The organism is Knoellia sp. 3-2P3 (genome assembly GCF_029223115.1).
GTDB lineage: Bacteria > Actinomycetota > Actinomycetes > Actinomycetales > Dermatophilaceae > Pedococcus_A.
In genome coordinates this window covers 226,127-281,899 of the sequence record NZ_JARGZE010000002.1, presented here as the reverse complement: position 1 = coordinate 281,899, position 55,773 = coordinate 226,127, and the positions used below count along the sequence as shown (strand labels likewise).

General features: G+C 72.6%; 56 protein-coding genes (2 of these 56 only partly in view). 18 read left to right on the top strand and 38 right to left on the bottom strand.

Annotation, left to right across the window (positions count from 1 at the left end; genetic code table 11):
• On the top strand, nt 1-279 hold the final stretch of the coding sequence (locus P0Y31_RS06745) for an MFS transporter (RefSeq protein WP_275867620.1). 1,104 nt of this gene lie to the left of the window's left edge; only the last 279 of its 1,383 coding nucleotides appear in the window; the start codon falls outside the window, past its left edge; it ends in the stop codon at nt 277-279.
• A 64-nt stretch (nt 280-343) separates the two neighbouring features.
• On the opposite strand, the gene P0Y31_RS06740 is transcribed toward P0Y31_RS06745, so the two are convergent.
• The 8 genes from P0Y31_RS06740 to P0Y31_RS06705 form a co-directional block, all read right to left on the bottom strand.
• Nucleotides 344-706, bottom strand: coding sequence for an RNA polymerase-binding protein RbpA (locus P0Y31_RS06740; RefSeq protein ID WP_275807542.1), 363 nt, complete (start codon nt 704-706; stop codon nt 344-346).
• Between the two features lie 160 nt (nt 707-866).
• Entirely contained in the window at nt 867-1,361 is a 495-nt protein-coding gene (locus tag P0Y31_RS06735) for an FxsA family protein (RefSeq protein WP_275867617.1), read from the bottom strand.
• A complete protein-coding gene (locus P0Y31_RS06730; RefSeq protein WP_275867615.1) occupies nt 1,346-2,143 on the bottom strand; it encodes a polyprenol monophosphomannose synthase in 798 nt (265 codons plus the stop codon). The genes P0Y31_RS06735 and P0Y31_RS06730 overlap by 16 nt, the downstream gene beginning before the upstream one ends.
• Nucleotides 2,136-3,797, bottom strand: a complete 1,662-nt coding sequence (gene lnt, locus P0Y31_RS06725) for an apolipoprotein N-acyltransferase (RefSeq protein ID WP_275867613.1) — start codon at nt 3,795-3,797, stop codon at nt 2,136-2,138. Before lnt ends, P0Y31_RS06730 begins: the two co-directional genes overlap by 8 nt.
• Before the next feature lie 445 nt (nt 3,798-4,242).
• Nucleotides 4,243-4,638 carry a hotdog domain-containing protein gene (locus tag P0Y31_RS06720; RefSeq protein WP_275867610.1) on the bottom strand — a complete coding sequence of 132 codons (396 nt, stop codon included), beginning with the start codon at nt 4,636-4,638 and terminating at the stop codon, nt 4,243-4,245.
• Between the two features lie 19 nt (nt 4,639-4,657).
• Nucleotides 4,658-5,428: an OAM dimerization domain-containing protein gene (locus P0Y31_RS06715; RefSeq protein ID WP_275867607.1), complete on the bottom strand. Its 771-nt coding sequence runs from the start codon at nt 5,426-5,428 to the stop codon at nt 4,658-4,660.
• A complete protein-coding gene (locus P0Y31_RS06710; RefSeq protein WP_275867605.1) occupies nt 5,425-7,023 on the bottom strand; it encodes a lysine 5,6-aminomutase subunit alpha in 1,599 nt (532 codons plus the stop codon). Before P0Y31_RS06710 ends, P0Y31_RS06715 begins: the two co-directional genes overlap by 4 nt.
• A gap of 80 nt (nt 7,024-7,103) precedes the next feature.
• The gene (locus P0Y31_RS06705; protein WP_345803616.1) at nt 7,104-8,714 is read right to left on the bottom strand and encodes an amidohydrolase family protein; all 1,611 of its coding nucleotides are present in this window, start codon (nt 8,712-8,714) and stop codon (nt 7,104-7,106) included.
• Between the two features lie 143 nt (nt 8,715-8,857).
• On the opposite strand from P0Y31_RS06705, the gene P0Y31_RS06700 reads away from it, so the two are divergent.
• Nucleotides 8,858-10,420, top strand: coding sequence for an RNA polymerase sigma factor (locus tag P0Y31_RS06700; protein WP_275867603.1), 1,563 nt, complete (start codon nt 8,858-8,860; stop codon nt 10,418-10,420).
• Between the two features lie 13 nt (nt 10,421-10,433).
• Here the strand turns inward: P0Y31_RS06700 and P0Y31_RS06695 are convergent, their stop codons facing one another.
• Nucleotides 10,434-11,546, bottom strand: coding sequence for an L-erythro-3,5-diaminohexanoate dehydrogenase (locus P0Y31_RS06695; RefSeq protein WP_275867601.1), 1,113 nt, complete (start codon nt 11,544-11,546; stop codon nt 10,434-10,436).
• 61 nt (nt 11,547-11,607) lie between these two features.
• Here P0Y31_RS06695 and P0Y31_RS06690 point away from each other — a divergent pair, with 61 nt between their 5' ends.
• The 3 genes from P0Y31_RS06690 to ybaK all read left to right on the top strand — a co-directional run bounded on the left by P0Y31_RS06690 (nt 11,608) and on the right by ybaK (nt 14,274).
• Nucleotides 11,608-13,068, top strand: a complete 1,461-nt coding sequence (locus tag P0Y31_RS06690; protein ID WP_275867599.1) for a lysine 2,3-aminomutase — start codon at nt 11,608-11,610, stop codon at nt 13,066-13,068.
• A 100-nt stretch (nt 13,069-13,168) separates the two neighbouring features.
• Nucleotides 13,169-13,753, top strand: coding sequence for a biotin transporter BioY (locus tag P0Y31_RS06685; RefSeq protein ID WP_275867597.1), 585 nt, complete (start codon nt 13,169-13,171; stop codon nt 13,751-13,753).
• 29 nt (nt 13,754-13,782) lie between these two features.
• Nucleotides 13,783-14,274: a Cys-tRNA(Pro) deacylase gene (ybaK, locus tag P0Y31_RS06680; protein WP_275867595.1), complete on the top strand. Its 492-nt coding sequence runs from the start codon at nt 13,783-13,785 to the stop codon at nt 14,272-14,274.
• Here ybaK and P0Y31_RS06675 read toward each other — a convergent pair whose 3' ends face one another.
• Nucleotides 14,275-14,697, bottom strand: a complete 423-nt coding sequence (locus tag P0Y31_RS06675) for an Lrp/AsnC family transcriptional regulator (RefSeq protein WP_275867593.1) — start codon at nt 14,695-14,697, stop codon at nt 14,275-14,277. It abuts the gene before it with no gap.
• Between the two features lie 48 nt (nt 14,698-14,745).
• On the opposite strand from P0Y31_RS06675, the gene P0Y31_RS06670 reads away from it, so the two are divergent.
• Complete coding sequence (locus tag P0Y31_RS06670) at nt 14,746-15,675, top strand: 5'-3' exonuclease H3TH domain-containing protein (RefSeq protein ID WP_275867591.1); 930 nt, start codon at nt 14,746-14,748, stop codon at nt 15,673-15,675.
• 28 nt (nt 15,676-15,703) lie between these two features.
• On the opposite strand, the gene P0Y31_RS06665 is transcribed toward P0Y31_RS06670, so the two are convergent.
• The 7 genes from P0Y31_RS06665 to P0Y31_RS06635 are packed head-to-tail and all read right to left on the bottom strand — an operon-like array spanning nt 15,704 to nt 23,073.
• Nucleotides 15,704-18,562: a DEAD/DEAH box helicase gene (locus tag P0Y31_RS06665; protein ID WP_275867589.1), complete on the bottom strand. Its 2,859-nt coding sequence runs from the start codon at nt 18,560-18,562 to the stop codon at nt 15,704-15,706.
• Nucleotides 18,563-18,591: 29 nt separating this feature from the next.
• Nucleotides 18,592-19,497 carry a diacylglycerol kinase gene (locus tag P0Y31_RS06660; RefSeq protein ID WP_275867588.1) on the bottom strand — a complete coding sequence of 302 codons (906 nt, stop codon included), beginning with the start codon at nt 19,495-19,497 and terminating at the stop codon, nt 18,592-18,594.
• A gap of 11 nt (nt 19,498-19,508) precedes the next feature.
• On the bottom strand, nt 19,509-20,318 hold the full coding sequence (gene tatC, locus P0Y31_RS06655; protein WP_275867586.1) for a twin-arginine translocase subunit TatC: 810 nt from the start codon (nt 20,316-20,318) through the stop codon (nt 19,509-19,511).
• 32 nt (nt 20,319-20,350) lie between these two features.
• Nucleotides 20,351-20,674, bottom strand: a complete 324-nt coding sequence (tatA, locus tag P0Y31_RS06650) for a Sec-independent protein translocase subunit TatA (RefSeq protein WP_275867585.1) — start codon at nt 20,672-20,674, stop codon at nt 20,351-20,353.
• A 37-nt stretch (nt 20,675-20,711) separates the two neighbouring features.
• A complete protein-coding gene (locus P0Y31_RS06645; RefSeq protein ID WP_275867583.1) occupies nt 20,712-21,023 on the bottom strand; it encodes a hypothetical protein in 312 nt (103 codons plus the stop codon).
• An 11-nt stretch (nt 21,024-21,034) separates the two neighbouring features.
• Nucleotides 21,035-22,051 carry a WYL domain-containing protein gene (locus P0Y31_RS06640; RefSeq protein ID WP_275867581.1) on the bottom strand — a complete coding sequence of 339 codons (1,017 nt, stop codon included), beginning with the start codon at nt 22,049-22,051 and terminating at the stop codon, nt 21,035-21,037.
• Nucleotides 22,048-23,073: a WYL domain-containing protein gene (locus P0Y31_RS06635; protein ID WP_275867580.1), complete on the bottom strand. Its 1,026-nt coding sequence runs from the start codon at nt 23,071-23,073 to the stop codon at nt 22,048-22,050. The genes P0Y31_RS06640 and P0Y31_RS06635 overlap by 4 nt, the downstream gene beginning before the upstream one ends.
• 52 nt (nt 23,074-23,125) lie before the next feature.
• Between P0Y31_RS06635 and P0Y31_RS06630 the strand changes: the two genes are divergently transcribed.
• Nucleotides 23,126-24,235 (top strand): DUF3866 family protein, encoded by a 1,110-nt coding sequence (locus P0Y31_RS06630; protein WP_275867578.1) that lies wholly within the window; start codon nt 23,126-23,128, stop codon nt 24,233-24,235.
• 51 nt (nt 24,236-24,286) lie between these two features.
• Here the strand turns inward: P0Y31_RS06630 and P0Y31_RS06625 are convergent, their stop codons facing one another.
• The 3 genes from P0Y31_RS06625 to pafA form a co-directional block, all read right to left on the bottom strand.
• A complete protein-coding gene (locus P0Y31_RS06625) occupies nt 24,287-24,673 on the bottom strand; it encodes an FKBP-type peptidyl-prolyl cis-trans isomerase (protein ID WP_275867576.1) in 387 nt (128 codons plus the stop codon).
• Between the two features lie 46 nt (nt 24,674-24,719).
• Nucleotides 24,720-25,679 carry an FKBP-type peptidyl-prolyl cis-trans isomerase gene (locus tag P0Y31_RS06620; protein ID WP_275867575.1) on the bottom strand — a complete coding sequence of 320 codons (960 nt, stop codon included), beginning with the start codon at nt 25,677-25,679 and terminating at the stop codon, nt 24,720-24,722.
• A gap of 76 nt (nt 25,680-25,755) precedes the next feature.
• On the bottom strand, nt 25,756-27,123 hold the full coding sequence (pafA, locus tag P0Y31_RS06615) for a Pup--protein ligase (protein WP_275807612.1): 1,368 nt from the start codon (nt 27,121-27,123) through the stop codon (nt 25,756-25,758).
• 75 nt (nt 27,124-27,198) lie between these two features.
• On the opposite strand from pafA, the gene P0Y31_RS06610 reads away from it, so the two are divergent.
• The 3 genes from P0Y31_RS06610 to P0Y31_RS06600 all read left to right on the top strand — a co-directional run bounded on the left by P0Y31_RS06610 (nt 27,199) and on the right by P0Y31_RS06600 (nt 30,873).
• Nucleotides 27,199-28,674, top strand: coding sequence for a hypothetical protein (locus tag P0Y31_RS06610; protein WP_275867573.1), 1,476 nt, complete (start codon nt 27,199-27,201; stop codon nt 28,672-28,674).
• Entirely contained in the window at nt 28,671-29,801 is a 1,131-nt protein-coding gene (locus P0Y31_RS06605) for a hypothetical protein (protein ID WP_275867571.1), read from the top strand. Before P0Y31_RS06610 ends, P0Y31_RS06605 begins: the two co-directional genes overlap by 4 nt.
• A 61-nt stretch (nt 29,802-29,862) precedes the next feature.
• Nucleotides 29,863-30,873: an NAD-dependent epimerase/dehydratase family protein gene (locus P0Y31_RS06600; protein ID WP_275867569.1), complete on the top strand. Its 1,011-nt coding sequence runs from the start codon at nt 29,863-29,865 to the stop codon at nt 30,871-30,873.
• Between the two features lie 28 nt (nt 30,874-30,901).
• On the opposite strand, the gene prcA is transcribed toward P0Y31_RS06600, so the two are convergent.
• From prcA to dop, 4 genes are all read right to left on the bottom strand, one after another.
• Nucleotides 30,902-31,729, bottom strand: coding sequence for a proteasome subunit alpha (prcA, locus tag P0Y31_RS06595; protein ID WP_275867568.1), 828 nt, complete (start codon nt 31,727-31,729; stop codon nt 30,902-30,904).
• Nucleotides 31,726-32,550 (bottom strand): proteasome subunit beta, encoded by an 825-nt coding sequence (gene prcB / locus P0Y31_RS06590; RefSeq protein WP_275867566.1) that lies wholly within the window; start codon nt 32,548-32,550, stop codon nt 31,726-31,728. The genes prcA and prcB overlap by 4 nt, the downstream gene beginning before the upstream one ends.
• Nucleotides 32,547-32,753, bottom strand: a complete 207-nt coding sequence (locus P0Y31_RS06585) for a ubiquitin-like protein Pup (protein WP_091760181.1) — start codon at nt 32,751-32,753, stop codon at nt 32,547-32,549. Before P0Y31_RS06585 ends, prcB begins: the two co-directional genes overlap by 4 nt.
• Nucleotides 32,754-32,847: 94 nt before the next feature.
• Complete coding sequence (gene dop / locus P0Y31_RS06580; RefSeq protein WP_275867564.1) at nt 32,848-34,365, bottom strand: depupylase/deamidase Dop; 1,518 nt, start codon at nt 34,363-34,365, stop codon at nt 32,848-32,850.
• 119 nt (nt 34,366-34,484) lie between these two features.
• Between dop and P0Y31_RS06575 the strand changes: the two genes are divergently transcribed.
• From P0Y31_RS06575 to P0Y31_RS06565, 3 genes are read left to right on the top strand one after another with little or no spacing between them, the layout of a single operon-like run.
• Nucleotides 34,485-35,495, top strand: a complete 1,011-nt coding sequence (locus P0Y31_RS06575; protein ID WP_275867563.1) for an alpha/beta hydrolase — start codon at nt 34,485-34,487, stop codon at nt 35,493-35,495.
• Between the two features lie 45 nt (nt 35,496-35,540).
• A complete protein-coding gene (locus P0Y31_RS06570) occupies nt 35,541-36,530 on the top strand; it encodes a ribose-phosphate pyrophosphokinase (protein WP_275867561.1) in 990 nt (329 codons plus the stop codon).
• Nucleotides 36,527-36,964, top strand: a complete 438-nt coding sequence (locus tag P0Y31_RS06565; protein ID WP_275867559.1) for a DUF3054 domain-containing protein — start codon at nt 36,527-36,529, stop codon at nt 36,962-36,964. Before P0Y31_RS06570 ends, P0Y31_RS06565 begins: the two co-directional genes overlap by 4 nt.
• Here P0Y31_RS06565 and P0Y31_RS06560 read toward each other — a convergent pair.
• The 4 genes from P0Y31_RS06560 to P0Y31_RS06545 form a co-directional block, all read right to left on the bottom strand.
• Nucleotides 36,906-37,079 carry a hypothetical protein gene (locus P0Y31_RS06560; protein ID WP_275867557.1) on the bottom strand — a complete coding sequence of 58 codons (174 nt, stop codon included), beginning with the start codon at nt 37,077-37,079 and terminating at the stop codon, nt 36,906-36,908. The two genes, P0Y31_RS06565 and P0Y31_RS06560, sit on opposite strands and share 59 nt — an antisense overlap.
• Nucleotides 37,080-37,201: 122 nt before the next feature.
• Nucleotides 37,202-38,953: a proteasome ATPase gene (arc, locus tag P0Y31_RS06555; protein WP_275867555.1), complete on the bottom strand. Its 1,752-nt coding sequence runs from the start codon at nt 38,951-38,953 to the stop codon at nt 37,202-37,204.
• Between the two features lie 64 nt (nt 38,954-39,017).
• The gene (locus P0Y31_RS06550; protein WP_275867553.1) at nt 39,018-40,064 is read right to left on the bottom strand and encodes a tRNA (adenine-N1)-methyltransferase; all 1,047 of its coding nucleotides are present in this window, start codon (nt 40,062-40,064) and stop codon (nt 39,018-39,020) included.
• 22 nt (nt 40,065-40,086) lie between these two features.
• Nucleotides 40,087-41,202 (bottom strand): site-2 protease family protein, encoded by a 1,116-nt coding sequence (locus P0Y31_RS06545; protein WP_275867551.1) that lies wholly within the window; start codon nt 41,200-41,202, stop codon nt 40,087-40,089.
• 42 nt (nt 41,203-41,244) lie between these two features.
• Here P0Y31_RS06545 and P0Y31_RS06540 point away from each other — a divergent pair, with 42 nt between their 5' ends.
• Nucleotides 41,245-42,096 (top strand): PD-(D/E)XK nuclease family protein, encoded by an 852-nt coding sequence (locus P0Y31_RS06540; RefSeq protein WP_275867549.1) that lies wholly within the window; start codon nt 41,245-41,247, stop codon nt 42,094-42,096.
• 15 nt (nt 42,097-42,111) lie between these two features.
• Here the strand turns inward: P0Y31_RS06540 and P0Y31_RS06535 are convergent, their stop codons facing one another.
• Both P0Y31_RS06535 and metH read right to left on the bottom strand, forming a co-directional pair.
• Nucleotides 42,112-42,810 (bottom strand): HAD family phosphatase, encoded by a 699-nt coding sequence (locus P0Y31_RS06535; protein WP_275867547.1) that lies wholly within the window; start codon nt 42,808-42,810, stop codon nt 42,112-42,114.
• The gene (gene metH, locus P0Y31_RS06530; RefSeq protein ID WP_275867545.1) at nt 42,800-46,336 is read right to left on the bottom strand and encodes a methionine synthase; all 3,537 of its coding nucleotides are present in this window, start codon (nt 46,334-46,336) and stop codon (nt 42,800-42,802) included. Before metH ends, P0Y31_RS06535 begins: the two co-directional genes overlap by 11 nt.
• 120 nt (nt 46,337-46,456) lie before the next feature.
• Between metH and P0Y31_RS06525 the strand changes: the two genes are divergently transcribed.
• Entirely contained in the window at nt 46,457-47,314 is an 858-nt protein-coding gene (locus tag P0Y31_RS06525) for a PAC2 family protein (RefSeq protein WP_275867543.1), read from the top strand.
• 30 nt (nt 47,315-47,344) lie between these two features.
• Here the strand turns inward: P0Y31_RS06525 and mshC are convergent, their stop codons facing one another.
• The 4 genes from mshC to P0Y31_RS06505 are packed head-to-tail and all read right to left on the bottom strand — an operon-like array spanning nt 47,345 to nt 50,722.
• A complete protein-coding gene (mshC, locus tag P0Y31_RS06520) occupies nt 47,345-48,592 on the bottom strand; it encodes a cysteine--1-D-myo-inosityl 2-amino-2-deoxy-alpha-D-glucopyranoside ligase (RefSeq protein WP_275867541.1) in 1,248 nt (415 codons plus the stop codon).
• Between the two features lie 25 nt (nt 48,593-48,617).
• The gene (locus P0Y31_RS06515; RefSeq protein WP_275867538.1) at nt 48,618-49,499 is read right to left on the bottom strand and encodes an SCO1664 family protein; all 882 of its coding nucleotides are present in this window, start codon (nt 49,497-49,499) and stop codon (nt 48,618-48,620) included.
• Entirely contained in the window at nt 49,427-49,975 is a 549-nt protein-coding gene (locus P0Y31_RS06510) for a DUF3090 domain-containing protein (protein ID WP_275867536.1), read from the bottom strand. The genes P0Y31_RS06515 and P0Y31_RS06510 overlap by 73 nt, the downstream gene beginning before the upstream one ends.
• Nucleotides 49,976-49,996: 21 nt before the next feature.
• Nucleotides 49,997-50,722, bottom strand: a complete 726-nt coding sequence (locus tag P0Y31_RS06505; protein WP_275867535.1) for an MSMEG_4193 family putative phosphomutase — start codon at nt 50,720-50,722, stop codon at nt 49,997-49,999.
• Nucleotides 50,723-50,781: 59 nt separating this feature from the next.
• Here P0Y31_RS06505 and corA point away from each other — a divergent pair, with 59 nt between their 5' ends.
• Nucleotides 50,782-51,765 (top strand): magnesium/cobalt transporter CorA, encoded by a 984-nt coding sequence (gene corA, locus P0Y31_RS06500; RefSeq protein ID WP_275867533.1) that lies wholly within the window; start codon nt 50,782-50,784, stop codon nt 51,763-51,765.
• Between the two features lie 57 nt (nt 51,766-51,822).
• Here the strand turns inward: corA and P0Y31_RS06495 are convergent, their stop codons facing one another.
• A complete protein-coding gene (locus tag P0Y31_RS06495) occupies nt 51,823-52,680 on the bottom strand; it encodes an undecaprenyl-diphosphate phosphatase (RefSeq protein ID WP_275867531.1) in 858 nt (285 codons plus the stop codon).
• Complete coding sequence (locus P0Y31_RS06490) at nt 52,677-53,831, bottom strand: LLM class F420-dependent oxidoreductase (protein WP_275867529.1); 1,155 nt, start codon at nt 53,829-53,831, stop codon at nt 52,677-52,679. The genes P0Y31_RS06495 and P0Y31_RS06490 overlap by 4 nt, the downstream gene beginning before the upstream one ends.
• A 65-nt stretch (nt 53,832-53,896) precedes the next feature.
• On the opposite strand from P0Y31_RS06490, the gene P0Y31_RS06485 reads away from it, so the two are divergent.
• On the top strand, nt 53,897-54,835 hold the full coding sequence (locus P0Y31_RS06485; RefSeq protein WP_275867527.1) for an aldo/keto reductase: 939 nt from the start codon (nt 53,897-53,899) through the stop codon (nt 54,833-54,835).
• Between the two features lie 7 nt (nt 54,836-54,842).
• Here P0Y31_RS06485 and P0Y31_RS06480 read toward each other — a convergent pair whose 3' ends face one another.
• Nucleotides 54,843-55,169, bottom strand: a complete 327-nt coding sequence (locus P0Y31_RS06480) for a primosomal protein (RefSeq protein ID WP_275867525.1) — start codon at nt 55,167-55,169, stop codon at nt 54,843-54,845.
• 39 nt (nt 55,170-55,208) lie between these two features.
• Here P0Y31_RS06480 and P0Y31_RS06475 point away from each other — a divergent pair, with 39 nt between their 5' ends.
• A complete protein-coding gene (locus P0Y31_RS06475) occupies nt 55,209-55,394 on the top strand; it encodes a DUF5703 family protein (protein WP_275807686.1) in 186 nt (61 codons plus the stop codon).
• Nucleotides 55,395-55,442: 48 nt separating this feature from the next.
• On the opposite strand, the gene P0Y31_RS06470 is transcribed toward P0Y31_RS06475, so the two are convergent.
• On the bottom strand, nt 55,443-55,773 hold the 3' end of the coding sequence (locus tag P0Y31_RS06470; protein ID WP_275867523.1) for a M20/M25/M40 family metallo-hydrolase. Its footprint extends 1,019 nt past the window's final position; only the last 331 of its 1,350 coding nucleotides appear in the window; the start codon falls outside the window, past its right edge; its stop codon occupies nt 55,443-55,445.

Genomic DNA, 55,773 nt, shown 5'->3' with positions numbered 1-55,773 from the left:
GTGCTGGGCGGGAGCCAGGCGTTGTCCCGTTCCCTCTACAGCCAGATGGTCCCGAAGAACCGGGAGGCGGAGTTCTTCAGCTTCTACCAGGCCATGGAGCGCGGCACGAGCTGGTTCGGCACCCTCATCTTCGGCCTGGTGCACCAGTTCACCCACTCCTACCGCTGGGCGATCATCGCCCTGCTGGTGTTCTTCGCGGTCGGGGGTTTCCTGCTCTCGCGGGTCAACGTCCGCCAAGGCATCCTCGACGCCGGCAACGAGCTGCCCCGCGTCGTGTGAGCGCATGCGCGAGGGCCGCGTCCCGGGTGGGACGCGGCCCTCGCGTGCAGGCGGTATGCCGTGCTCAGGCTGAGCGCTTGCCGTTGCCCTTCTCGCCGCGCGAGGCGCGCAGCAGGGCGAGCCGCTCCTCGAGGAGCTCCTCGAGCTCGGGGATGGAGCGCCGCTCCAGCAGCATGTCCCAGTGGGTGCGCTGGTGCTTGACCTGCTTGGCCTCGGGCTCGGGGCCCTCGCCGACGAGGCGTGCCTCCGCGCCGCAGCGGCACTCCCACGTGGGGGGAATCTCCGCCTCGACCGAGAAGGGCAACTCGATCTTGTGCCCGTTGGGGCACTCGTAGGTGGTGATCTGGCGCTCGCTGGGCACGACGTGCTCGTCGGTCTCCAGGCTCAACGCGCCCAGACGGGTGCCTCGAAGTGATCGTTCTGCCATGGGGGGTTCTCCCAACGTGGTGGATCCCGGGCGCGCGGACGCTCGTCGCGCGGGGTACACCTGTGCCAACGCGGCGGTGGGGCGGGTTGTTCCTGCCCCCCGAGCGCGCCGAGGACGCCGAGGGTTGTGTGATGGGTCACACCCTCGGCGTGTCGCAGCGCTAGAGGACCTCACCCTCGATGACGTCGCCCTCCCCCGGACCGCCGCGCCCTCCGGGGCCGCGCGGGGGGCCGAAGAACCCGCCCAGCAGGCGCCGGGCCACGACCCTCTCGAGCACACCCCGGGCCAGCGGGCGGGTAAGGGGGAGGATGAAGAAGAACCCCACGACGTCGGTGACGAACCCCGGCGTGAGGAGCAGCGTGCCACCGACCAGCACCAGGGCGGCGTCGGCCAGCTCGCGGCTGGGCATGCGCCCGGTGTTCAGGGCCGTCGTCAGTGCCGACCAGGCACGCGCGCCCTCCCGGCGCACCAGCCAGGCGCCCAGCAGCGACTCCAGCACGAGCAGCAGCAGGGTCTGCCAGCCGCCGATGACCCGGCCCACGGCCACGATGACGGCGATCTCCAGCACCGGCACCACGAGGAGCAGGACGAAGACCACCGCGAGCCAGCGGGGGCGGCGGCGGGCGCGGGGCGCGCGTCCTACAGCCGGTGCCACTTCGGCTCCCGGCGACCGAGCGACCGCAGCTGGCGGGCCCGGTGCTCCAGGCCCCAGACGGTGATCCGCTGCAGCGACTCGCGCATGATGTCCCTGCTCATCTTCGAGTCGCCGATCTCGCGCTCGACGAAGGTGATGGGCACCTCCACGACCCGCAGGCCCCTGCGCACCGCCCGGTTGGTGAGGTCGACCTGGAAGCAGTAGCCCTGGGAGGCGACGTCGGTCAGGCCGATCGCGCGCAGGGCCGAGGTGCGGTAGGCCCGGAAGCCGGCGGTCGCGTCGTTGACGCCCATGCCCAGCAGGACCCTCGTGTAGAGGTTGCCGCCGACGCTGAGCGCCTTGCGGTGCAGGGGCCAGTTGCGCACCGAGCCACCGGGGACCCAGCGCGAGCCGATGACGAGGTCGGCGTCGCCGAGGGCGGAGAGGAGCTCCGGCAGCTGCTCGGGCTGGTGGGAGCCGTCGGCGTCCATCTCGACGATCGCGTCGTAGTCGCGCCCGAGACCCCAGGCGAACCCGGCGAGGTAGGCGGCGCCGAGGCCCTCCTTGCCGGCGCGGTGCAGCACGTGCACGCGCGCGTCGTCGTCAGCGAGCTCGTCGGCGACCTTGCCGGTGCCGTCCGGGGAGTTGTCGTCGAGGACGAGGACGTCGGCGTCCGGCACCGACTCGCGCACCCGGCGCACCACGGTGGGCAGGTTGTCGCGCTCGTTGTAGGTCGGGATGCAGACGAGGACCCGGGTCACCGGTCCTCGGTGCGCGGTGGCCGCGGCGGCATGCTCAGACAACGACAGCTTCCTCTTCCTCTCGGTGCTCGGCCTGAACCCTAGCGGCACGCCTACCCCGGGCTCGGGAGGTGGCGGCCGCGGCGGTCACGAGGAGTGCCGCGAGCGCTGCGGCGGTGTACTCGGGCAGGTCGCCGATGCGGTCGGAGACGGTCAGCGAGGAGCGCACGACCGGCTCGCCGTGGGCAGCGACCCCCGTGAACAGGCGCGTCTTGTCCTCGTAGGAGCCGTCGGGGCGGATGAAGGCGCTGACCCCGACGGTGGAGACGTGCACCACCGAGCGTCCATGCTCGATGGCGCGCAGCCGCGAGATGGCGAACTGCTGCTCGGACTCGGCGGTGTAGCCGAACGTGGCGTTGTTGGTCTGCACCACGAGCAGGCTGTCCCCGCGGCCGGGCGCGAGCGTCGCCTCGCGCATCAGGTCGTCGTAGGCGACCTCGAAGCAGATCGTCGGGATGGCCGAGTACGAGCCGCCGGAGGCGACCGGAACCTCGAAGGCAGCGGGGTCCTCCCCGCCGGTGAAGTCGGCCGTGACCAGGTCGACCTTGTCGCTGAAGGTGCGGAAGAACGAGCGGTACGGGATGTACTCGGCGAACGGCACGGGGTGCTGCTTGACGTAGCGTTCCGGCTGACCGCCGCCGGGCCGGTAGAGCAGGCTGGCGTTGGAGAGCATCGGCGCCGGCTCGCGCAGCACCGCCCCGACGAGGACCGGCACACCAGCGGCCTCGACGGCCGACCGGATGGCGGCCTCGGCGTCGGCGTTGCGCAGGGGGTCGATGTCCGAGGCGTTCTCGGGCCAGACGACCAGGCTGGGCGCTTCGCCCTCCCCCGCGGCCAGGCCGCGCAGGGTCTGCTGCACGTGGTTGTCGAGCACCTGGCGGCGCTCCGCGTTGAAGTCCAGACCCGCCCGGGGCACGTTGCCCTGCACGAACATCACCGGCACACCCCGGCCGCCGGTGGGCGGGGTCGCGGCGAGGGCAGCCACGGCCGGAACCACGGCGAGGAGCACCAGGGCCAGGGAGACGGCAAGTGCCGTCAGCGAGCCCGGCACGGTGGAGCGACGGCCGGCCAGGCGCCGGATGCGCCCCAGGGCGACCACGACGGTGGCGTGCAGCAGCGCCCCGAGGGCGGCCACGGACGCCGTGACGCCCGGGGCCCCCACGGATGCCGCCAGGGGCGCCAGCGGGCTGTCGGCCTGGCTGAACGCGAGGCGCGCCCACGGGAAGCCGCCGAACGGCGTGTGGGAGCGGGCGGTCTCCTGCAGCACCCAGAAGAGGGGGACGGCGGCATACGCCAGTGGTTGCAGCCGCGTGCCGAGCAGCGGGCGCTGGACGGCGGCGGTCACCCCGGCCATGACGGCGATGTAGAGCGCCTGCAGCACACAGAGGGCCACCCACGGCAGGGCGCCGACGTAGACCCCCGACCACGACAGGGTGGGCAGGAAGAAGGCCAGCCCGGCCACCAGGCCTGAGCCGGAGGCCACCCGCCAGGAGGCCCCCAGCACGGCGGCCGACAGCAGCGCGACGGCGACCGGCGCGAGCCAGAAGTGGTCGTAGGTGGGAAAGGCCAGCACCAGGACCAGCCCGGAGGCGACGGCCAGCACGAGCCGGTGGCCGGCTCGCAGCGTGAGGCCGCGCACGGCGTGGTCGGTGGGCACGCCACCACGGTAGGACACAGCACGGCCCGCGCTGCCGTTGGGACCAGCCAGGCGTCGGTCGGATACGAACGACTGGCTGTTGTCTACTGAGCGCGCGGGCCGTGCGGGCGTCCACCACCACTGCGCGACGGGCCAGAGACCAGGGCAGGCCCCCAACGGCTGGCTCAGCGATGGCTGCGCGCGCTAGCCACCGACTGCCGTCGATCCGCCCCTACCTCTGCCGCCGCCGGCGCGTGGCGCGCGGTGGACGACCGGGGGCCAACTTACCGACGCGCGACCTGCTGTCAACCCCCCGTCCACCTGCACGAACACGCGTTGTCGCAGGTCAGCGGCACTCTCGAATCCTGTTGTACCCGGGGCGTTTTCGTCGACGTCGGCGTGTCGCCGCGCGACACGCCGGGCCGGGATCAGCCGTTCGGTCGATGGACGGCGTCGCTGGCGGTGCTCACTCCCCCTGCGGGGGCACGACGACGACACCGCGGGCCGTCGTGGCGACCACGGGCGGCTCGAGGATGTCGGCAGCGGACTCCGAGCGCTCGGGTGCACCCCGGCCGACCACGCGCACCTCGAAGTCCATCTCGCGGCTGCGGGAACCGACCCGGACCAGGCGGGCCTCGATCTCGATGACGTCGCCCGCCCGGACCGGCGCCCTGAACTGCACGTCGGAGTACGACGCGAACAGTCCCTCGTCACCGTCGGTGCGAATGCACATCTCCGTCGCCACGTCACCGAAGGCGGCCAGGGAGTAGGCGCCGTCGACGAGGTTGCCGGCGTAGTGGGCGTGGCTGTAGGGGACGTAGCGGCGGTGCACGACGCTGAGTCCGACCTCGGCTCGGGTCATGGGACAGGCCTCCTGGGGGTCAGGGACGGGGCGTGGTCAGGGCGTGGACGAGGTAGCTGGCGACCTCGCCCGGGGTGGTGCCTCGGCCGAAGATGCGGTCGACGCCGAGCCGCTGCGCCGAGCCCTCCTCGAAGCGGGGTCCGCCGACCACGAGCAGCGGCACCTTGCCCGCCGGGTACGCCTCGCGGAAGGCCGCCGACATCGTGGTGGTGTTGTGGATGTGCGCGTCCTTCTGCGTCACGACCTGGCTCACCATCACGGCGTCGGCCTTCTCGGCCCGAGCGCGGGCCACCAGGTCCGGGACGAGCACCTGGGCGCCGAGGTTCACGACCTTGATCTCGCGGTAGTACTCCAGGCCCTTCTCGCCCGCGAAACCCTTGATGTTGAGGATCGCGTCGATCCCCACCGTGTGGGCGTCGGTGCCGATGCAGGCGCCGACGACGACGAGCTTGCGGCGCAGCCGGGTCTTGACCGCCCGGTTGACCTCCTTGGGGCTGAGCAGCGGGAACTCCCGCTCGGCCACCTCCACCTGGCGGAGGTCGACGAGGTGGTGCACCCGGCCGTAGACCACGAAGAAGGTGAAGTCGGGGCCCATCGCCTTGGCGTGCACGAGCAGTGCGGGGTCGAGCCCCATCTTGGCGGCGAGCTGCAGTGCCGCGCCCTCCGCGCGCTTGTCGTGCGGGACCGGCAGCGTGAAGGACATCTGCACCATGCCGTCGCCCGTGGTGTCGCCGTAGGGCCGGACGATGTCGGGCTGAGGGGTGTCCAGTGTCGTCGTCTCGGTGGTCATCGGGTCTCCCCCGTCTCCAGCAGGGTGATGGCCGGGTTGTCGTAGTCCCGCGCCCGCCTCACCACGCCGTCAAGGCCCTTGCCCGCGTTGGCCGGGCGCTTCATGAGGCCGAACGTGCCGTCGGCGATGGCTGCCAGCAGCGGAGGGTCACCCGCGTCGTCGCTGTCGTGGACGATCGCGTCGAGCAGGTCGACGGCCTCGCCGAGCACCTGGCGGGCCTGGTTCTGGATGAACCCTTCGCGCGGCGGGTGGAAGTCCTCGGTGAGGCCCCCGGCGGCGTTCATGACGTACCGGACGTTCTGCAGGGCGAGGTCTCGGTCGGACAGGAACGGCGTGACGACGGCCTCGGTCATCATGCCGACGAGCAGGATGCCCTGGCCGGTCATGGCCCCGACGAGGTTGAAGAACCCGTCGAGCAGGTAGCCTCGGAAGATGTCGCCGGTCATGTGCTTGGTCGGCGGCATCCACTTCAGCGGCGCGTCGGGGAAGAGCTGTCGGGCCAGCAGTGCGTGGGCGAGCTCCATCCGGAAGCTGTCGGGCAGGTCGGGGTTGATCTCGAACGCGTGGCCGAGCCCGAGCTGCCAGTCCTGCAGCCCGGCCTCCTTGGCGAAGTACTCGTTGAGCAGCTGGCTGACCGTGACAGTGTGGGCAGCCTCGACCGCGTCGGCGGTGGTGAGGTAGTTGTCCTCGCCGGTGTTGATGATGATCCCGGCGCGGGCGTGGATCTGGCGGCTGAACCGCTGGTCCACGAACGTGCGGATCGGGTTGATGTCGCGGAAGAGGATCCCGTACATCGAGTCGTTGAGCATCATGTCGAGCCGCTCGAGGCCTGCCAGCGTGGCGATCTCGGGCATGCACAGGCCCGACGCGTAGTTGGTCAGCCGGATGTAGCGCCCGAGCTCCTTGGACGTCTCGTCCAGGGCCGCCCGCATGAGGCGGAAGTTCTCCTGGGTGGCATACGTGCCGGCATACCCCTCGCGGGTGGCGCCCTCGGGCACGTAGTCGAGCAGCGACTGCCCGGTGGAGCGGATGACCGCGATGACGTCGGCGCCCTCGCGCGCCGCCGCCTGGGCCTGCGGGATGTCCTCGTAGATGTCGCCGGTGGCGACGATGAGGTAGATCCACGGGCGCTGTTGCGGGTCGCCGTGCCGCTTCACGAGGCGCTCGCGGGTGGCCCGCTGGCGGTCGATCGTGCGTATGCCGCGGCTCACCTCACGACGCGCTGCGGCCTGCGCCCGGGTTGCCGCCTTCCCCTCGGGCAGGTGGAAGGAGACCGAGCCGCTGGCGGCCTTCTGGGCCAGGGTCAGCAGGTCCTCGGCCTCGCCCCGGCGCAGGGCGTCGAAGACGGGCGTCGTGACGCCGTGATCGAGGCCCACCTGGTCGCGCACCTGGTCGACGAGGTGGTTGACCCACGGCACGCGCTCGTGGTCGGCGCCGGCCAGGCCGGCGAGCCGCAGGGTGGCCCTCTCGACGGAGACGGTGGTATGGCTCTGCGCCAGCCTCACCACCGGGCGGCCGGCCTTGCGGGCCAGGGTGCGGGCCTTGCGGACGACGGTGGGGTCGAGTTCGAGCACGGGTTTCACGCGGGAAGGCACTTTCCAGAGACTAGCAGCGGCCAGCGGCGATCTTGCGGTCAGAGGGGTGGTTCGCCGGAAGATCGACGGGGCTGGTCGGGTCAGCCGAGCGCGCCGGCGTCGAAGACGGTGCGCCCGCGCACCACCGTCCGCAGGGCGGTCGGCAGGGTGGCGCCCGGGCTGAGGTCCGGCAGGCCCGGGGTGCCCGACCGGGGGTCGGTGCTCCAGGTCTGGATGCGGTCGTCGGGCGCCTGCACCACGAGGTCCCCCACCTTCCAGACGGCGAAGGTCGCGGGCAGGCCGAGGTCGAGGTAGCCGCGGTCGTCGAACCCCGCGGCCCGCCACCCGCCGCGGGTGTGCGCCAGGAACGCCGAGCGCGCCGACACCCGCTGCTCGACCGTGTGGTGGAACACGGCTGCCCGCACCGCCTCCCACGGGGCGAACGGCGTCACGGGCGAGTCCGACCCCAGCGCCAGGGTCATCCCGGCCGCCAACATCGACGCGAAGGGGTTCATGGCGGCGGCGCGCTCGCGACCCAGCCGCGCGGCATACATGCCCTCTCCCCCGCCCCAGTGCGCGTCGAAGGCGGGTTGCACGCTGGCGGTGACGCCGAGCGAGACCAGCCGGGCGATGCCGTCGGCGTCGATCATCTCGAGGTGCTCCAGCCGGTGGCGGGCCCGGCGCACCCGGTCGGCGCCGACCAGCTCGGCGGCGGCCTCGATGCCCGCGACGACGGTGTCGACGCCGGCGTCACCGATGACGTGGAAGCCGCCCTGCAGGCCGGCCAACGAGCAGGCCGCGACGTGGTCGCGGACCTGCTCGACGGTGAGGTAGCCGTTGCCCCGGTGGCCGTCGGCGTCGGCGTAGGGCTCGCGCAGGCACGCCGTGCGCGACCCGATCGAGCCGTCGACGTTGAGGTCGCCGGCGAGGCCGTGCGCCCCGACCAGGCCGGCCACGTCACGCGCCTCCTGCTCCGTGGCGACCAGCTGGGCCCAGTAGCCCAGCGTCTGCGGCCCGTCGCCCCGCTCCCCCGCCGCGAGGACGTCGGCGAAGTCGTCGGCGGAGGACAGGATGCGCCCGCCGTTCTCGTGCACCAGCCCGATCCCGGCCACGGCTGCCGCCTGCAGGGCGAGGGCGATGTCGGCGCGGCGCTGGGCGGGGCTGATGGCGGCGTTGAACGCCTCACGCGCGACGTGGTGCGCCTCGCGCGACACCAGGCCGTCACCGTGCCAGCCGGGCTGCTGCTGTGCCCCGCTCGCGGCCGCCAGCGCGGAGGAGATCACGGCCGAGTGGCCGTCGACGCGCGGCATGTAGACCACTCCACCGTGGGTGGACCGGTCGAGCTCGGCGGCCGTCGCAGGTCGCCCCTCGGGCCAGTGCCGCTCGTCCCAGTTCGGGGCGTAGACCGGGCGTCCCTGCTGGGCCCGGGCCGCGTCCGCCACCCGCGAAAGGGCCACCGCCAGCGAGGGGGCGCCCGCGACGTCGACCCCCCGCAGGGCTGCGCCCGTGTGCGACAGGTGGGCGTGGGCGTCGACGAAGGCAGGGGTGACCAGCGCGCCGTCGAGCTCGACGACGGCGTCCACGGAGTCCTCGTGGACCGTGGCCGCGTCGTCACCGCCGATCCATGCGATGGTGCTGCCGTCGACGACCATCGCGTTGGCGAACGGGTCGACCGGGCTGTAGACGAATCCGCCGCGGTACAGGGTGGTCACCGCAGCACCCTAGAGGGTGCGCCCGGCGGGCTCGGCGTCTGGACACCCGAGGGCCCTCTACGCACCTAGGACGAGGGGGCTGCACGCAGGAGTGTCCGAAAAGACGAGTCACGCCATGCGCCCGCGCAGACAATACTGGCGAGGTGATCGGCGCGGAGTTCACGGGGGTTCTCCACGCTGCCCAGCAGGGCAGGGTGGCGGCCTTCGTGCGCCTGTGGTCCGACGTCAACCCCGCCCTCACCCGCTACCTGCGCGTCGTCGCCGTCGCGGACGCGGACGACATCGCCTGCGAGAGCTGGGTCGCGGTGCTCCGCCGGCTGCCGACGTTCAAGGGGGACGAGACCGCGTGGCGCACCCTGGTCTTCTCCTGCGCCAGGATGCACGCCGAGGACGAGAACCAGCGCCGCGTGTGGGACGCGATGGTCGAGGACGCCGAGGTGACGGCCGTGGTGGCCGCCCCCCTGCCGCCGGGCGAGGAGCCCTTCGAGGAGGACGAGGCCGAAGGCGGCCCCGCCCATGGCCTGCGGATGGCCCTCGAGGCCGTCCGGGACCTGCCGCCCGAGCAGGGCGAGGTGCTGATGCTGCGGCAGGTCGGCCTCCTCCCCGCCGAGGAGGTCGCCGAGCTGGTCGGCTCCGACGTCGGTGCCGTCCACGCCCTGGAGCAGGAGGCGCTCGACCAGCTCGGCCTCGACGCCGAGCTGCTGACGTGGTCCATGGGGGGCGAGCCGCGGCCCGTGGAGGTCGCGGACGAGGCCACCCTCGTCGCGGTCTTCCGCGCCCTGGTGCCCGAGCAGTCACCTTCGTCGCCGGCATCCTCCCGGGGTGTGTCGTCCGGGGGTGCCAGGGTCATCTCGCTGAGGCGACCCACGTGGCGGACCCGCGCAGGCGCCGCCGCCGCGGCATCCGCTGCGGTGCTCGGGATGGGCGCCTTCAGTGCGGCCGCCTACCAGGGCGTGCTGCCCGACCCGGTCCAGAACGTGATGCACGTCGTCATCGGCGCCCCCGAGCCCGCGCCCGAGTCCCCCGCGGCCACGTCCGCCGCGCCGCCCGGCCGCACCCGCACCACGACGGCGCCAGCCCCCCCGGCGCAGGCTGGCACCCGCTCGCAGAGCACGTCGACCCGCGCCGGGCAGCCGCCCATGACGGCCGCGCTCGACCTGTGCCGCACCTGGGAGGCCGAGCGCGAGCGCGGTGTCACCGAGGACCGCTCGACCAGCTTCCGCAGCCTGGCGCAGGCAGCCGGCGGCGGCTCGCAGGTCGGCGCCTACTGCGCCGCGAGCGGCGTGCCGCTGGCCCCCCTCACGACCGGGCCCAGCGCGCCGATTCCCGCGACCCAGGAGCCGACCGTCACGTCTCCGACGACGGAGCCGACCGTCACGTCCCCGACGACGGAGCCGACCGTCACGTCCCCGACGACGGAGCCGACCGTCACGTCCCCGACCACGGAGCCGACCACGACGCCGCCGGAGCCCACCCCCCCGACCACGGAGCCGACCACGACGCCGCCGGAGCCCACCCCCCCGACCACGGGCACTGGCAGCGGGTCGACGGGTGGGGGCACCGACACGGGCACCGGCACCGGCACGGTGGGACGGGGCACGAGCACCGGCAAGGGCCGCGCAGGTGGCGCAGCCGGCACGCAGACCGACGAGCCCGCGACGGACACCTCCGGCACCGTGGTCGGCAAAGGACGACTGAAGGGCTGACCGAGCAGGTCGCCTAGGGCGCGTGCTCCTCGAGGCGGCTCTCGAACAGGGTCCGCACCGCGGCATCGCTGCGCACGAGGTCGAGGGCGTAGGCCGCGTGCCCAGGCACGTACCCGTTGCCCACGAGCATGCGCACGTCTGCCGCGACGCCCTCCGCGCCGAGGGCGGCCGCCGCGAAGTTGGTCGCCATCGAGAAGAAGATGATCGTGCCGCCCTGCGCGGTGGAGAGGATGGCCGGCTGCTCGCATCCGGGCACGTCGACGCAGACCACGGTGATGTCGGCGGGGCCACCCGCGCCAGCGACCGCCTCGGACAGCCCGAGCGGGCTGCGGGCGTCGGCCACGACGACGGCGTCCGCGAGACCGGTGCCGTCGAGCAGGGCGGCCTCGCGCTCGTTCGGGACGACCGCGATCCGCCGCCCGGCACCGCTGGCTCCCGCGGCGGCGAGCGAGAGCGAGCCGGACTTGCCGGCCCCGCCCAGCACGCAGACCGACGGCGCGGCCGCACCGGTGCGGGCGGCATACTCCCCCACCACCCGGGCCACCAGGGCAGGGGCGCCGCACACGTCCATGACCATCAGGGCCAGCTCGGGCGAGAGGTCGTCGGGCAGCACGGCCGCGATGGAGCGGCCGAACAGGATGGCGTGCCCGTCTGCCGGGACCCGCTCGGAACGCCCGTCCCACCGGGCCAGGCCGTCGGTGACGACCAGCGGGGTCAGGGACAGCGACACCAGGGTGGCCACGTGGTCGCCGACGCGCAGGCCGAGCGGGCTCTCGGGCCCGACCTCCTCGACCGTGCCGATGAGCATCCCGCCGGAACCGGTCACCGGGTTCTGGATCTTGCCCCGCTCGGCGACGATGTCGAGCACCTCCCGGCGCAGCGCCTCGCCGTCGAGCACCCCGTCGCCGGTCGTGTGCTTCTCGGCGAGCTGGCGGTAGGAGGCGGCGTCGAGGTTCAGGGTCTCGACCCGCACCCGCACCTCGTCGGGCCACAGCTCGGGTCGCGGGTCGAGGCGCCGGGCGGCCTGGGGCAGGGACGCCCCTGCCGGCTCGAGCACACGGTGCAGGCCCACGGGCGAGGACTCGGACTGCGGCAGGGGCACAGGATCTCCCTCGATAGACGACACGAACCGGAAATCCTCCGGCCTGATGCGGTAAACAGCGGACGCATTGCGTATCCTGCCACCTATGAGCACGCAGATCGAGCAGCCCTACGCCTACCGCCGCCACGAGCTGGTCGAGCCGGCCTGGACGCGGTTCCCCGGCTGGCGCGACGCCACCGCGCAGGACTGGGCCAGCGCCCAGTGGCAGCGCGCCCACTGTGTCAAGAACGTCAAGCAGCTCCGCGAGCTCATGGGCGACCTGCTCACCGAGTCGTTCTACGCCGACCTCGAGCGCGACCAGGCCGAGCGGGCCACGATGTCGATGCTGGTGCCGCCGCAGATGATGAACACCATGGTCAGCGAGGTGACCTGGTCCGACGGCACCATGCCCTCGGCGGGCGTCGAGTTCACCCGGGCCTTCTACGCCGACCCCGTGCGCCGTTACATGCTCCCCGTCTTCTCCGACCGGCGCATGGACTGGCCGTCGCACCCGCACGCCACCCGGGACAGCCTGCACGAGCACGACATGTGGGTGGCCGAGGGCCTGACCCACCGCTACCCCACCAAGGTGCTGGCCGAGATGCTGCCGACCTGCCCGCAGTACTGCGGCCACTGCACCCGGATGGACCTCGTCGGCAACTCCACCCCGCAGGTCGCCAAGCTCAAGCTCGCCGGCAAGCCGGTGGACCGGTATGCCGCGATGTTGGCCTACCTCTCCTCCACCCCGTCGGTGCGCGACGTCGTGGTCTCCGGCGGCGACGTGGCCAACATGCCGTGGAAGAACCTCGAGGGCTTCCTCGACAAGCTGCTCGAGATCGACAACATCCGCGACATCCGCCTGGCCACCAAGGCCCTCATGGGGCTGCCCCAGCACTGGCTGCAGGACGACGTGGTCGAGGGCGTCGGCCGCGTGGCGCGCAAGGCCCGCGAGCGGGGGGTCTCGCTGGCGATCCACACCCACGTCAACGCGGCCCAGTCCGTCACCCCGGCGGTCGCGCAGGCCGCCAAGGCGATGCTCGAGGCCGGGGTTCGGGACGTGCGCAACCAGGGTGTGCTCATGCGCGGCGTCAACGACTCCACGGAGCAGCTGCTCGACCTCTGCTTCGCCCTCCAGGACGAGGCGATGGTCACGCCGTACTACTTCTACATGTGCGACATGATCCCGTTCAGCGAGCACTGGCGGCTCTCGCTCGCCGAGGCGCAGCACCTGCAGCACGCGATGATGGGCTACCTGCCCGGCTTCGCCACGCCGCGGATCGTGTGCGACGTGCCCTTCGTCGGCAAGCGGTGGGTGCACCAGGTCGAGTCCTATGACACCGAGCGCGGGATGTCGTTCTGGCGCAAGAACTACCGCACGTCCATCGAGGCCGCCGACACCGAGGCCCTGTCGCGCGACTACGTCTACTACGACCCGATCTACACCCTCCCCGAGAGCGGTCAGCAGTGGTGGCGGGAGCAGGGCGACCACGCGGCCGTCCACGAGCTCGCCGTGGAGCGGGCCCAGGCCAGCAGGGAGGCGGCCGCGCGCGACGCCGCGCTGGTCTGACCCGGAGCGACCCACGAACGCGCCACACCCGCCCGGGTGTGGCGCGTTCGTCATGAGACACCGGTATGCCGCGCCGGGCCGGGTTCGCTAGGTTGCTCCCGTGACTGCCATCACCCTCCCCCGCAAGCGCGTGCTCGCCGACGTCATCCCCGGCGGCCTCGCCCGTGACGCCCTCCTCGTCGCCAGCGGTGCGGCCTTCGTCGGCCTGCTGGCGCAGTTCAGCATCCCGCTGCCGGGCACGCCCGTACCCCTGACCCTGGGCACCTTCGCCGTGCTGTTGACCGGCGCCGCGCTCGGTCCCGTGCGCGGCCTGCTCAGCATCGGCATCTACATGGCCGCCGGCATGGCCGGGGTGCCCTGGTTCGCCGGTCAGACCAGCGGCTGGGGCTTCCCGTCCTTCGGCTACATCGTCGGCTTCGTGGTCGCCGGCGCCCTCGTCGGCTGGCTCGCCTCCCGTGGCGGCGACCGCACGCCGCTGCGGACGGCCGGCACCATGGTGCTCGGCAACGTCGTCATCTACGCGTTCGGCCTGCCCTACCTCATGGCGGCCACCGGGATGGACCTGCCGGCCGGCCTGGCTGCCGGGGTGACGCCCTTCCTCATCGGTGACGGCATCAAGATCCTCCTCGCCGCCGGCCTGCTGCCCGGCGCGTGGAAGGTCGTCCAGCACGTCGAGTCCCGCTGAACCCCGGCTGACCCAACGGCACACCGCCCATGGCCCGTCGCAAGGAGGCGTCGGCAGGAACCCCTGCCACCACGGCGCTGACCCGCGCCGGCGTCGACTTCGGCGTACACCCCTACGAGCACGACCCCGCTGCACCCTCCTACGGGCTCGAGGCCGCCACGGCCCTCGGTGTCCCGGCCGAGCAGGTCTTCAAGACCCTGCTCGTCGAGGGTGAGCGGGGTCTTGCCGTCGGCGTCGTGCCGGTCAGCTCATCGCTCGACCTCAAGGCGGTCGCCGCCGCGCTGGGCGTGAAGAAGGTGGCGATGGCCAGGCCCGAGGACGCCGAGCGGGCCACCGGCTACGTCGTGGGCGGCATCTCGCCCGTCGGGCAGAGGCGCTCGCTGCCGACGGTCGTCGACGAGTCGGCGCTGGGCCTCGAGTGCGTCTACGTCAGCGGCGGACGCCGCGGCCTGGACCTCTCCCTCTCCCCCGCTGACCTGCTGCGGGTGACCGGCGCGGTCGCGGCCGTGATCGCCCGCTAGCTACTCCCAGGGCGTCGAGAGCACCACCGTCGTGCGGGTGGCCACGTTGGCGGTGGCCCGCACCCGGGCGAGCAGGTCCTCGAGGTCGGCCGGCGTGCGCACGCGCGCCTTGAGGATGTAGTTCTCGTCGCCGGCCACCGAGTGGCACGCCTCGATCTCCTGCAGGTCGCGCAGGCGGTCCGGGATGTCGTCCGGGGCCGACGGGTCCAGCGGCGTGATCGAGATGAACGCGGTCAGCGGGAGGTCGAGCGCGGTGTGGTCGACGACGGCCTCGTAGCCCTTGATCACGCCCCGCTCCTCGAGGCGCCGGACCCGCTGGTGGACCGCGGACGTCGACATCCCCATCGCCTTGCCGAGGTCGGTGTAGCTCATCCGTCCGTCCTGGCGGAGGAGCTCGACGATGCGGCGGTCCTGGTCTTCCACGCTGCCACCCTACTGAGGCGGGCCGCCCCGGGGTGGGAGCATGGGCCCATGACCGACGGCCGCCTCATGCTCCTGGACTCCGCCAGCCTCTACTTCCGCGCGTTCTTCGGCGTGCCGGACCAGCGCAGGGACCAGGCCGGGCCCCCGACCAACGCCGTGCGCGGGTTCCTCGACATGGTCGCGTCCCTCGTCACGACCTACCAGCCGACGCACCTCGTCGCGTGCTGGGACAACGACTGGCGGCCGAAGTTCCGCGTCGACGCCATTCCCACGTACAAGGCGCACCGGCTCGCGGACGGCTCCCTCGAGTCGGAGCAGGTCCCGGAGGACCTCTCGCCGCAGGTGCCGGTGATCCGCGACGCGCTGCAGGCCGTCGGCATCGCGCGGGTCGGTGCGGACGGCTACGAGGCCGACGACGTGATCGGCACCCTCGTCCACCGCCACCGCGGGGGCATGCCCGTCGACGTCGTCACCGGCGACCGCGACCTCTTCCAGCTCGTCGACGACGCCCACGGCGTGCGGGTCGTCTACACGGCACGCGGCGGGGTGCGCGACCCCGACCTCGTCGACCAGGCGTTCCTGGCGGCGAAGTATGCCGTGGCCTCCGGGAGCGCCTACGCCGACATGGCCGCCCTGCGCGGCGACACCAGCGACGGCCTGCCGGGGGTCGCCGGGATCGGCGAGAAGACGGCGGCCAAGCTGATCGAGCGCTACGGCGACCTCGCCGCACTCCGCGCGGCCGTCGAGGGTGGCGACCCGGCGATCAAGGGCGCCCAGCGGGCGCGGCTCGAGGCAGCGCTGCCGTACCTGGAGGTGGCCCCCCTCGTCGTCAGGGTCGCCCACGACGCGCCCGTGCCCGAGCACGACGGCGCCCTGCCGACCCAGGTCGCCGACCCGGACCTCTTGGGACGGCTCGCCGAGGACTACGGCCTGACCAGCTCGTTCACGCGCGTGCTGACCGCGCTCGACATCATCTGAGCCCTCGCGCCGGCTCGAGGGCGCGCTCTCAGTCGAGGCGGTCGGCAGCCACCACGCCGCGCATGACCGCGTCGGTCGCCTTGCGGGCGGTGGCGCGCAGGGCAGGCTCCGGCGCGGCGTCACCGATCTGGTCGAGCAGGTCGACGACCTGCTTGCACCGCCGTACGAAGTCGCCTGCAGCCATGTCCTGTCCGCGCAGCACGGCCTCGAGGCGCTGGCCACTGGCCCAGCGGTGCATCATCCACGCCATCCCCGCGTCGGGGTCGCCGGTCAGCGGGAGCCCGAGGTCCCTCTCCCGGTCCTCGAGGTCGCCCCACAGCCGCACCATCGCACCGACGGCCTCGGCAACGGCGTCGGTGGGGAGCACCGGGTTCGGGTCGACCTCGTCGCGGCGGGGCTCGTGCACCAGCGTGGAGACCACCGCGGCCAGCTCGGCCGGGTCGAGCCGCTTCCACAGGCCGAGCCGCAGGCACTCCGCCGCCAGCAGGTCCTTCTCGGTGTACAGCCGGCGCAGGTGCTCGCCCTGCGGGGTGACGCTGTCGCCCTGGGGGGACAGGTAGCCCATCTCCGAGAGCAGCGTGCAGATGCGGTCGAACGTCTTGGCCACCGAGTTGGTGCGGCCCTCGACCTTGCGCTGCAGACCGACGGTCTCCCGCTTGAGCCGCCACCAGCGCTCCGCCCAGCGGGCGTGCTCCTCCCGGTCGGGGCACTGGTGGCAGGGGTGCGCCTTCATCCGGCGTCGCAGCTCGGCGACACGGCCCTCGTCCCCCTCCGCGGCCTCGCGGGCCTGCTTGCGCGGCGGCGGCTCGTGGGGCACCGCGATCCGCAGCGTCGTCGCCAGGTCGCGCCGCGCCTTGGGGCTCTTGGCGTTGAAGTGCGAGGGCACCTTCACCCGGGTCAGCGCCTCGACCGGCACCGGCACGTCGACCAGCGTGAGCTTGCGGATCTGCTTGTCCTCGGTGAGCACCGTCGGCGACGCTGGCTCGCCGCGGTAGGAGCGGCTGGGCTGCACCACCACGGCATACCCGGCGCGGCGGCCGGCGGGGATGCGGATGACGTCACCGACCCGCAGGGCCTCCAGGCTCAGGGCGGCCTCGGCGCGCTTGCTCGCGGCGCGGGCCTTGGCCCCCTCCTTCTCGACCTGCCTGATCTCGTTGCGCAGCGCCGCATACTCACTGAAGTCGCCGAGGTGGCACTCCATGGCCTCGGCGTAGCCCTCCAGCCCCTCCTCGTTGCGCCGCACGGCGCGGGCCAGGCCCACCACGGCGCGGTCGGCCTGGAACTGGGCGAACGACGTCTCGAGGATCTCGCGCGCCACCTCCCGCCCCACCTGCGCCACGAGGTTGACCGCCATGTTGTAGGTCGGGCGGAAGCTGGAGCGCAGCGGGTAGGTGCGCGTCGAGGCCAGGCCGGCGAGGGCCAGCACGTCCATCCCGCGGTTCCACAGCACGACGGCGTGGCCCTCGACGTCGATGCCCCGCCTGCCGGCGCGACCGGTGAGCTGGGTGTACTCGGCCGGCGTCACGTCGGCGTGCGTCTCGCCGTTGAACTTCACGAGCTTCTCGAGCACCACGGTGCGCGCCGGCATGTTGATGCCGAGTGCCAGGGTCTCGGTGGCGAAGACGGCCTTGATGCGCCCGGCGGTGAACAGCTCCTCGACGACCTCGCGGAAGGTCGGCAGCATGCCGGCATGGTGGGCGGCGAAGCCCCGCGTCAGCCCCTCGACGAAGTCCCAGTAACCCAGCACGGCCAGGTCCTCGTCCAGCAGGCCCTGCACGCGCTGCTCGACCAGGCGCCGGATCCGCTCCCCCTCCTTCTCGGGGATCAGGCGCATCCCGTCGAGCAGCAGCTGGCGCACCGCGGCGTCGCAGCCGACCCGGCTGAAGATGAAGGTGATGGCCGGCAGCAGGCCCTCACGGTCGAGCCGGGCCACCACCTCGGCCCGGGTGGCCCCGCCACCGGGCCACCCGCCGCCACGGGGTCCTCCCCCGGCGGGCACGGCGCCCCTGGCCATCCCGCGGCCGCCGGGACCTCCGCCGGGGCCCCGGGGCGCCCGCCCCCGCGACCCGCTGGACCGCCCGCGCCCTCCACCGGCGCCCCCGAAGCCCCGGTCGTCGAACCCTCTCCGCTGCTCCACGTGGCGCACGGCGGCCAACAGGTCGGGGTTGACGCGGGTCGCGTCGAGGGAGGCGGTGGGCGCCGAGGTCTCGTCGACGAAGAGGTCGTGCATCGTCTGCCCGACCATGACGTGTTGCCAGAGCGGCACCGGCCGGTGCTCGGAGACGATCACCTCGTGGTTGCCGCGCACCTCCGCCAGCCAGTCGCCGAACTCCTCGGCGTTGCTGACGGTGGCCGACAGCGAGACCACCTGGACGTCCTCCGGCAGGTGGATGATGACCTCCTCCCAGACGGCGCCGCGGAAGCGGTCGGCGAGGTAGTGCACCTCGTCCATGACCACGAAGCCGAGGCCGCGCAGGGTCGCGGACCCGGCATACATCATGTTGCGCAGCACCTCGGTGGTCATGACGACCACGGGAGCCTCGCCGTTGACCGAGGAGTCGCCTGTCAGCAGGCCGACCTTGGCGGCGCCGTGGACGCGCACGAGGTCGTTGTACTTCTGGTTCGACAGCGCCTTGATGGGCGTGGTGTAGAACGCCTTGCGCCCGGTGGCCAGCGCAAGGTGGACCGCGAACTCGCCGACGATCGTCTTGCCGGCGCCGGTGGGCGCGGCGACGAGCACGCCCCTGCCCTCCTCCACCGCCTCGCATGCCTTCAGCTGGAAGTCGTCGAGGGGGAAGTCGAGGCCGGAGAGGAAGGCACCGAGGTGGCTGCGCTCCCGCTGGCCCCGCCTCGCTGCGGCGGCGTAGCGCTCGGCAGGGGTGGACATGCCGTCAGGCTATGCCAGCGCCGGTCCCCTCACCCACGCGCCACGGCCGGCACCATGACCGTGAGCGCCGCGGGCACGACCTCCAGGGTCAGCGGCAGCGGGGCGAACCGCTCCCCGTCGGCGTACGCCATGATCCCCTCGGCCTCGAGGGTGACCTCGCGGCCACGCAGGACCTCCACGGCGGGGTGGTTGACGTGGGTGCCCTTGAACACGGTCGGGAACACCCTGAGGAACTCCAGGGTGCTGATGTCGTGGAGCACCATGACGTCGAGGAGGCCGTCGTCGAAAGAGGCGTCCGGGCAGACCCGCATGCCGCCCCCGTAGGAGGGCCCGTTGCCGACGGTGACCAGCATCGCGGCGGTCTCGTGGCGCACCCCGTCGACGGTCACGGCATACGGGATCGCCCGGAAGCCGGGCAGCTCGCGGGCGATGGCCAGGTTGTAGCGCATCCGCCCCTTGGGCCACGGCCACGTGTTGGCGCGCTCGTTGACCAGCGAGTCGAAGCCGGCGCCGAGCACGCCGGCGTACCACCGCACCTCGCCGCGCGAGTCGACGTGCCGCACCACGTCGATCTGGCGCGGTATGCCGGTGCCGACGACATCGGTCGCGGCGATGGGGTCGTGCACGGGCAGCCCCAGCCCCCGCGCGACGTCGTTGCCGGTGCCGGCCGCGATGATGGCCAGCGGCGTCTTGGTGTCGGCGCACAGGTTGACACCGAGGTGGACCATGCCGTCGCCCCCCACGACAGCCAGCACGTCGATGCCCTGGGCGATGGCGCCGATGGCCCGGTCGCGGGCCGCTGCCGCCGTCTCGTCGGAGAGGTCGAGCACCTCGTGGCCCCGGGCCCGCAGGCGGTGGGCCACCTCGAGGCCGAGGGCTCCCCCACGGTTCTTGCCCGAGGTGGGGTTGACCACCAGGCCGATGCGCTTGCCCACGGACGCGAACGCTACAGCGTCGAGGCCTGGTCGTCAGGAAGCTCGGCCCACTCGGGCTTGGCCTTCTCGCGCCGGCGGTCGATGAGGAAGGCGACGCCGATGGCCGCGAAGTAGAGCACCGTCAGCGGGGCCGCCAGCAGGAACATCGTGAACGGGTCGGGCGTCGGCGTGGCCACTGCCGCGAAGACGAAGATGACGAACACGGCCGGGCGCCAGGTGCGCAGCATCCCGCGCGCGGAGATGACGTGGGCGACGTTGAGGGCGACGAGGAAGACCGGCAGCAGGAAGGCCAGGCCGAACACCACGATGAACCGGGTGACGAAGCCGAAGTAGTCGGACGTCTGCTGGATGTTGGAGGCGCCCTCGGGGGTGAAGCCGTAGAGCAGGGTCAGGGCCTTGGGCATCGTCACGTAGGCCATCCAGCAGCCCGCGAGGAACAGCGGGACGATGGCCGCGACGAAGGCCAGCGAGACCCGCTTCTCCTTCTTCGTCAGGCCCGGGACGATGAAGGCCCACAGCTGGTAGAGCCACACCGGGCTCGACAGCAGCAGCCCGACGAAGATGGAGATGCTGACCTGCTGCGAGAACGCCGCGGTGGCGTTGCTGAAGTTCAGGCTCACCAGCTCGTTGCCGCTGGCCTCCTTGTAGGCGTAGAACGGCGAGGCGAGCTGCTGGTAGACCTCGTCGTAGTAGATCCAGCCCACCACGGCACCGGCCACGAGGGCGAGCGCGGAGATGAACAGCCGCCGGCGCAGCTCGCGCAGGTGGTCTCCCAGTGACATCCGCCCCTCGGGGTTGCGGGGACGGCGGAACGCTGCCATGTGGGTGCTGTCGGTGCCTGCGGGGTGGGCGGTCAGGAGATGGGGCCGGACGTGCCCGTGCCGGTGGAACCGGTGGACCCGGGGGTGGTGGTCCCGGGGCTGGGGTGGCCCGGGGTGGTGCCCGCACTGCCGGGCTGGTTGTCCTTGCGCGGCGCGTCCTCGCGGACGGTCTCCCCGCGGACGGTGTCGGAGCTGGCGGCGGACTTGCCGTCGTTCTTCATCTCCGACACCTCGGACTTGAAGATACGCATCGAGCGGCCCAGGCTGCGGGCGGCATCGGGCAGCTTCTTCCAGCCGAAGAGCAGGACGACGACGACCGCGATGATGATGAGCTCGGTGGGACCGAGGTTGGGCATGTCAGGCGCCTTTCGATGGCGGTGGGGCTAACGGCTGTCAGTCTACGTCGCGGGCCCAGAGCGGGAGCCGCTCCGCCCGGCGGGCCGTGCGCTGGGCGCGCAGCTCGGCCCGGGTGGTGGCCCTGTGGTGGCGCAGGTCGCGGGGGTCCTGGAACACGGCGAGCGGTACGGGCGGCGCGGGCTCCCCCAGCCGCTCGACCTGCGCCTCGAGGGCGGCGAGGGTCGAGCTGGCCCGCTCGGTCTCGGCGGCGAGCTCCTTGACCTGGCCCCACAGGCCCCACAGGCGCGCGACGAGGTACACCCCGGCGATCACCACCAGGAGCGTCCAGATCAGCACCCACCACCACACGGGCGACGACCCTACCCGCCGTCGCCTGCGGTGGGCACCTCGGTGCCCTCCCGGTATGCCGCGAGCGCGGCTTCCGCTCCGTGGCGCACCTCCTCGGCGACCCCGGGCGGGGAGAGGACGACACCGCGACCGCCGAGGCGCCACAGCAGCCGGCGCAGCCAGGCGGTGTCGCTCGTGCGCAGGCCGACCGTCTGCGAGCCGTCGTCGTGCGCCTCCACGGACTCGACCGGGTAGTAGTCGCTCACCCAGGTGGCCCCGGGCAGCAGGCGCAGGCTGACGAGCAGGTCGTCGGGCCGGGCGCTGAACGTGCCGGCGTCGAGGTCGCGCAGCTGGGCCTGCTCCGGGGGCGTGCCGTCCTGGTCGAGCACCTCGAGGCGCTCGATGCGGTCCATGCGGAACAGCCGGGTGTCCTGGGCGCGGTGGCACCATCCCTCGAGGTACCAGTGGGCGTCGAGGTTGACGACGCGCATGGGGTCGACGTCGCGCTCGGTGGCCTCGTCGCGGCTGGGCACCAGGTAGCGCAGGTGCACGCGGCGGCGCTCCTCGAGCGCGCGCCGGGCGTCGGCGAGCAGCTCGGCGGCGACGCCCTCGTCGATGGCGACGTCGACCCGCGCGGCGGCGTCCGCGCTGGCCCCGGTGGCCTGCTCCAGCTTGGCCAGGGCCCGCTCGATCGCGTCACGCTCGCCGATGCCGGGCACCGCGGCGAGCGCGCGCAGCCCCACCATCAGCGTGAGCGCCTCGTCGACCCCGAGCCGCAGTGGCCGGGCGATGGTGTCGGCGTTGGAGACGAAGACCCGCCCGCCCTCCCACTGGGCGTCGATGAGCTCGTCGGGCATCTGTCCGTAGCCACACATGAAGAGCAGCTGCAGGTCGTCCTCGAGCTGGCGCTCGGTGACGCCGAGCCCGGCGGCCGCCTCGGCGAGGTCGATGCCCTGCCGGTTGACCAGCCACGGCACCATCGTCAGCAGCCGGGAGAGCCGGTCGGTGGCCGACTCGGCGGTGCGCCTCGTGCCCTGTCCCCCGCTCACGCGTCCTCCCCCACGAGGGCGCTGCTGTGCGCTGCGCCGGCCGGCAGGTGGGCCCGGGCCGCGCCGGTGAGGCGTCGCACCACCGCCTCGCGGACCTCGGCAGGCTCGATGACGACCACGTCGGGTCCGTAACCGGTGACCTCGTCGGCGAACGCCTCGGCGTCGGTGAGCTCGACCTCCAGCTCGCACCAGCCGTCCCCGGCGTCGGTGGCTGCGGTGGCGCGCCGCCGCAGCGACAGGCCGCGGCCGTCGCGCACCCGCAGCCGCGCCTGCTGGGGGCGCTGCTCGCCGACGGTGGTGCGGATCATGTCCCGCGGCCGGTGGTCCGCCGGCACCTCGAAGGCCTTCGCCGGGCCCTTGACCCGCACGGGGCCGCTGATGCGCGAGAGCCGGAAGACGCGCGGCGCGTCGCGGTCGAGGTCGTGACCGGTGAGGTACCAGCGCCCGTGCCAGGAGGCCAGGCCCCAGGGCTGCACGTGCCGCTGGCGCGTCTGCCCCTCGCCGGCGGTGCGGTAGTCGAACTCGACCTGTCGCCGCCTCACCACGGCGTTCTTGACGTCGTCGAAGGCGGGCTCGGTCGTGCGCAGCCGCGGCTCGATGCCGATGAGCGACTCGCTGTCGCGCTCGATGCCGGAGGCCTTGAGCTTGCGCAGGGCCTGGGCGGCCGGCCCGGCCAGCGACGCGTGCGCCCACGTGCGGCTGGCCAGGCCGAGGACGGCCAGCTCGTCGGGTTCGAAGGAGATCTCCGGCAGCGCGTACTCGCGCTGGTCGATCCGGTAGCCGGTCTCGTCCTCCCAGATCGTGCTCGTCTCCTCGGTGACGAGCGGGATGCCGAGCTCGCGCAGCTCGTCCTTGTCGCGCTCGAACATCCGGTCGAAGGCCTCGTCGGAGGCGGCGGCGCCGTACTGAGGCACCATCGTGCGGATCGTGGACTTCGTCAGGGGCCTGCGGGTGTAGAGCAGGCAGAGGACGAGGTTGAGGAGCCGCTCCGTCTTGGCGGCAGGTCCTCCGGGGGCGCTCACCCGCCCGACGCTACCCGACGGCGGGGCGGGCGTCGTGGATAGTCTGCCCGTCGTGATGCAGTGGCGCGCCGGGACGGTCGAACGCGAGCTCCAGCGGTGGTCCGGGGCGGCGGTGTATGCCGTGCGCCTCGAGGGAGCGGCGGGCGCCTCCGGCCCCGTCAAGGCGTTGGCCTACACCGCCATGGTCGGCGACCCGCACCCGGGTGACCGGGTGCTGCTCAACGCGTCGGCGCTGCTGCGCGGCCTGGGCACCGGCGGGCTCGCCTTCGTCGTCGCGGTGCCCGACCGCCTGCCCCCCGATCCCCGCCCCGGTCCCGGGCACATCGTCAAGGCGCGCTACACGCCCCAGCAGCAGATGTTCCTCGCCGTCGACGAGCAGGAGAGCCCCCACCACGGGGTCCTCGAGCACGCCGACGACCTCGGGGGCGTGCCGGTGGTGGTCGCCGACCTGCACTCCGCCCTGCCGGCGGTCGTGGCCGGCGTGCGCGCCGACGACCCGGGCGCCCGCGTCGTCTACGTCATGACCGACGGCGGCGCCCTGCCGGCGGCGTTCTCCCGCACGGTCTCCACCCTGCGCGCCGCGCACTGGCTGGCCGGCACCATCACGGTCGGCCAGGCCTTCGGCGGCGACCACGAGGCGGTCACGGTGCACAGCGGCCTGCTCGCCGCCGTCCACGTCCTGCGCGCCGACGTCGTCGTCGTCGCCCAGGGCCCGGGCAACGTGGGCACCGGAACCACCTGGGGCTACTCCGGCGTGGCCGCCGGCGAGGCCCTCAACGCCGCGCACGTGCTCGGCGGCCGCCCGATCGCCTCCCTGCGCGTCTCGGAAGGCGACGCGCGCCCGCGCCACCGCGGCGTCTCGCACCACAGCCGCACGGCATACGGACGCGTGGCGCTGGTGCCCGCGACGGTGCCGGTGCCGGCCCTCGACGGGGAGATCGGCGACCTCGTGCGGGACCAGGTGCGCGAGCTCTGCGAGGTCAGCGGCGGCAGGCTCAGTGCGGTGGAGGTCGCCTTGGATGGCCTCGACGCGGCACTGCGGGCTGCACCGACGCGCCTGTCGACCATGGGGCGCGGCCTGGACGAGGACCGCGCCGCTTTCATTGCCGCGGCCGCGGCCGGCCGGTACGCCGTGCAGGCGGCTCCGTCGCAGACGCGCTGAGCCGCCCCGCGCGTCGCGGGGCGGCCCAGGCTGGAGCAGGGAGGGGTCGGCTCAGGCCACGTCGACCAGGTCGACCACGAAGATCAGCGTCTCGCCGGGCTTGATCACGTTGCCCGCGCCGCGGTCGCCGTAGGCCATGTCGGCGGGGATGGTGAGCCGGCGGCGTCCGCCGACGCGCATGCCGGCGATGCCCTCGTCCCACCCGCGGATGACCTGGCCGACGCCGAGCCGGAACTCCAGCGGGGCGCCGCGGTTCCAGGAGGCGTCGAACTCCTCGCCGGTGGAGTGGGCGACGCCGACGTAGTGCGCCTTGATGGTGTCGCCGGCCCCGGCCTCGGCGCCGTCACCCTCCTTGAGGTCCTCGACGACGAGCTGGCTGGGGGCCTCGTCGCCCGGGAAGTCGATCTCCGGCTTGGTGGTGTTCGGGTCGAAGCCCATGGGGTTCCTCTCGGTGGTGGGGTTGCTCAGGTGGGATGGCGGCCGGTCAGTAGGCCGCGAGGATGTCGACCACGAACACCAGGGTGTCGGTGCCGCTGATCTTGGGGGGTGACCCGGCGGCGCCGTAGCCGTCCTTGGGGGGCACGACCAGCAGCACGCGGCTGCCGACCGGCTTTCCGACGAGCTGGGTGTCCCAGGCCGTGATGACCTGCTTCTGCCCGATGACCGTCTCGAAGTAGCCGTCGGGGCTGTTGGCGCTGCTGTCGAAGTTCTTGCCGTCCTTCCACAGCGCGCCCGTGTAGCTGACGCGGATGGTCTGGCCGGCCTCGACCTTCTTGCCCTCGCCCTCGATGAGCACCTGGGAGACGGTGTCCTTCGGCGGCTCCTGGCCCTTCGGGATCGTGATGGTGGCCGGCTTGCCCTCCTCGACCTTGGCGGTCGGCAGGTCCTTCGGCGGGTTCACCGCCTTGCCCTTGGCGCTCTTGAGCGGGGTCGTGGCCGAGACGACGTCGAACAGGAAGACCACCGTGTCGTCCTTCGCGACCTTGATGTCGGCGTTGCCCTGCTCGCCGAAGGCGTCCTTGGGCGGCATCGCGACCAGCAGTCGGGAGCCGACCTTCTGGTTGGTCACGCCCTTTTTGATGCCGGGGAGCAGGTTCTGGTCGCCGAGGTTGAGGCCCAGGTTCTGCTTGCCGAAGTTCGTGTCGAGCTGGCTGCCGTCCTTGCCGTTGAGCAGGACGTACTTCAGGCTCACGATCTCGGAGCCCTTGACGACGGGGCCGTCGCCCTCCTTCAGGACCCGCGTCTGGGTCTCGGTCACCGACAGCGGCTTGGGCTTGACCTCGACCTTGGGGGCCTCGCTCGCGCTGCCGCCCGAGACCGTGGTCTGGTCGAGGGCGGTGGGCTTGGCCTCGTCCTTGCCGTCACCACAGGCGCTGAGGCCGCCGACGGCAACGACCGCCGCGAGGGCGGCGGTGGACAGGGTGCGGGTACGTCGTTTCAGCACGAGGGATCTTTCGGTGGACGATGGAGCACGGGAACGTCCACCATAACTGCTGCGGCGGGACGGGGGTTCCGACGGTCTAGCCGCCCATGCCCTCGATGAGGCGGTCCACCCGGGCGTCCACCGCGGCGAACGGGTCCTTGCAGAGCACCGTGCGCTGGGCCTGGTCGTTGAGCTTCAGGTGCACCCAGTCGACCGTGAAGTCGCGCCGGTGCTCCTGCGCCGCCCGGATGAAGTCGCCGCGCAGCTTCGCGCGGGTCGTCTGGGGTGGCCGGGTCTTGGCCTCGAAGACCTCGGGGTCGGTGCAGACCCGCGCAGCCCGGCCGTGCTTCTGCAGCAGGTAGAACAGCCCCCGCCTGCGGTTGATGTCGTGGTAGGCGAGGTCGAGCTGGGCGATGCGGGGGTGTTCCAGCGGCAGGCCGTGCTTCTCGGCGTAGCTGGTGATGAGGCGGTGCTTGATGACCCAGTCGATCTCGGTGTCGACCATCGACAGGTTGCCGGTCTCGACGGCGGTGAGCGTGCGCTCCCACAGGTCGAGAACCTGCTTGTGGATCGGGTCCTCGAGGCCCTCCCGGTCGGCGAACGCCTGGGCCCGTTCGAGGTACTCCCCCTGGATCTGCAGTGCGGACAGCTCGCGACCGTTGTGCAGGCGCACCGTCTTGCGGCCGGTCATGTCGTGGCTCATCTCGCGAATGGCCCGGATCGGGTTCTCCAGGGTGAGGTCGCGCATGACCACGCCGGCCTCGATCATGCGCAGGACCAGGTCGCACGAGCCGACCTTGAGCATGGTGGTCGTCTCGCTCATGTTGGAGTCGCCCACGATGACGTGCAGCCGCCGGTAGCGCTCGGCGTCGGCGTGCGGCTCGTCACGGGTGTTGATGATGGGGCGCGAGCGGGTGGTCGCCGAGGAGACGCCCTCCCAGATGTGGTCCGCCCGCTGGCTGACGCAGTAGGTGGCGCCCTTTGACGTCGTGACCACCTTGCCGGCGCCGCACGTGATCTGCCGGCTGACGAGGAACGGGATGAGCACGTCCGAGAGCTGCTGGAACTCACCGGCGCGGCCCACCAGGTAGTTCTCGTGGCAGCCGTAGGAGTTGCCGGCCGAGTCGGTGTTGTTCTTGAAGACGTAGATCTCGCCCTGCACCCCCTCCTCGACCAGTCGCTCCTGGGCGTCGGCGACCAGGCCCTCGAGGATGCGCTCCCCGGCCTTGTCGTGGATCACGAGCTGGCGGACGTGGTCGCACTCCGGGGTCGCGTACTCCGGGTGCGACCCGACGTCGAGGTAGAGCCGCGAGCCGTTCGAGAGGAAGACGTTGGACGAGCGGCCCCAGGAGACCACCTTCCGGAACAGGTACCGCGCAACCTCGTCGGGCGTGAGCCGGCGCTGCCCGTCGAAGGTGCAGGTGATGCCGTACTCGTTCTCGATACCGAAGATCCGGCGCTCCATGCAGCCACTCTAGGCCGGTGGGCCCCGCGGAGGTGTGGTACGAGGCAGGTCCCGGCATCTGAGAGCATGTCGCCCATGCGTGATGTCGCTGTCTCCCCCGAGCAGCAGGCGGCGCCCCCGTCCTCCCCCGGCGGGGTCGGCGACGTGACCCGGCACACCCAGTCGATCCTCGAGCGGGCCCAGGCCTACGCCGATGCGATGCGGCACGAGTCCGACCGGGTGCTGGCGGACGCCCGGTCCGAGGCCGAGGCGCTCCGCAGCGACGCCCAGCGCCTGCACGACGAGGCTGCCCGCCTCCACGCCGACGCCGAGCACGCTCACGTGAGGGCCGCGGCGACCCTGGCCGAGGCCCGGGCCGATGCCGAGAGCCTGCTCGGCGACGCCGCCGAGCAGGCCGCCCTCCTCACCGAGCGCGCCACCCGCACCAGCGAGGACGCCGTCGCGACAGCAAGGGACGAGGCCGACCGCCTCCGCAGCGCTGCCGCGGCCCAGGCAGCCGAGCTGGCGGAGGCAGCCCGCGCCGACCACGACGCTGCCCTCGCCACCGCACGGGAGCTGGCCGCCGCGCGAGACGCCGAACACGCCCGCCGCCTCGAGGCCCTCGAGGCCGAGGAGGCCCGCCGCCTCGACGCTGCGGACGCCGAGGCGGAACGGGTGGTCCGCGAGGCGGCAGCAGTGGCGACGTCCCTGCGGGAGGAGGCCGAACAGGAGCGCGCCCGGTCGCTGGCCCTCGCGGAGCAGGTCTCGCAGGAGGCGGCGGCGGGGGCCGAGGTGACCCGGGACCACGCGGCCAAGCACGCCGCATCCGTGGTGGACGCGGCGCAGGCGGAGGCCCAGCGGCTCCTCGCCGAGGCCGCCGGCCAGCTCGACTGGGCTTCGGCGACCGTGGCGCGCATCGTCGCCGAGGCGGAGTCCGAGGCGGCTCGCAAGCGCATGGAGCTGCACCGTGAGCTCACGGCACGGGCCCGCGCCCGGCGCCAGACGATCCAGAGTGCGCTCGCCCGGGCGGCGCACCGGGCCCGCACCGGGCTCGAGGTCGCCAGGGCCGAGTCGGAGCGGCTGCGCGCCCAGGCGGAGGCGGTGCTGGTCTCCGCCGAGACCGCTGCCGAGCGCACGGTCCGACAGGCGCAGGAGGAGGCCGACCGCGTCCTCGCCGGCGCCCGCGAGCAGGAGCAGGCAGCTGCGCACCGGGCCGGCCGCCGGCTGGAGGAGGCCGAGCGGGGCGCCCGACTGGTGCGCCAGCGCACCGCCGACGAGGTCGAGCGCCTGCAGCGCGAGGCCCACGCCACCAGCCAGGCGGCCCGGGCGGAGCTCATGCGCGTCACCGACGAGGCCCGTGCCGACGCCGACCGCGTCCGGGTCGAAGCACGCGCGATGCTCGAGCGGGCCCGGGCCGAGGTCGCCGTCCTCGCTGCACGCCGCGAGGACATCACCCAGCAGCTCGGGCACCTGTCGGGGGTCATCGAGGCCCTCGCGGTGCCCTCCGAGAACCCGACCGCAACCACGAGTGACCCCACCGCCACATCCCAGGAGAGCACGGACCCACGATGAGCCAGACCCCCACCTTCCGCACCGTCCTGCGCGGCTACGACCCCGCCGAGGTCGACAAGCGCCACAACGAGCTCTCGAACGCGCTCGTGGGGGCCCGCCAGGAGGCCGCCGACCGCACCATCGAGGCCAGCCAGCTGCAGCAGGCCAATGGCAGGCTGCGGGAGGAGCTCGCGGCCCAGGCCGAGCGCCTCAGCGCCCTCGAGGACGAGCACCGCAGAGCCGCCGCTCCGACCTACGCCGACCTCGGCGAACGGATCGGCACGATCCTGGCGCTGGCCGACGAGGAGGCCGAGGAGATGCGCCGGGCGGCCACGGCCGAGGCCGAGACGCTACGCGGCGCCGCCACCATCGGGGCCAACGAGACGCGCTCGGCGGCTGACCGCTACGCCGAGGAGGTGCGCACCAAGGCCGACGCCGAGGCGAAGCTGGTCGTGGAGAAGGCGCGCCGGGAGGCCGACACCATCCTCGACGACGCCGACCGCGAAGCCTCCGCGCGCCGCGAGGAGGGCGAGGCCTTCTACGAGAGCCAGCGCGCCCGGGCAGCCGCGGCGGCCGCGGACTTCGAGTCCACCCTAGGCCAGCGCCGGGAGACGGCCGCCCAGGAGTTCGCCGCGCAGATGGCCCAGCAGGAGCAGGCGCTCAGCGACGCCCAGCAGCGCGCCCAGAGCCTCTCCGCGGAGTCCGAGCAGGCGCTCAGGCAGGCGCGCGCCGAGGCCAAGGCCCTGGTGACCGCGGCCCGCGAGGAGGCCGAGGGGTACGTCATCGCCGCACGGGAGCAGGCCGAGCGCATCCGCCGCGACTCCGAGCGCGAGCTCGCCGCGGCCACGGCTCGCCGCGACAGCATCACCGCCCAGCTGAGCAACGTCCGGCAGATGCTCTCGACCCTCGGCGGGGCGTCGATGGCCGAGTCCCTCGTGGGCGAGGTCGCGGCCGAGGCGCAGGCACCCGGCGACGAGCCGCAGGCCGAGGCGCAGGCACCCGGCGACGAGCCGCAGGCCGAGGCGCAGGCACCCGGCGACGAGCCGCAGGCCGAGGCCCCGGCGCCCGCCGACGAGCCGAAGAAGGCCGAGGAGCAGCAGAAGGGGAAGGCCACCGCGCAGAAGCAGGGTGTGGGCGCCCGGCGCTGAACCCTGCGCCGAGAGCGAAACGCCTCGACAGCCGCTCCCGGGCGCTGGTTCGGTGTCCGGCATGGACATCCTGGTGCTCGGTGGGACGGCCTGGCTCGGCAGCGAGGTCGTCCGGGCGGCGGTGGAACGAGGCCATGCCGTGACGGCCCTGGCTCGCGGAGAGTCAGGGCCGGCACCGGCGGGGTCGGCCTTCGTGCGGGCGGACCGCACCCGACCCGGTGCCTACGAGGAGGTCGCCGGCCGGGACTGGGACGCGGTGGTCGACCTGGCCCGCCAGCCCGGGCAGGTGCGCGCAGCCCTGTCCGCGCTCTCGCCCCGGACCGGCACCTGGGTCCTGGTGTCCTCGTGCTCGGTCTACGCCGCGCACGACACCCCCGGGGCGGACGAGTCTGCTGCCCTGCTGCCCGCCCTCGACGGCGAAGAGGCCACCGCCGAGACCTACGGCGAGGGCAAGGTCGCCTGCGAGCAGGCCGTGCTGCAGGCGCGTGGCGCGGACGGCGCGCTGGTCGCCCGCTCCGGACTCATCGGCGGCCCGGGCGACCACACCGACCGCACCGGCTACTGGCCGCTGCGCTTCGCCCGCCCCGCCACCGACGACGACGCGGTGCTGGTGCCCGACTCCCCGGCGCTCAGCACCCAGCTCATCGACGTGCGCGACCTCGCGGCCTGGCTCGTCGACTCCGCGGGGCACCGCACTGCGGGCGTGATGAATGTGGCGGGGCCGGTTCTTCCCCTCGAGCAGCACCTGGCCACCGCCCGGTCGGTGACCGGCCACGACGGCCCGGTGGTGGCGACGGACCCCGGGTGGCTCGCGGCCCGGGGCGTCCAGGAGTGGGCCGGCGAGCGGTCGCTGCCCCTGTGGGTCAACACGCCCGGCTGGGAGGCCTTCATGCACCGGGACACCAGTCGCGCCCGAGCTGCCGGGCTCGTCACGCGCCCCCTCGAGGACACGATGCGCGACACCCTGGCCTGGGAGCTCCGGGCTGGTCCGGGTCGCGTCCGCAAGGCAGGCCTCTCCCCCGCCGACGAGCGGGAGCTCCTCGCTGCCCTGCGGGCGAGCGGCCCACGGTAGGGGCGCAACGGGCGGTGGCCCCCGAGGGTCAGGAGCCCTCTGCGTCCGGGCGCTGCGTCTGCGGGTTGGTCGAGGCGTCGCGCGGGGTCTCCCCCGTGAGGATGTCGTGGTGACCCGGCGTGGCGTCGTCGACGGTGGGGGCGTCCTGGACCTTGCTGTCGCGGTTGAGCAGGTTGCTGAGCAGCCCACCCCCGATCCGCCGGAACGTGCGCCGCGGCCGCTCCCGGTCGAGCACGGCCACCTCGAGCTGCGAGGGCGACAGGGTGCGGTCGTGTCCGCCGGCCGGGTCCTTGCCGAGCAGCTCCACCGCGAGGGTGAGCGCCGCCCCGAGGCTCATCCCCGGCCTCCAGCGCTCCTTGAGCGCACCCTCGATGACGTCACCGGCCCCGCCCATCGCCACGAAGCCGTGCTCGTCGGCGACGGACCCGTCGTAGGTCAGTCGGTAGATCTGGTCGTCGTCGGGGCCCTGACCGACCTCGGCCACGACGATCTCGACCTCGTAGGGCTTGGACTCCTGGGTGAACACCGTTCCGAGGGTCTGCGCGTAGGCGTTGGCGAGCCCGCGCGCCGTGACGTCGATCCGGTCGTAGGAGTAGCCGCGCAGGTCGGCGTACCGCACACCGGCGACCCGCAGGTTCTCGAACTCGTTGTACTTGCCGACCGCCGCGAAGGCGATGCGGTCGTAGATCTCGGAGACCTTGTGCAGGGCCCGGGAGGGGTTCTCGGCGACGAACAGGATCCCCCGGTCGTAACCGAGCACGACCACCGACCGGCCGCGGGCGATGCCCTTGCGCGCGTAGTCGGCCCGGTCCTTCATCAGCTGCTCGGGCGAGACGTAGAACGGCATGCTCGTCATCGCGCACCTCCCGGGTTGCCGTCGCGTCGGGCCAGGACCCCCTCGACGACCCCTCGGAGGTCGTCGTCCGGGAGGAACCGCACGCCCGCCTCGTCGACGACCGCGAGGGTGGGCCAGATGCGGCGGCTGAGGTCCGGGCCGCCGGTGGCCGAGTCGTCGTCGGCGGCGTCGTAGATCGCCTCGACCGCGACGGCCACCGCCTCGTCGACGCCCAGGCCGGGACGCCACAGCTTCTTCAGGGCGCCGCGGGCGAAGAGGGAGCCCGAACCGACGCTGTGGTGGTCCTTCTCCTCGTAGCAGCCGCCGGTGACGTCGTAGGAGAAGATCCGGCCCCCGGGGCGCTCGAGGTCGTAGCCCGCGAACAGCGGCACGACCGACAGGCCCTGCATGGCCATGCCGAGGTTGGCGCGGATCATCGAGGCCAGCCGGTTGGCCTTGCCCTCGAGAGACATGAGCGCGCCCTCGATCTTCTCGTAGTGCTCGAGCTCGACCTGGAAGAGCCTCACGAGCTCGATGGCGATCCCCGCCGTGCCCGCGATCCCGACAGCCGAGTACTCGTCGGCGGCGAAGACCTTCTCCATGTCGCGGTTGGCGATGATGTTGCCCATGGTCGCGCGGCGGTCTCCTGCCATGACCACGCCCCCGGCGAAGGTCACCGCGACGATGGTCGTGCCGTGCGGGGCCTCGAAACTGCCGGTGGGCAGCGGTCGTCGCGAGGGAAGCAGGTGCGGGGCGTGCGCCCCCACGAACTCGGTGAAGGAGGAGGAGCCTGCGGCGAGGTATGCCGCCGGGAGCCTCCCGGCGTCGGGTCCGAGGCTCACTGGCCGCCCTTCTGGACGAACCCGCGCACGAACTCCTCGGCGTTGGACTCCAGGACGCCGTCGATCTCGTCGAGCACGCTGTCGATGTCGCTGTCGAGGTTCTCCTTGCGAGCGCTGGCCTCCGGCGATGCCGGGGTGGGCTCGGGCGCCTCGTCGGGCGCGTCGTCGCGCCGCTGCGGCCGGCTCTGCTCCTGGCTTGGCATCTCGTGACCTCCGCTCTCAGCCCCGCCCGCCCTCACGTGCGGGGGCGTGTGTGTCGCTGCTGACGACGCTGCTGCTGATCAACCTAGTCGGACCCTAGCCCGATGCAGAGGCCAACTCGCGAAGAAGGGCTGCGGCGTCAGCACTTCGGTCGAGCAACGGCCCGACGGTCGCACGGGTTCCGCGCAGCGGCTCGAGCATGGGCACCCGCTGCAGCGAGGTGTGCCCGGGGACGTCGAAGATCACCGAGTCCCAGGAGGCGGCTGCGATCTGGTCGGGGTACTTCTCCAGGCACTTGCCCCGGAAGTAGGCCCGGGTGTCCACGGGTGGCTCGTGCACCGCGTGCAGCACCTCGTCGTCGCCGACGAGCTCCTCGAAGTGCCCGGCGGCGCGCAGCCGGTGGAACAGCCCCTTGTCCGGGCGGACGTCGGACCACTGGATGTCGACCGCCTTGAGCCGGTGGTCGGACCACTCGAGGCCGTCGCGGTCGATGTAGCCCTGGAGCACCTTGAGCTTGGCCACCCAGTCCACCTCCCTGGCGGCCTCCATGGGGTCGCGCTCGAGGCGGTCGAGCACGGTCCCCCACCACCACATGACCTCCGCAGTGTCGTCGTCGAGCTCGCCGGCATACCGCTCCTCGAGCCACTTCTCGGCGAGCTCGTGGTAGCGCCACAGCAGCTGCACGGCGGTCAGCCTGGTGCCGTCGCGCAGCTCGATGGTCTCGCGGCAGGTCGGGTCGTGGCTGACCCGGTGGAGGGTGTGCACCGGGCGGTTGACGGTGAGGTCCTCGCCGATGGCCCGGTCCTCGATCATCGCCAGGACCAGCGACGTCGTGCCGAGCTTGAGCAGGTTGGCGACGTCGCAGTGGTTCGCGTCGCCGATGATGACGTGGAGCCGCCGGTACAGGTCGGCCACGGCGTGCGGCTCGTCACGGGTGTTGACGATGGGCCGCTTCAGGGTGGTCTCGAGACCGACCTCGACCTCGAAGAAGTCGCTGCGCTGGCTGATCTGGAACCCGGGCGTCCGGGAGTCCTGGCCGATGCCGACCCGGCCGGAGCCGGTCACCACCTGGCGGGCGACGAAGAAGGGGATGAGGTGGCGCACGATCTCGCTGAACGGCGTCTCGCGGGGCATCAGGTAGTTCTCGTGGGTGCCGTACGAGGCGCCCTTGCCGTCGGTGTTGTTCTTGTAGAGGTTCACCCCGGGAGGGACCTGTGAGAGGCGCCGCACCGACTCGCGCATGATCAGCTCGCCGGCCCGGTCCCAGGCCACGGCGGCCCGCGGCGAGGTCACCTCGGGCGAGCTGTACTCGGGGTGGGCGTGGTCGACGTAGAGTCGTGAGCCGTTGGTCAGCACGACGTTGGCCAGCGACGGGTCGTCCTCGTCGGTGAGCTGGCTGGCGTCGGCGACGCCGCGTCCCATCTCGAAGCCGCGCGCGTCGCGCAGGGGCGCCTCGTCGGCGTAGTCCCAGGAGGCGTGCGCCGCCCGGATGCCCTGGGCCGAGGCGTAGGCGTGCACCACCTGCCCCGAGAGCAGCATCGGGTTGGCCGCGGGGTCCCCGGGCACCGAGATCCCGTACTCGGTCTCGATCCCCATCACGCGGCGGACGGTCATGCGACAACCTCCATGGCAGCACCCTAAGCGCCACCTCCCCCGCGTGCCGCACAGGTGGTGACGCAGCCCACGTGGACCCACCGCGCGCCACCACCGTGCCCGGTGGCCATGATGTGCCCGTGCGCCACTCCCCCCGTGCCATGTCACCCCTCACCGCAGCCTTCACCGCGGTGCTCGACCGCTTCCTGCGCAGGCCCGTCGAGAGCCTCAGCCTCCAGGAGATCCAGTCCCAGCGCGGTCGCAGCTACCCCGCGCACCCGCCCTTCACCTGGGCCACCGGGCAGGTCGACCGCCGGGTGGGGATCACCTACGGCACCGCGACGGCCCGCGACGGCTACGAGGTGCCGCTGCGCGTCTACCGGCCGCGGGCGGTGCGCGACACCGAGACGGACGTCCCGGTCGTCCTCTTCTTCCACGGCGGGGGCTGGGTCCAGGGCAACGTCGTGATGTACGACCCGCTGTGCACCCACCTGGCCCAGCAGGTCCGGGCGGTCGTGGTGAGCGTCGACTACCGCATGGCACCGGAGCACAAGGCGCCCACTGCGGCCCACGACTGCATCGACGCGGCCCGCTGGGTGGCCGACCGGGGCCCGGTGCTGCGGGCGGACACCTCGCGCCTCGCGGTCTGCGGCGACAGCGCCGGTGGCAACCTCGCGGCGGTGGTGGCACTGGCGAGCCGCGGCGGCGGTGGACCTCGCATCGCCCACCAGGCGCTGGTGTACCCCGCGGTGGACCTCACGCTCGCGTCACCGTCGATCCAGGAGCACGCCCACGCCCCCGTGCTGACGCTGGCCAACATCCTCGCCTTCCGGGCCCACTACGTGGCGCAGGGCGCAGACCTGCGCGACCCTGCCCTCTCCCCGCTGTTCGGCGACCTCGGCGGCCTGCCGCCCGCGCTGGTGCAGACCGCGGACCTCGACCCGCTGCGCGACGACGGCCTTCGCTACGCCGACGCGCTGCGCCGGGCGGGGGTGCAGGTCAGGGCGACCAACTACGTACGGGTGCCCCACGGCTTCGCGTCGTTCCCCGGGGTGGTGCCGGCCGGCGCCCAGCACCGGGCGGAGCTGGTGCACGAGCTCCGATCCCACCTGTATGCCGCCGAGCAGGACGGCGGGCGACAGTCCGGATAGTCTGCCAGTCAGCAGCGCGGCACCTAGCCCCGAGGAGTCCGACCCATGCGCGACATCGTCGTGTTCTCCGGCAGCGCCCACCGCGAGCTCGCGGCGCGCATCTGCGCGGAGCTGTCGGTGCCACTCTCCCCCGCCCAGACCAGCCGGTTCAGCAACGACTGCCTCCAGGCCCAGCTGCTCGCCAACTGCCGACAGCGCGACGTGTACATCGTGCAGCCGCTGGTGCCGCCCACGCAGGACCACCTCATGGAGCTGCTCCTGATGATCGACGCGGCACGCGGGGCCTCCGCGGCACAGATCACCGCGGTCATCCCCCACTACGCCTACGCGCGGTCGGACAAGAAGGACGCCTCCCGGATCTCCCTCGGTGGCCGGCTGGTCGCCGACATGCTGGGCACCGCGGGGGTCGACCGGGTGCTCACGATGACGCTGCACGCGCCCCAGGTCCACGGGTTCTTCTCGGTGCCGGTCGACCACCTGACGGCCATCGGGGTGCTGGCCGAGCACTTCCGCGACCGCGACCTGCGCGACTGCGTGGTGGTCTCCCCGGACCTCGGCAACGCCAAGACCGCGACCCAGTTCGCCAGGCTGCTCGGCCTGCCGGTGGCCGCCGGCAGCAAGCAGCGCCTCGGCGACGACCGGGTGGTCATCGACGCGATCGTCGGCGACGTGGCCGGCAAGCGCGCGATCGTGCTCGACGACGAGATCGCCACGGGCGGCTCCATCGTCGAGCTGCTCGAGCGGCTGGCAGAGCAGGGGTGCCGCGAGGCGGCGGTGGCCTGCACCCACGGCCTGTTCGCGGGACGGGCGGTCGAGCGGCTCCGCGACCACCCCATGGTCAGCGAGGTCGTCACCACCGACACGGTTCCGGCGCCGACGGGCTGGCCCGGGCTGAGGATCCGCTCCGTCGCCGGGCTGTTCGCCGAGGCGATCTCGCGGATCCACGCCGGCGAGTCGGTCAGCAGCCTCTTCGACGGCGTGGACCCCTCGCACGCCCCGCCGCGGCCCACGCTGTTCGACCCCGTCCACGCGTGAGGGCGGGTGCCCGCCCCGTCGTCGGGGCGCTGGCGGCCGACACGGTGGCGGTGCTGCTCTTCGCTTCCGCCGGCCGCTCGAGCCACGCGGAGGGGGTCACGGCAGCGGGTGTGCTGGACACCGCCTGGCCCTTCCTCGCCGGAGTCGGCGGGGGCTGGCTCGTCGTGCGCGCCTGGCGCGGCCACTGGCCGGCGCCGCGTGGCGGTGCGGTCCGCCCGACGACGATCGAGGGGGCAGCCGTCGCGCTGGCGGCCGTCACCGGCGGCATGCTCCTGCGCAGGGCCACCGGGTCGGGGACCGATCCCGCCTTCGTGGTCGTGGCGACGGTGGTGCTGGGGGCCCTGCTGCTGGGCTGGCGAGCCGGGTGGTCGGTGCTCAGGCGGCGGTCGCGACCCACATGGGGCCGGCGCCGGTCTGCACCACTCGACGGGTGACCCGGTAGGTGGAGCCGTCCCACGTGAACTCGTACCCCGGGCGGATCTCGCGGTGCAGCGGGTACCGCTTGCCGTCGCGAGTGCCTCCGTTGCAGAGGGCGTACCGAGGGAACATGCCCCCACCGTAGGGCGCGGCGGGCCGCCCGGCCCGCGTCCTTACCCTTCCTTGACCGGAGTGCGGGGGAATCCGTGGCCCCCCGCCCTCCGGGCCCGGCGACCTGAAGGTGGCCCGGCGACCTACAGGTACTGGCCGGTGTTGGCGACGTTGTCGATCGAGCGCCCCGGCTCGGTGCCGGACTTGCCGGTGATGAGCGTGCGGATGTAGACGATCCGCTCGCCCTTCTTTCCGGAGATGCGTGCCCAGTCGTCGGGGTTCGTGGTGTTGGGCAGGTCCTCGTTCTCCTTGAACTCGTCGACACAGCTCGCGAGCAGGTGGTCGACGCGGATGCCGCGCTGGCCCTGGGTGAGGAAGTCCTTGATGGCCATCTTCTTCGCCCGGTCGACGATGTTCTGGATCATCGCGCCACTGTTGAAGTCCTTGAAGTAGAGGACCTCCTTGTCGCCGTTGGCGTACGTCACCTCGAGGAAGCGGTTCTCCTCGATCTCGGAGTACATCCGCTCCACGGCCGCTGTGATCATGGCGTCGACCGTCGCCTGCGGCGAGCCGCCGTGCTCGGCGAGGTCGTGCTCGTGCAGCGGCAGGTCGGCCACGAGGTACTTGGTGAAGATGTCGCGGGCGCTCTCGGCGTCCGGGCGCTCGATCTTGATCTTCACGTCCAGGCGGCCGGGCCGCAGGATCGCTGGGTCGATCATGTCCTCGCGGTTGGAGGCGCCGATGACGATGACGTTCTCGAGGCGCTCGACGCCGTCGATCTCAGAGAGCAGCTGCGGCACGATCGTGGTCTCGACGTCGGAGGAGACGCCCGAGCCCCGGGTGCGGAACAGGCTGTCCATCTCGTCGAAGAACACCACGACGGGCGTGCCGCCGGACGCCTTCTCGCGGGCCCGCTGGAAGATGAGCCGGATGTGCCGCTCGGTCTCGCCGACGTACTTGTTGAGCAGCTCGGGGCCCTTGATGTTCAGGAAGAACGACTTGCCGACCGGCTTGCCCTCCCGTTCGGCCACCTTGCGGGCCAGCGAGGACGCGACCGCCTTCGCGATGAGCGTCTTGCCGCACCCTGGCGGGCCGTAGAGCAGCACGCCCTTCGGCGGCTTCAGCTTGTGCTCGAGGAACAGGTCGGGGTGCAGGTAGGGCAGCTCGACGGCGTCGCGGATCGCCTCGATCTGGCCCGCCAGGCCACCGATGTCCTCGTAGTCGATGTCGGGGACCTCCTCGAGCACGAGCTCGGAGACCTCGGCCTTCGGGATCCGCTCGTAGACGAAGCCGGAACGGGGCTCGAGCATCAGGGCGTCGCCGACCCGGATCGGCTCGCCGACGAGGGACTCGGCCATCCGCACCACGCGCTCCTCGTCGGCGTGGGCCACGACGAGGACGCGGTCGTCGTCGAGGAGCTCCTTGATCATGACGACCTCGCCGACCCGCTCGAAGCCGCAGGTGGCGACCACGTTCATGGCCTCGTTGAGGCGGACCTCCCGGCCGGAGGACAGCTCGCCCGGGTCGACCGCCGGGCTGACCGCCACGTGCATCTTCCGGCCGCCGGTCAGGATGTCGACGGTGGCGTCGTCGTAGGACTCGAGCACGATGCCGTAGGCGGCCGGCGGCTGGGCCAGCCGGTCGACCTCGCTCTTGAGCGTGACGATCTGCTCGCGCGCCTCCTTGAGCGTGCGCACGAGGCGCTCGTTCTGCGACGAGATGGTGGCGAGGTTCGACTGGAGCTGCAGCACCTTGGTCTCGAGCTCGCGGGAGCGGGCGGGGGTGTCGGCCAGCCGCTGGCGCAGGGCCGCCACCTCCTCGGCGAGCAGCTGCTGCTGGCGGCGCTCCTCCGCGTGGTCGTCGAAGTGGTCGCGGTGGCTCGACTTGTCGCTCATGTCGGCTCCCTCGTGTCGAAGGTCCGACCGCTCTCGGCGGCCGATAACCGACCCTAACGCCGAACTACTCTGAGTTCACGGAGGTTTGCGTCACAGATCGGCGGATCCGGCGGACCTTCTTGTCCGAGGGCGTCCGCTCCCCGATGTCCTCGGGCGTCCACTCACCGGTCTGGCCGAACGCCTCGTGGTCGGCCGTGGTGTCGGCGCCCTCCTCGCCGTACGCGCCCTTGGCCGGGCGCCGCTTGCGCAGGGGCGGCGTGACGCCGGGAGCGAGGCGGCGCGTGGTGATGAGGAAGCCGGTGTGGCCGTGCATCCGGTGCTGCGGCCGCACCGCGAGGCCCTCGAGGTGCCAGCCGCGCACCAGCGACTCCCACGCCTCGGGCTCGGTGAAGCCGCCGTGGTCGCGGATCGCCTCGGCCACGCGGGAGAGCTGGGTCGCGGTGGCGACGTAGCAGATGAGCACGCCACCGGGCAGCAGCGCGTCGGCGACCGCCCCGAGGCACTCCCACGGCGCCAGCATGTCGAGCACGACCCGGTCGACGGTGCCGTCCTCGACCGCCTTCGGCAGCTCCTCGACGAGGTCGCCCACGGTGACCTGCCAGGCGGGGTGGTCGACCCCGAAGAAGGCCCGGGCGTTGCCCCTGGCGATGTCGGCGAAGTCCTCCCGCCGTTCGAACGAGTGCAGGCTGCCGTGCTCGCCGACGGCGCGGAGCAGCGACATCGACAGGGCGCCGGAGCCGACCCCGGCCTCGACGACGCGGGCCCCGGGGAAGATGTCGGCCATCGTCACGATCTGACCGGCGTCCTTGGGGTAGACGACGGCGGCGCCGCGCGGCATCGACATGACGTAGTCCGACAGCAGCGGACGCAGGGCGAGGTACTCCACGCCGGCCGTGTTCCTGACCACGGAGCCGTCGGGTGCGCCGATGAGGTCGTCGTGCGCCAGGCGGCCGCGGTGGGTGTGGAACTCGCGGCCGGGCTCCAGGGTGATGGTGTGCAGCCTGCCCTTGGGATCGGTCAGCTGCACCCGCTCCCCCACCGCGAAGGGCCCCCGGCGCAGGGAGGCGCCGATCGGGCCGGTGGAGGTGTCTGGCTGCTCGGCGCTGGTCATGGCGCGCCAGTCTAGTTGTGGCTCAGAGACGCTCGACCGCGCGGTTCACGTCCTCGGCGGTGGCGATGCCGAGGAAGCGTCCCTCGTGCGTGATCGCCACCAGCGGCGTGCCCAGTGTCTGCATGGCGGTGATCACGGGGACGATGTCGGCGTCCGGCGCCACGTCGACCGCCCAGCCCTTCGGCTGCGGCCGCGAGACCGCGGTCATCCCCGTCTCCGCGTACCGGCCGTGCGGGACGTGCCCGACCGCCTCCGGCTCGACGACGGCGATGGGCAGGCCCGAGGCGTCGAGGACGACGATGACCTGTCCCGGCACCCACCTGGCGAGGGCGTTGTCGAGCCGCTCGTCCTCGGGAACGGCCAACGCCGGGCGCAGCACCTCCGCGACCGGCACCTGCTGCACGGCCGAGAGGACCTGCCCACCGCGGATGGCCGAGGAGGCACCCGCCCACATGAAGACCGCGATGAAAATGGCCCAGCCCAGGTCGAAGAGGTCGACCGGCCTGCCGAGCGCCAGGGGCCGCGCCAGCACGTAGACGACCACCAACGCGGTGACCACCCGTCCGCACCAGCCGGCCACCACCATGCCCCTGGGTCGGCTCCCCGTGATCTTCCAGACCGCCGACTCCACGAGCTGCCCGCCGTCGAGCGGCAACCCGGGGAGCAGGTTGAACCCGGCCAGCGCCGCGTTGAGGACGGCGAAGCCCCCGAGGAGCGTGCGGGGTATGCCGGTGGGCCCGGTCTGCAGGCCCAGCCAGGCGAGGAGTGCGAGCAGGCCGTTCGCGAGGGGCCCGACGGCGGCGATGACGGCCGCTGCACCCGGGGTCGAGCGGCCCGACTCGAAGGCCGTGTGGCCGCCCCAGAGGTCGGCGACCACACGCAGGACCGGGAGGCCGAACGCCCGGGCGGCGATGGCGTGGGCCGCCTCGTGCACCAGGACGGCCACGAGCAGCTGGACGGCGATGAGGGCGGCGACACCGTAGGCGAGGAACCCGAGGTCCGGGCGGCTCCGGGCGATCGAGGGCCCGAGGAGCGCGACCAGCACCAACCCGATCAGGGCCCAGCTGCCACCGATGTAGACCGGCACGCCGGCGACCGTCGCGACCTTCACCCCGGGGCGGCGCTCTCGCGGCTGCATGCTGCTGACCCTATGTCAGGGCCCTCTTCTAGAGTGCGCTGCATGGTTGCCGCACTCTCCCCCAGCCGGGCGTCTGACTTCATGCAGTGCCCGCTGCTCTACCGGTTCCGGGTCATCGACCGGCTCCCCTCCCCGCCCAGCCCGGCGGCCGCCCGCGGCACCCTCGTCCACGCGGTCCTCGAGCGCCTTTTCGACCTGCCTGCCCACGAGCGCACCCCGGAGGCCGCGGCGGCCCTCGTGGCGCCGGAGTGGGCAGCCCTCAAGGAGGCCGAGCCCGAGCTGGCGGCCCTGGTCGACGACCAGGCGGACGACCTGCCCTCGCACGACGGGTGGTACGCGGAGGCGATCGCCCTGATCGAACGGTGGTTCACCCTCGAGGACCCCACCCGCCTCGAGCCCGCCGAGCGGGAGCTCTACGTCGAGGCCGACTTCGACGGCCTCGTGCTGCGCGGGTACGTCGACCGCCTCGATGTCGCGCCGACGGGGGCGATGCGGGTCGTCGACTACAAGACCGGCCGATCGCCCTCGGAGCTGTTCGAGGGCAAGGCGCTGTTCCAGATGAAGTTCTACGCGCTCGTGCTGTGGCGGCTGCGCGGAGAGGTCCCCACGCTGCTGCAGCTGGTCTACCTCGGCAACGGCGAGACGGTGCGCTACAGCCCCGACGAGGCCGACCTGCGGGCGACCGAGCGCAAGCTGAAGGCGCTCTGGGCCGCCATCCAGCGCGCCGCCGAGACCGGCGACTGGCGGCCGAGCACCTCCCGGCTCTGCGACTGGTGCGACCACCGGGCGCTGTGCCCGGCCTGGGGCGGCACCCCTCCCCCGCTTCCCGACCACGCCAGCCGGCTCGCGCTCGACCCGCAGCGCTCGGGAGAGGCCGAGAAGGCCGAGGACTGAGCCGGCGGGGCCGGCTCAGCGGCCGACGAAGACCGACGTCAGGTCGTGCGGGGCCAGCCCGCGCAGCGACGGCAGCTGCACCGAGCCGGCCATGAGGGGCACCGGCACCACGTGGGGCACCGCCACGGTGGGCACACCGGCGTCGACGGCCGAGCGGACGCCGGTGGGCGAGTCCTCGATGGCGACGCAGTCGGCGACGTCGACGCCCAGCAGCCTGGCAGCAGCCAGGTAGGGCTCGGGGTGCGGCTTGCCGTGCTCGACCTCGTCGCCGGTCACCAGGGCCGCGAAGGCGCCCGCGGGCAGAGCCCCCACGACGGCGTCGGCCAGCGAGCGCCACGACATGGTGACGAGCACGCAGGGCACTCCGGCCTCGCCGAGGGCGGCCAGCAGCTCGCGGGCCCCCGGTCGCCACGGCACGTGCTCGCGCACCTGCACGATGACCCTGCGCAGCAGCTCCTCCACGATCTCGACCGGTGAGAGGGTGACCGGCGAGTGGGCCCGGATGAACTCGGCGGAGACCATGAGGTCGTTGCCGACCAGCTCGTGGGCGTACTCCTCGTTCCACACGCCGCCGTGCTCCTCGACGAGCGCGTGTTCGGCCCTGATCCAGTAGGGCTCGGTGTCGACGAGGGTGCCGTCCATGTCCCAGAAGACGGCGGCGGGCAGGTCACCCGAGCGGGTCGGGGTGGTCGGCGAAGCGCTGTCAGCCGGCATTGAAGTACTTGGCCTCCGGGTGGTGGACGACGAGCGCGTCGGTCGACTGCTCGGGGTGCAGCTGCAGCTCCTCGGAGAGCGAGACGCCGATCCGCTCGGGCTCGAGCAGCGCGACCAGCTTGGCGCGGTCCTCGAGGTCGGGGCAGGCCGGGTAGCCGAAGGAGTAGCGCGACCCCCGGTGACGTTGGCGCAGGATGTCCGCGAGCTCCGGGCTGTCCTCGTCACCGAAGCCGAGCTCCTCCCGCACCCGGGCGTGCCACATCTCGGCGAGCGCCTCGGTGAGCTGGACGGACAGGCCGTGCAGCTCGAGGTAGTCGCGGTAGGCGTCGGCGGCGAACATCTGCCCGGTCGCCTGGGCGACCTTCGACCCCATGGTCACGAGCTGGAAGGAGACGACGTCCGGGACGCCGTCGGCGGCATACCGGTCGTGGCTCTTGAAGAAGTCGGCCAGGCACAGCCTGCGGTCGCGGCGCTGGCGGGGGAAGGTGAACCGGGTCCGCTCGCTGCCCTCCGGCTCGCCCGCCGGGCCCTGCTCGTGCCAGAGCACGACCAGGTCGTTGCCCTCGCTGTAGCAGGGGAAGTAGCCGTACACGACCGCTGCCTCGAGCAGGTCCTCGGTCTTGAGCCGGTCGAGCCACATCCTCAGGCGGGGGCGGCCCTCGGTCTCGACGAGGTCGTCGTAGGAGGGACCGTCGGCGCCCCGGGTTGGCTTCAGCCCCCACTGGCCGAGGAACGTCGCCCGCTCGTCGAGGTAGGCGGTGTAGTCGGCCAGCGCCACCCCCTTGACCACACGGGTGCCCCAGAACGGCGGGGTCGGGATGGCGTTGTCGACAGCCACGTCGGAGCGCGTGGTGTCGCTGAGCGCGGCGTCGTCGCGGTGCTGCTCGACCTGCCGGACCCGCCGCCGTCGCAGTTCGGGCAGGGCGTCGGCGAGCTGCACGTCGGGGTTGGTCTTCGCCAGGGCCACGGCGTCCATGAGCCGCAGGCCGTCGAAGGCGTCGCGGGCGTAGCGGACCTCACCCTCGTAGAGCTCGGCGAGGTCGTTCTCGACGTAGGCGCGGGTGAGGGCGGCCCCGCCGAGGAGCACGGGCCAGCGCGCCGCCATGCCGCGGGAGTTGAGCTCCTCGAGGTTCTCCTTCATCACCACCGTCGACTTCACGAGCAGCCCCGACATGCCGATGGCGTCGACCTCGTTCTCCTCCGCGGCGCGGATGATCTCCGTGATGGGCTGCTTGATGCCCAGGTTGACGACCTCGTAGCCGTTGTTGGACAAGATGATGTCGACGAGGTTCTTGCCGATGTCGTGCACGTCGCCCTTGACGGTCGCGAGGAGCACGCGCGCCTTGGCCTCGCGCCTGCCGCCGCCGAGCTGCTCCTCGATGAAGGGTTCGAGGTACGCGACGGCAGCCTTCATGGTCTCGGCGGACTGCAGCACGAAGGGCAGCTGCATCTCCCCGCGGCCGAACAGCTCGCCGACGGTCTTCATGCCCTCGAGGAGGTGGTCGTTGATGACGTCGAGCGGACCGGTGCCCTTGTCGAGGGCCGCCTGCAGGTCCTCCTCGAGCCCCTTGCGCTCGCCGTCGATGATGCGCCGGGCCAGGCGCTCCTCGAGGGGCAGGGCGAGCAGCTCGTCGGCCCGGGTCGCCTTCATCGAGGCGGTGTCGACGCCCGAGAAGATCTCGAGGAACCGTTCGAGCGGGTCGTAGCCGTCGCGCCGGCGGTCGTAGACGAGGTCGAGCGCGACGTCGCGCTGCTCGTCCGGGATCCGGTTCATCGGCAGGATCTTCGCCGCGTGCACGATGGCCGAGTCCAGACCGGCCTTGACGCACTCGTGCAGGAACACGGAGTTGAGCACGATGCGAGAGGCGGGCGAGAGGCCGAACGAGACGTTGGAGACCCCCAGGGTGGTCTGCACCTCCGGGTAGCGCCGCTTGATCTCGCGGATCGCCTCGATGGTCTCGAGACCGTCGCGGCGGGTCTCCTCCTGACCGGTGGCGATGGGGAAGGTCAGCGTGTCGACGACGATGTCGCCGACCGCCATGCCCCAGTCCCCCGTCAGGGCGTCGATGAGCCGCGAGGCGATGGCGACCTTCTTGTCCCTGGTGCGGGCCTGGCCCTCCTCGTCGATGGTCAGGGCCACCACCGCGGCGCCGTGCTCCTTGGCGAGGTGCATCATCCGCTGGTAGCGCGAGCCCGGGCCGTCGCCGTCCTCGAAGTTGACCGAGTTGATGACCGCACGGCCGCCGAGCATCTCGAGTCCGGCCTCGATGACCGCCGGCTCGGTGGAGTCGAGCACCAGGGGCAGCGTGCTGGAGGTGGCCAGCCGGCTGACCACCTGCTTCATGTCGGCCACCCCGTCGCGGCCGACGTAGTCGACGCAGACGTCGAGCAGGTGCGCGCCGTCGCGGGTCTGGTCGCGCGCGGTCTCCACGCAGGTGTCCCAGCGGCCCTCGAGCATCGCCTCGCGGAAGGCCTTGGAGCCGTTGGCGTTGGTGCGCTCGCCGATCGACAGGTAGGACGCGTCCTGTCGGAACGGCACCGACTGGTACAGCGAGGCCACCGACGCCTCGGTGCGCGGGCGGCGGCGCCTCACCTGCTGGCCGCCCACCGCCTCGACGACCTGGCGCAGGTGCTCCGGCGTGGTGCCGCAGCAGCCGCCGACGAGGGCGAGGCCGAACTCCCCCACGAACTGGGTGTGCGCCTTGGCGAGCTCCTCGGGCGTGAGGGGGTACGCGGCGCCGCCCTTGGTCAGCACCGGCAGGCCCGCGTTCGGCATGCACGTCACCGGCACGCGCGAGTGCCGCGAAAGGTGCCGCAGGTGCTCGCTCATCTCCGCGGGGCCGGTGGCGCAGTTGAGGCCGATGGCGTCGATGCCCAGCGGCTCGAGCGCGGTGAGCGCGGCCGCGATCTCCGAGCCCAGCAGCATGGTCCCGGTCGTCTCGACGGTCACCTGCACGAGCACCGGGAGCGACTCGCCCGTCTCGGCGAGCGCGCGCTTGCACCCGACCACGGCAGCCTTGGCCTGGAGCAGGTCCTGGGAGGTCTCGATGAGGAACGCGTCGGCCCCCCCGGCGACCAGGCCGCGGGCCTGCTCGGCGTAGGCGTCGCGCAGCGCGGCATACGGGGCGTGCCCGAGCGAGGGCAGCTTGGTGCCGGGGCCCATCGAACCCAGGACGAACCGCGGCTTGGCGTCGGTCGACCAGTGGTCGGCCGCCTCGCGGGCGATGCGCGCCCCCGCCTCGGCCAGCTCGTGGATGCGCTCGGGGATGTCGTACTCGCCCAGGTTGGCGAGGTTGGCCCCGAAGGTGTTGGTCTCGATGGCGTCGACGCCGACCTCGAGGTAGGCGTCGTGGACCGACCGGACGATGTCGGGCCGGGTGACGTTGAGGATCTCGTTGCAGCCCTCGTAGCCCTGGAAGTCCTCGAGGGAGGGGTCGGCGGCCTGGAGCATGGTCCCCATGGCGCCGTCGGCGACGAGCACCCGCTCACCGAGTGCGTTGCGGAAGAGGTCGGAGCGGCTGCTCACAGTGGTCTGCCTTCACGGTCGTCGAGGGGGTTCCCGGCGAGTCTACTGAGAGACCTGCTCGCCACCGGGGTCGCATTCCGTAGGGTGGGCAGTGCAGGAGTACCGACAGGAGGCGCTGCGTTGATCGAGCTCGAGGACGTTCCGGAGCTGCGGGACCCCGTGATGATCGCCGCCTTCGAGGGCTGGAACGACGCCGGCGAGGCTGCGACCGCGGTGGTCGACCACCTCATCGACATCTGGGACGCCGAGCCCATCGCCGCCCTCGACCCGGAGGACTACTACGACTTCCAGGTCAACCGGCCCCGGGTGGTACTCGACGAGGGCCGCCGCCGGATCAGCTGGCGCACCACCAGGATCCTGCTGGCGACGACCCCCGGCATCGACCGCGACGTGATCCTCGTGCAGGGCATCGAGCCGTCGTTCCGGTGGCGCGCCTTCACCATCGAGCTGATGGAGTTCGCCCAGCAGGCCGGGGTCAGCACGGTGTTCACCCTGGGCGCCCTGATGGCCGACGTCGCCCACACCCGGCCCATCCCGGTCACGGCGACCTCCGACAGCGAGGACGTCCTGCACCGCTACGACCTCGAGCCCAGCAAGTACGAGGGCCCCACCGGGATCGTGGGGGTGCTGGCCGACGCCGCGACCCAGGCCGGCCTGCAGTCCATTTCCTGCTGGGCCGCCGTGCCGCACTACGCCGGCCACTCGCCGTCGCCCAAGGCCACCCTGGCCCTGGTCTCCAAGCTCGAGGAGCTGCTCGACTCCCCGATCCCCCACGGCGACCTGTCCGAGGCGGCAAAGGCGTGGGAGCGCGGGATCAACGAGCTCGCCGAGACCGACGACGAGGTCGCGGAGTACGTCCAGTCCCTCGAGGAGGCGCAGGACACCGCCGACCTGCCGGAGGCGAGCGGCGACGCGATCGCCCGCGAGTTCGAGCGCTACCTGCGCCGCCGAGGCCACGACGGCGGCACCACGGGCTGACCCGGCCGCCACCCTCGTGGCCGGGTGCGGCTAGAGCCTGACGCCCAGCAGGGAGTCCAGCATCCGGGCGATGATGCCGGGCGCGGCGGGGTCGTCGCCGCCATGGGTGAGGCACTCCTGCGCCCACCGGTCGACGGCCGCGAGGGCGGCGGGGGTGTCGAGGTCGTCGGCCACGCGCTCACGGACCCGCTGCAGGGTGGCGTCGGCGACGGGGCCGGTGTTGACCGACATGGCGGAGCGCCAGGTCTCGAGGCGCTGCTCGGCCTCCTCGAGGTGGGCCGGCGTCCAGTCCCAGTCGGTGCGGTAGTGCTGGCTGAGCAGCGCGAGCCGGATGGCCATGGGGTCGACGCCGTCGGCCCGCAGCTTCGAGACGAGCACGAGGTTGCCCTTGGACTTGCTCATCTTCTCGCCGTCGAGGCCGACCATCGCCTGGTGCACGTAACACCGCGCGAACGGCCGCTCGCCCGTGAGCGCGACCGCCTGGGAGGCGCTCATCTCGTGGTGCGGGAACACCAGGTCGCTGCCGCCACCCTGGATGTCGAAGGTCATGCCGAGGAACTGCAGCGCGATGCAGCTGCACTCGATGTGCCAGCCGGGACGACCCGGCCCGAGCTGGTCGTTCTCCCACCAGGGCTCGCCCTCGCGGGCCGCGCGCCAAAGCAGCGGGTCGAAGGGGTCGCGCTTGCCCGCGCGGTCGGGGTCGCCGCCGCGGTCGGCGAAGACCTCCATCATCTGCTCGCGCGTCCACCCGGAGACCGAGCCGAAGGCGGGGTCGCTCGCGAGGTCGAAGTAGATGTCGTCGGACTGCGATTCGGGGGTCTCCACCCGGTAGGCCACGCCCTTGTCGAGCAGCTCGACGACTGCGGCCGCGATCGGTCGGATGCTCTCGACGACACCGATGTAGTGGTCGGGCGGGATGATGGCCAGGTCGGTCATGTCCTCGCGGAACAGCGCGACCTCCGCGGTTGCGAGGTGCTCCCAGTGCAGTCCGTCGCGTTCGGCCCGCTCGATGAGGGGGTCGTCGACGTCGGTGATGTTCTGCACGTAGAGCACCTCGTGGCCGGCGTCGCGCAGCGCCCGCCCGAGCACGTCGAAGGTGACGTAGGTGGCCGCGTGGCCGAGGTGGGTGGCGTCGTAGGGCGTGATCCCGCAGACGTACATCCTCGCGGTCGGTCCGGCCGCGACCGGGCGGACCGAGCCGGACGCGGTGTCGAAGACACGCACCGGCAGGCCGGTGCCCGGGACGGCCGGGATGAAGGGGGAAGGCCAGGAGATCACGGGTGAAGCCTACGTGCGCCGCTGCTCACAGCGGCGGCCAGGGGATGGCCGGCCAGCCGTGGCCGGGCAGCGGGTATGCCGGCAGCTCCAGCAGGCGGCGGACACGCCGCTGCAGGGCGGCTAGCTCCGCCTCCGTGAGGTGGGCGCCCAGCGCTGCCGGGAGCCGGGACCCTGCAGCCAGGGCCTCGTCGAGCCGGTGGAGCCGGACGAGCTCATCCTCCGGCAGGGACCGGCCGGCGAAGCCCCACAGCACGGTGCGCAGCTTGTCGTCGCAGTGGAGCGAGACGCCGTGGTCGAAGCCGCGCACCGCCTCGCCCTCGCGCACGAGGTGCGAGCCCTTGCGGTCGCTGTTGTTGATCACCGCGTCGAAGGCGGCGACGGCCGCCACCGCGGCCGAGTCCTCGTGCACGACGACGACCGGCCCACCGTCCTCGCCCTCGCCGCTCAGCACCGGCAGCCAGCCGGGGGGGATGGCGTCGGGGGCCACGACGTCGACGACGTAGTCCTGGGGCTCCCCCGGGTCGCCGACCCAGCGCTGCAGGGAGCCGGGCCCCCGCGGACCGGAACGCAGGACGGTCTCGGGCACCACGTCCCACCCCCCGGCCTCGGAGACGAGGAAGGCCGCCGTCTCGCGGCCGGCGAGGGTGCCGTCGGGGAAGTCCCACAGCGGCCGCTCCCCCGCCACCGGCTTGTAGATGGCCAGGAGTGACTGCTCGGCGGCCGTGACCTCGGCCAGGAAGGCGTGGTTGGAGGCGTCGGCCAGCCGGCCGACGAGGGTGATCTCGCCTTCGGCGAGGACCGCGAGGACGTCGGCGGTGCCGGGCGCCTGACCGGTCAGCGCCGGTACCCGTTGGCCCGGGGGCAGATGTGCCCGTCGACCTCGAGGGGCCCGCCGCAGAAGGGGCACGGAGGACGACCGGCCGAGACCACGGCCTGGCAGCGGCGGGCGAAGGCCCGGGCCCGGGCGGGGGGCAGCACGACCCGGATCAGCCGTGGCTCGTCCGGCAGGAGGCCGCTCGCGCCCTCGTCCTCCTCGATCGTGACCTCGTCGGGGTCGCGGTCGAGGCACTCGATGACGACCACCTGGCGGTCCTCGTCCCAGCCGAGGCTGAGCGTGTTGACGCGGAACTCGTCCTCGATGGGGGTGTCGAGCGGCGCGTTGTCCTCGACGTCGGCGGCGGCGTGGTCGCCGCCGGCTCCCCCGGCGTAGCTGTCGAGCATGTCGTTGATGCGGTCGGCCAGCACGCTGACCTGCTGCTTCTCCAGTGACACCGACGCCAGCCGGCGCCCCTCGCTGGCCTGGAGGAAGAAGGTCCGCTGCCCGGGCGGGCCCACGGTGCCGGCCACGAAGCGGTCGGGCGGGTCGAACTCGGATACGGACATGTCTGGAAGCCTAGACCCGCTTCACCGCACCGGCTCCACCTCGGCGGAGCCACCGCCCACCGGGGCGTCGCCCTCCGGGACCTCGGGCTTCACGGGGGGCACGAGCCGTGCGAGGTCGGACCCCGTGTCGTTCGAGCCGACGAGGAACGGCCGGCGCTCGGTGAAGTGGACCACCGACACGGAGGCGGGGTCGGCACGGAACCGCTGGAGGTGGTCGAAGTGGCTGCCCGCGGCATCCGCGAGCACCGCCTTGATGACGTCGCCGTGCGTCACTGCCGCCCACAGGGCGTGCGGACCGTGCTCCGCGGCCACCTCGGCGTCGTGGCGCCGCACCGTCGCCACGACCCGGTGACGCATCTCGAGCAGGCTCTCCGCGGCATACTCGTCGTGCTCGGGGAAGCGGGCGGCGCTCGGCTGGTCCTGCACCACCCGCCACAGCGGCTCCTCGGCGAGCTCGGTGATGCGCCGCCCGGTCCAGGCGCCGTAGGCGCACTCCCACAGACCCTCGTCGAGCTCGACCTGCACGGCCGGCGTCACGGCACCGGCCACCGCCGCCGCGGTGTCGCGGCAGCGCTCGAGGGGGCTGCTGACGACCCTGGCCAGGCTCAGCCCGGTAAACCGGGCCGCCAGCGCCGCCACCTGCCGGCGCCCGGTGTCGTCGAGCTGCACGCCCGCGAGGCGACCGGCGAGGACGCCCTCGGCGTTGGCGGTCGAGTGGCCGTGGCGGACCAGCAGGCAGATGGGCACGGCCGCACTCTACGTCGTGGTGCGTGCGGCGGAGGCGTCCACGTGGTGGAGTACCGACTGTGATCATGGACCAGGCGGTGTACCGCGAAGGCAGGCGCGAGCCCTGCGGGGACCTCAGCGACGAGCTCGACGGGCTGCGGGCCGGCGGCGCCGCCCGCAGCGGGTTCCTCTGGATCGGCCTGAAGGACCCCACCGACGCCGAGTTCGACCTCGTCAACGACGAGCTGCACCTGCACCCGCTCGCGGTGGAGGACGCCGTCAAGGGCAACCAGCGGGCCAAGGTCGAGCTCTACGACAACACGATCTTCGTGGTGCTCAAGACCCTCCGGTACGTCGAGGAGACCTCCGACATCGAGACCGGCGAAGTCATGCTGTTCGTCGGCGACCGGTTCGTCGTGACGGTGCGCAAGGGCGAGGCGAACCCCCTCGTCGACGTGCGGCGCAAGCTCGAGGCGAACCCCGACCAGCTCCAGCACGGCGAGGTCGCGGTGCTGCACGCCGTGATGGACTCCATCGTCGACAACTACCTCGCAATCGACCGTGAGCTGCAGGTCGACCTCGACGAGATCGAGGAGGTGGTGTTCTCCGGAGCCCGCCACGTCGACTCCTCGAGCATCTACCGGCTCAAGCGCGAGGTGCTGGAGTTCCGGCGCGCGGCCGTGCCGCTCGCCGGTCCGCTGAGCCTGCTCCACGACGGCTCACGCTCGCCGATCTCCGACAAGGAGATGCGCCTGCTGCTGCGCGACGTCGCCGACCACCTGCTCAAGGTCATCGACCACGTCGAGTCGTACGACCGGTTGCTCACGGACGTGCTGAACGCCCACCTGGCGCAGATCTCCGTGCAGCAGAACAGCGACATGCGCAAGATCTCGGCCTGGGTGGCGATCGCCGCGGTGCCCACCATGGTGGCCGGGATCTACGGGATGAACTTCGAGCACATGCCCGAGCTGACCCACGTGTGGGGCTACCCGGCCGTGCTGACCCTCATGGCTGTGGTGTGCCTGGGCCTCTACCGCGGCTTCCGCCGCTCGGGGTGGCTCTAGCAGCCTGCGCGGTCCGGCGGCAGGCGGCGCTGACGCCTGTCTGGTGGCTGCTGCCTGTCAGGTGGCGCTGATCACGCCCGCCGCGAGGGCACCGGCCAGCAGGAGGCCGAGGACGACGCGGTACCAGACGAAGACCATGATCGAGTGGTTGGCGACGTACTTCAGCAGCCAGGCGATCGAGGCGTAGGCCACGACGAAGGCGACCACGATGCCGACCGCCATCTGGCCGAACCCGAGCTCGACGAGATCGTCGCGCTGCTCGACGGCCTGGAAGACCCCGGCGGCCGTCAGCGCGGGGATCGCCATGAAGAAGGACAGCTCGGTCGCCGTGACGCGGTCGACCCCTCGCAGCAGGCCGGCCGAGATCGTGGCGCCGGAGCGGGAGACGCCGGGGATGAGCGACAGGCACTGCACGAGGCCGATCACGAGCCCGTCACGCAGGGTCAGGTCGTGCTCGCCGCGCTGGACGCCCCGGCGGGCGAGCACCTCGTGCCGGCGCTCCGCGGCCCACATGACCGCGCTCCACAGCAGCAGCGCCGCGGCCACCACCCACAGTGAGCGGAGCGGGCCCTCGATGGCGTCCCTGAGGACGAAGCCGACGACGCCGACCGGCAGCGACCCGACGATGACCGCCCAGGCGAGCCGGTAGTCGGGGCTGCGACGGCCCTCCTCGGTGGTCAGGCCGCGCACCCAGGCCAGGAAGAGCCGGGCGATCTTCTTGGCGAAGAAGAGGAAGGTCGCGGCGATGGCTCCGAGCTGGATGATGGCCGTGTATGCCGTGACGGCCTTCGCGTCGACGGGCAGCCCGAGCAGCTTCTCGGTGATGGTCAGGTGGCCCGTGGACGAGATGGGCAGGAACTCGGTGAGTCCCTCGACGATGCCGAGGATGATCGCGTCGAGGTAGGTCAGGGTCACAGCACGTCCTTGTCGGGGGCGGAGTCGGGGGCGGCGGGGGTGGGCGCGGCGGGGGCGGACAGGCCGGTCTCGTCCATGAGCTCAGCCATCGTGCGCACGACATGCAGCCGGTCCTCCAGGGAGGCCGCGAAGGGCGCCACGGAGAGGGTACCGACACCGACGTCGGCGTACCGGTGCAGCCGCTCCCGGATCCGCTCGCGGGGGCCGACCAGGCAGGTGGAGTCGATGAACTCGAACGGCACGGCGGCGGCCGCGTCGCGGTGCCGGCCGGAGAGGTACAGCTCCTGCACGCGCCGGGCCTCCGCCTCAAACCCCATCCGGCAGGCGAGCTGGTTGTAGAAGTTCTTCTCCCGCGAGCCCATGCCACCGACGTAGAGCGCCGCGTAGCCGCTCACGGCCGCCGCGGCGGCCTCGACGTCGTCGGCGACGCACACCGGCACCGAGGGTGCGATGTCGAAGCCCCCCAGCGGGTCGGCGCCGGTCCCACGGCCGGAGCGCCGGCGTCCGGTGGCCACCGACTCGAGCTGGTCGGCGCAGTGCTCCGGGCTGAAGAAGACGGCCAGCCACCCGTCGGCGATCTCACCGGCGAGCTCGAGGTTCTTCGGCCCCACCGCGGCGAGGTAGAGGGGCAGGTCCTCGCGCGGGGGCCGGAGGGTGAGCTTGAGCGCCTTGCCCGGCCCGTCGGGCAGCGGCAGGGTGAAGTGCCGGCCCTCGTAGGCCACCCGTTCGCGGCGCAGCGCCATCCGCACGATGTCCACGTACTCGCGGGTGCGCCCGAGCGGGGCCGTGAAGCGCACCCCGTGCCAGCCCTCGCTCACCTGGGGGCCGGAGACGCCGAGGCCGAGGCGGAAGCGTCCGCCGGAGAGGGTGTCCAGCGTGGCGGCGGTCATCGCCGTCATGGCGGGGGTGCGAGCCGGGATCTGCATGACCGCTGCGCCGAGTCCGATCCGCTCAGTCCGGGCACCCACCCACGCGAGGACGGTGGGCACGTCGGAGCCGTACGCCTCGGCCGCCCACACCACGCTGTAGCCGAGGCGCTCGGCCTCCTGGGCCACCGTGACGCTGTCGGCGTCCATGCCCATGCCGAAGTAGCCGAGGTTCACGCCGAGTTCCATGCGTCCGGTGCGCCGGTCCGTGGGAGCAGTGGCCATGGGAGAAGAGGCTAACGGCGGGCCGCGGCAAGGCTGCGTCCGCTGCCCCGCTAGCCTGCGGTGCCATGCGCCGCAGACGAATGGGGACCTCTGGCCTCTCGGTCTCCCGCCTGGCCCTCGGCACGATGACGTGGGGCCGCAACACCGACTACGAGACCGCCAGCGAGCAGCTGCGCACCTTCCTCTCGGCCGGCGGGACCCTGGTGGACACCGCGCACGGCTACTCCGACGGCGCAGCCGAGGAGTTCCTCGGTCGCATGATCGACGAGGAGGTCGACCGCGACGAGGTGCTCGTCTGCACCAAGGCGGGCATCTCCCGGCGCTCGGGCGCACGGGTCGTGGACACCTCCCGCTTCAGCCTGCTGAACCAGCTCGACACCTCGCTCGAACGGCTGGGCACCGACCACGTCGACCTGTGGCTCGTGCACACCTGGAGCGACGAGGCGCCCCTCACGGAGACGCTGTCCGCCCTGGAGTGGGCGGTCAGCACCGGCCGGGCCCGCTACGTCGGGGTCTCGAACTACTCCGGCTGGCAGAGTGCGCGGGCGCTTTCGCTGCTGGAGCAGGCCCGGGTGCCGCTGGTGGCCAACGAGGTGGAGTACTCCCTGGTCAACCGGTCGGCCGAGCACGAGCTGCTCGGAGCCGCCCAGTCCCTCGGGTTCGGCATCCTCCCCTGGTCTCCGCTGGGACGCGGCGTGCTGACGGGCAAGTACCGCCACGGCATACCGGCCGACTCACGGGCGGCGTCCCGTGACTTCCCCCGGTTCACCGCGCGCTACCTCGACGAGCGCAGCGCCGGCATCGTGGAGGCGCTGGCCATCGCGGCACAGGGTCTGGGTGTCAGCGCGGCCGAGGTCGCCCTGGCGTGGGTCCGCGACCGGCCGGGCGTGGTGAGCCCCGTGGTGGGGGCGCGCACCACCAGCCAGCTCAAGACCTCGCTGGCCAGCGAGAGCCTCGACCTGCCCGAGGAGCTCGTGGCCGCGCTCGACGAGGTGTCCGCCTGAGCAGAGGTCAGCGGGGGGCCCGCTCGGGCTCCTCCTCGTCCTCGTCCTCGTCGGTGTCGTACTCCTCGTCGTCGAGACCGGAGTAGATGCTCTCGTCACCGTCCTCGTCCTCGTAGTGGTCGTCGATCTCGTCCTCGTCGTAGACGGTCAGCGGCGTCATCTCGCCGTAGGCGGCGAGCAGGGCGTCGTCGTAGGCCTCGAAGGCGTCGGCCACGTCCTCGAAGGCGGCGACCACGGTGGGGTCCTCCTCCCCCCGCTTCGACGCCGAGGCCTCGAGGTGGCGCTCCAGGGCGGTGATCAGCGTTGCCAGTGCGGCGCGCGGGTCCGACGTCATGGCTCGACCGTAGCGGGTCTTGGTGGACAATGGCGGGCGATGGTTGAGTACGAGTACCGGGTGCTGAGGTTCACCCCAGACGTTTCCCGCGCGGACATCCGCCAGACGCTGGCCGACCATGCGGAGTACGGCCACTGGGAGCTGCACCGAACGCGCATCTACCTCGGCGGGGTGAAGCGGACCTGGCTGCGACGCCGGGTGATCCGCGCGACCCGCACCGCGTGACCCGCGCGACGCGCACTGCCTGAGCCGGGGCCCCCGGGCCGGGCCGGCTCAGCAGGTCTGGACGAGCCGCAGGAGCACCCTCGAGCCGAACTCGAGGGCGTCGACCGGGACCCGCTCGTCGATGCCGTGGAACATCGGCGCGAAGTCGAGGTCTGTCGGCAGCCGCAGCGGCGCGAACCCGTAGCCCGTGATCCCCAGCGTGCTGAGGGCCTTGTTGTCCGTGCCGCCGGACAGGCAGTAGGGCAGCACCGTGGCGTCCGGGTCCTCGGCGAGCAGGGCCCCCTTCATCGCGTCGACCAGCGGGCCCTCGAACGGGGCGTCGAGCGCGATGTCGCGGTGCACCACCTCCACCTCGACGTGCTCACCGGCCAGCTCGCGG

Bases quoted from the DNA above. Each gene is read 5' to 3' on its own strand.
- P0Y31_RS06600 (WP_275867569.1), top strand. From the start codon at position 29,863: ATGGACATCCTGGTGCTCGGTGGGACGGCCTGGCTCGGCAGCGAGGTC.
- P0Y31_RS06540 (WP_275867549.1), top strand. From the start codon at position 41,245: ATGGTTGCCGCACTCTCCCCCAGCCGGGCGTCTGACTTCATGCAGTGC.
- P0Y31_RS06715 (WP_275867607.1), bottom strand. From the start codon at position 5,428: ATGACCACCGAGACGACGACACTGGACACCCCTCAGCCCGACATCGTC.
- arc (WP_275867555.1), bottom strand. From the start codon at position 38,953: ATGAGCGACAAGTCGAGCCACCGCGACCACTTCGACGACCACGCGGAG.
- P0Y31_RS06510 (WP_275867536.1), bottom strand. From the start codon at position 49,975: ATGTCCGTATCCGAGTTCGACCCGCCCGACCGCTTCGTGGCCGGCACC.
- P0Y31_RS06485 (WP_275867527.1), top strand. From the start codon at position 53,897: ATGCGCCGCAGACGAATGGGGACCTCTGGCCTCTCGGTCTCCCGCCTG.
- P0Y31_RS06625 (WP_275867576.1), bottom strand. From the start codon at position 24,673: ATGGGCTTCGACCCGAACACCACCAAGCCGGAGATCGACTTCCCGGGC.
- P0Y31_RS06690 (WP_275867599.1), top strand. From the start codon at position 11,608: ATGAGCACGCAGATCGAGCAGCCCTACGCCTACCGCCGCCACGAGCTG.
- P0Y31_RS06490 (WP_275867529.1), bottom strand. From the start codon at position 53,831: ATGGCCACTGCTCCCACGGACCGGCGCACCGGACGCATGGAACTCGGC.
- P0Y31_RS06535 (WP_275867547.1), bottom strand. From the start codon at position 42,810: ATGCCGGCTGACAGCGCTTCGCCGACCACCCCGACCCGCTCGGGTGAC.
- tatA (WP_275867585.1), bottom strand. From the start codon at position 20,674: ATGCCCAACCTCGGTCCCACCGAGCTCATCATCATCGCGGTCGTCGTC.
- P0Y31_RS06550 (WP_275867553.1), bottom strand. From the start codon at position 40,064: ATGACCAGCGCCGAGCAGCCAGACACCTCCACCGGCCCGATCGGCGCC.
- P0Y31_RS06720 (WP_275867610.1), bottom strand. From the start codon at position 4,638: ATGACCCGAGCCGAGGTCGGACTCAGCGTCGTGCACCGCCGCTACGTC.
- P0Y31_RS06560 (WP_275867557.1), bottom strand. From the start codon at position 37,079: ATGTTCCCTCGGTACGCCCTCTGCAACGGAGGCACTCGCGACGGCAAG.
- P0Y31_RS06585 (WP_091760181.1), bottom strand. From the start codon at position 32,753: ATGCCAAGCCAGGAGCAGAGCCGGCCGCAGCGGCGCGACGACGCGCCC.
- tatC (WP_275867586.1), bottom strand. From the start codon at position 20,318: ATGGCAGCGTTCCGCCGTCCCCGCAACCCCGAGGGGCGGATGTCACTG.
- P0Y31_RS06570 (WP_275867561.1), top strand. From the start codon at position 35,541: ATGCGCGACATCGTCGTGTTCTCCGGCAGCGCCCACCGCGAGCTCGCG.
- P0Y31_RS06670 (WP_275867591.1), top strand. From the start codon at position 14,746: ATGACCGACGGCCGCCTCATGCTCCTGGACTCCGCCAGCCTCTACTTC.
- P0Y31_RS06610 (WP_275867573.1), top strand. From the start codon at position 27,199: ATGCGTGATGTCGCTGTCTCCCCCGAGCAGCAGGCGGCGCCCCCGTCC.
- ybaK (WP_275867595.1), top strand. From the start codon at position 13,783: ATGGCCCGTCGCAAGGAGGCGTCGGCAGGAACCCCTGCCACCACGGCG.
- prcA (WP_275867568.1), bottom strand. From the start codon at position 31,729: ATGACGAGCATGCCGTTCTACGTCTCGCCCGAGCAGCTGATGAAGGAC.
- P0Y31_RS06740 (WP_275807542.1), bottom strand. From the start codon at position 706: ATGGCAGAACGATCACTTCGAGGCACCCGTCTGGGCGCGTTGAGCCTG.
- P0Y31_RS06545 (WP_275867551.1), bottom strand. From the start codon at position 41,202: ATGCAGCCGCGAGAGCGCCGCCCCGGGGTGAAGGTCGCGACGGTCGCC.
- P0Y31_RS06605 (WP_275867571.1), top strand. From the start codon at position 28,671: ATGAGCCAGACCCCCACCTTCCGCACCGTCCTGCGCGGCTACGACCCC.
- dop (WP_275867564.1), bottom strand. From the start codon at position 34,365: ATGACCGTCCGCCGCGTGATGGGGATCGAGACCGAGTACGGGATCTCG.
- P0Y31_RS06480 (WP_275867525.1), bottom strand. From the start codon at position 55,169: ATGACGTCGGACCCGCGCGCCGCACTGGCAACGCTGATCACCGCCCTG.
- pafA (WP_275807612.1), bottom strand. From the start codon at position 27,123: ATGGAGCGCCGGATCTTCGGTATCGAGAACGAGTACGGCATCACCTGC.
- P0Y31_RS06475 (WP_275807686.1), top strand. From the start codon at position 55,209: ATGGTTGAGTACGAGTACCGGGTGCTGAGGTTCACCCCAGACGTTTCC.
- P0Y31_RS06665 (WP_275867589.1), bottom strand. From the start codon at position 18,562: ATGTCCACCCCTGCCGAGCGCTACGCCGCCGCAGCGAGGCGGGGCCAG.